Origin of the sequence: Modestobacter sp. VKM Ac-2982 (genome assembly GCF_026967935.1) — a bacterium.
GTDB lineage: Bacteria > Actinomycetota > Actinomycetes > Mycobacteriales > Geodermatophilaceae > Modestobacter.
On sequence record NZ_JAPVBL010000001.1, the window covers coordinates 1,350,478 to 1,406,694 of the forward strand.

General features: G+C 74.4%; 60 protein-coding genes and 1 pseudogene (2 of these 61 cut by a window edge). 53 read left to right on the plus strand and 8 right to left on the minus strand.

The window, feature by feature from the left end:
• Positions 1 to 139 carry the 5' end (the start) of an energy-coupling factor ABC transporter permease gene (locus O2W20_RS06665; RefSeq protein WP_269170938.1) on the minus strand. Its footprint begins 572 nt before the window's first position, so the window shows 139 of its 711 coding nt (coding positions 1-139); its start codon is at positions 137 to 139; its stop codon lies off the left edge, out of view.
• A 377-nt stretch (positions 140 to 516) separates the two neighbouring features.
• Here O2W20_RS06665 and O2W20_RS06670 point away from each other — a divergent pair, with 377 nt between their 5' ends.
• The 8 genes from O2W20_RS06670 (at position 517) to O2W20_RS06705 (ending at position 10,003) form a co-directional block, all read left to right on the plus strand.
• The gene (locus tag O2W20_RS06670; RefSeq protein ID WP_269170939.1) at positions 517 to 1,866 is read left to right on the plus strand and encodes an ammonium transporter; all 1,350 of its coding nucleotides are present in this window, start codon (positions 517 to 519) and stop codon (positions 1,864 to 1,866) included.
• Positions 1,863 to 2,201: a P-II family nitrogen regulator gene (locus O2W20_RS06675; protein ID WP_091066026.1), complete on the plus strand. Its 339-nt coding sequence runs from the start codon at positions 1,863 to 1,865 to the stop codon at positions 2,199 to 2,201. The genes O2W20_RS06670 and O2W20_RS06675 overlap by 4 nt, the downstream gene beginning before the upstream one ends.
• A gap of 88 nt (positions 2,202 to 2,289) precedes the next feature.
• Positions 2,290 to 4,701, plus strand: a complete 2,412-nt coding sequence (locus O2W20_RS06680) for a [protein-PII] uridylyltransferase (protein WP_269170940.1) — start codon at positions 2,290 to 2,292, stop codon at positions 4,699 to 4,701.
• Between the two features lie 95 nt (positions 4,702 to 4,796).
• Entirely contained in the window at positions 4,797 to 4,988 is a 192-nt protein-coding gene (locus O2W20_RS06685; protein WP_269170941.1) for a hypothetical protein, read from the plus strand.
• Positions 4,989 to 5,172: 184 nt separating this feature from the next.
• Positions 5,173 to 6,744, plus strand: coding sequence for a signal recognition particle protein (gene ffh / locus O2W20_RS06690; protein WP_269170942.1), 1,572 nt, complete (start codon positions 5,173 to 5,175; stop codon positions 6,742 to 6,744).
• Positions 6,745 to 6,748: 4 nt separating this feature from the next.
• Complete coding sequence (locus O2W20_RS06695) at positions 6,749 to 7,843, plus strand: amidohydrolase family protein (protein WP_269170943.1); 1,095 nt, start codon at positions 6,749 to 6,751, stop codon at positions 7,841 to 7,843.
• 47 nt (positions 7,844 to 7,890) lie between these two features.
• Positions 7,891 to 9,639: a proline--tRNA ligase gene (locus tag O2W20_RS06700; protein ID WP_269170944.1), complete on the plus strand. Its 1,749-nt coding sequence runs from the start codon at positions 7,891 to 7,893 to the stop codon at positions 9,637 to 9,639.
• Positions 9,632 to 10,003 carry a ribonuclease E inhibitor RraB gene (locus tag O2W20_RS06705; protein ID WP_269170945.1) on the plus strand — a complete coding sequence of 124 codons (372 nt, stop codon included), beginning with the start codon at positions 9,632 to 9,634 and terminating at the stop codon, positions 10,001 to 10,003. Before O2W20_RS06700 ends, O2W20_RS06705 begins: the two co-directional genes overlap by 8 nt.
• On the opposite strand, the gene O2W20_RS06710 is transcribed toward O2W20_RS06705, so the two are convergent.
• Entirely contained in the window at positions 9,934 to 10,371 is a 438-nt protein-coding gene (locus O2W20_RS06710; RefSeq protein WP_269170946.1) for a VOC family protein, read from the minus strand. The genes O2W20_RS06705 and O2W20_RS06710 overlap by 70 nt on opposite strands.
• A gap of 155 nt (positions 10,372 to 10,526) precedes the next feature.
• Between O2W20_RS06710 and rpsP the strand changes: the two genes are divergently transcribed.
• The 15 genes from rpsP to whiG all read left to right on the plus strand — a co-directional run bounded on the left by rpsP (position 10,527) and on the right by whiG (position 22,139).
• Positions 10,527 to 11,069, plus strand: a complete 543-nt coding sequence (rpsP, locus tag O2W20_RS06715; protein WP_269170947.1) for a 30S ribosomal protein S16 — start codon at positions 10,527 to 10,529, stop codon at positions 11,067 to 11,069.
• A 3-nt stretch (positions 11,070 to 11,072) separates the two neighbouring features.
• A complete protein-coding gene (locus tag O2W20_RS06720) occupies positions 11,073 to 11,309 on the plus strand; it encodes an RNA-binding protein (RefSeq protein WP_014742367.1) in 237 nt (78 codons plus the stop codon).
• 47 nt (positions 11,310 to 11,356) lie between these two features.
• Positions 11,357 to 11,869 (plus strand): ribosome maturation factor RimM, encoded by a 513-nt coding sequence (gene rimM, locus O2W20_RS06725; RefSeq protein WP_269170948.1) that lies wholly within the window; start codon positions 11,357 to 11,359, stop codon positions 11,867 to 11,869.
• Positions 11,866 to 12,612 (plus strand): tRNA (guanosine(37)-N1)-methyltransferase TrmD, encoded by a 747-nt coding sequence (gene trmD / locus O2W20_RS06730; protein WP_269170949.1) that lies wholly within the window; start codon positions 11,866 to 11,868, stop codon positions 12,610 to 12,612. The genes rimM and trmD overlap by 4 nt, the downstream gene beginning before the upstream one ends.
• Positions 12,609 to 13,109, plus strand: a complete 501-nt coding sequence (locus O2W20_RS06735; protein ID WP_269170950.1) for an NUDIX hydrolase — start codon at positions 12,609 to 12,611, stop codon at positions 13,107 to 13,109. The genes trmD and O2W20_RS06735 overlap by 4 nt, the downstream gene beginning before the upstream one ends.
• Before the next feature lie 160 nt (positions 13,110 to 13,269).
• Complete coding sequence (gene rplS / locus O2W20_RS06740; RefSeq protein ID WP_036339817.1) at positions 13,270 to 13,626, plus strand: 50S ribosomal protein L19; 357 nt, start codon at positions 13,270 to 13,272, stop codon at positions 13,624 to 13,626.
• Between the two features lie 133 nt (positions 13,627 to 13,759).
• A complete protein-coding gene (lepB, locus tag O2W20_RS06745; protein WP_269170951.1) occupies positions 13,760 to 14,818 on the plus strand; it encodes a signal peptidase I in 1,059 nt (352 codons plus the stop codon).
• Positions 14,819 to 14,999: 181 nt separating this feature from the next.
• Positions 15,000 to 15,710: a response regulator transcription factor gene (locus O2W20_RS06750; protein ID WP_269170952.1), complete on the plus strand. Its 711-nt coding sequence runs from the start codon at positions 15,000 to 15,002 to the stop codon at positions 15,708 to 15,710.
• Positions 15,711 to 15,991: 281 nt separating this feature from the next.
• On the plus strand, positions 15,992 to 16,708 hold the full coding sequence (locus O2W20_RS06755) for a ribonuclease HII (RefSeq protein ID WP_269170953.1): 717 nt from the start codon (positions 15,992 to 15,994) through the stop codon (positions 16,706 to 16,708).
• Positions 16,705 to 17,025 (plus strand): DUF2469 domain-containing protein, encoded by a 321-nt coding sequence (locus O2W20_RS06760; RefSeq protein WP_036339823.1) that lies wholly within the window; start codon positions 16,705 to 16,707, stop codon positions 17,023 to 17,025. The genes O2W20_RS06755 and O2W20_RS06760 overlap by 4 nt, the downstream gene beginning before the upstream one ends.
• A 124-nt stretch (positions 17,026 to 17,149) precedes the next feature.
• Entirely contained in the window at positions 17,150 to 17,530 is a 381-nt protein-coding gene (locus O2W20_RS06765) for a YraN family protein (protein ID WP_269170954.1), read from the plus strand.
• Positions 17,530 to 19,050, plus strand: coding sequence for a YifB family Mg chelatase-like AAA ATPase (locus O2W20_RS06770; protein WP_269170955.1), 1,521 nt, complete (start codon positions 17,530 to 17,532; stop codon positions 19,048 to 19,050). The genes O2W20_RS06765 and O2W20_RS06770 overlap by 1 nt, the downstream gene beginning before the upstream one ends.
• Positions 19,047 to 20,240, plus strand: coding sequence for a DNA-processing protein DprA (dprA, locus tag O2W20_RS06775; RefSeq protein WP_269170956.1), 1,194 nt, complete (start codon positions 19,047 to 19,049; stop codon positions 20,238 to 20,240). The genes O2W20_RS06770 and dprA overlap by 4 nt, the downstream gene beginning before the upstream one ends.
• Before the next feature lie 94 nt (positions 20,241 to 20,334).
• The gene (locus O2W20_RS06780; protein WP_269170957.1) at positions 20,335 to 21,294 is read left to right on the plus strand and encodes a tyrosine recombinase XerC; all 960 of its coding nucleotides are present in this window, start codon (positions 20,335 to 20,337) and stop codon (positions 21,292 to 21,294) included.
• Between the two features lie 47 nt (positions 21,295 to 21,341).
• Positions 21,342 to 22,139 (plus strand): RNA polymerase sigma factor WhiG, encoded by a 798-nt coding sequence (whiG, locus tag O2W20_RS06785; protein WP_269170958.1) that lies wholly within the window; start codon positions 21,342 to 21,344, stop codon positions 22,137 to 22,139.
• A 103-nt stretch (positions 22,140 to 22,242) separates the two neighbouring features.
• Here the strand turns inward: whiG and O2W20_RS06790 are convergent, their stop codons facing one another.
• On the minus strand, positions 22,243 to 22,791 hold the full coding sequence (locus tag O2W20_RS06790; RefSeq protein WP_269170959.1) for a DUF4262 domain-containing protein: 549 nt from the start codon (positions 22,789 to 22,791) through the stop codon (positions 22,243 to 22,245).
• Between the two features lie 35 nt (positions 22,792 to 22,826).
• Positions 22,827 to 23,351: a M23 family metallopeptidase gene (locus O2W20_RS06795; RefSeq protein WP_269170960.1), complete on the minus strand. Its 525-nt coding sequence runs from the start codon at positions 23,349 to 23,351 to the stop codon at positions 22,827 to 22,829.
• 338 nt (positions 23,352 to 23,689) lie between these two features.
• Between O2W20_RS06795 and rpsB the strand changes: the two genes are divergently transcribed.
• The 9 genes from rpsB (at position 23,690) to O2W20_RS06840 (ending at position 33,087) form a co-directional block, all read left to right on the plus strand.
• Positions 23,690 to 24,724, plus strand: a complete 1,035-nt coding sequence (rpsB, locus tag O2W20_RS06800) for a 30S ribosomal protein S2 (protein ID WP_269170961.1) — start codon at positions 23,690 to 23,692, stop codon at positions 24,722 to 24,724.
• Positions 24,725 to 24,850: 126 nt separating this feature from the next.
• Complete coding sequence (gene tsf / locus O2W20_RS06805) at positions 24,851 to 25,666, plus strand: translation elongation factor Ts (protein ID WP_269170962.1); 816 nt, start codon at positions 24,851 to 24,853, stop codon at positions 25,664 to 25,666.
• Between the two features lie 160 nt (positions 25,667 to 25,826).
• A complete protein-coding gene (gene pyrH, locus O2W20_RS06810) occupies positions 25,827 to 26,588 on the plus strand; it encodes a UMP kinase (protein WP_269170963.1) in 762 nt (253 codons plus the stop codon).
• Between the two features lie 92 nt (positions 26,589 to 26,680).
• Complete coding sequence (gene frr, locus O2W20_RS06815; RefSeq protein ID WP_269170964.1) at positions 26,681 to 27,238, plus strand: ribosome recycling factor; 558 nt, start codon at positions 26,681 to 26,683, stop codon at positions 27,236 to 27,238.
• 194 nt (positions 27,239 to 27,432) lie between these two features.
• A complete protein-coding gene (locus O2W20_RS06820) occupies positions 27,433 to 28,473 on the plus strand; it encodes a phosphatidate cytidylyltransferase (RefSeq protein WP_269170965.1) in 1,041 nt (346 codons plus the stop codon).
• 67 nt (positions 28,474 to 28,540) lie between these two features.
• Positions 28,541 to 29,224 (plus strand): TrmH family RNA methyltransferase, encoded by a 684-nt coding sequence (locus O2W20_RS06825; RefSeq protein WP_269170966.1) that lies wholly within the window; start codon positions 28,541 to 28,543, stop codon positions 29,222 to 29,224.
• Between the two features lie 316 nt (positions 29,225 to 29,540).
• Positions 29,541 to 31,103 (plus strand): hypothetical protein, encoded by a 1,563-nt coding sequence (locus O2W20_RS06830; RefSeq protein WP_269170967.1) that lies wholly within the window; start codon positions 29,541 to 29,543, stop codon positions 31,101 to 31,103.
• A gap of 95 nt (positions 31,104 to 31,198) precedes the next feature.
• The gene (gene rlmN, locus O2W20_RS06835; RefSeq protein ID WP_269170968.1) at positions 31,199 to 32,377 is read left to right on the plus strand and encodes a 23S rRNA (adenine(2503)-C(2))-methyltransferase RlmN; all 1,179 of its coding nucleotides are present in this window, start codon (positions 31,199 to 31,201) and stop codon (positions 32,375 to 32,377) included.
• Between the two features lie 2 nt (positions 32,378 to 32,379).
• Positions 32,380 to 33,087, plus strand: a complete 708-nt coding sequence (locus tag O2W20_RS06840; protein WP_269170969.1) for a VIT1/CCC1 transporter family protein — start codon at positions 32,380 to 32,382, stop codon at positions 33,085 to 33,087.
• 59 nt (positions 33,088 to 33,146) lie between these two features.
• Here O2W20_RS06840 and O2W20_RS06845 read toward each other — a convergent pair whose 3' ends face one another.
• The gene (locus O2W20_RS06845; protein ID WP_269170970.1) at positions 33,147 to 33,467 is read right to left on the minus strand and encodes a DUF2631 domain-containing protein; all 321 of its coding nucleotides are present in this window, start codon (positions 33,465 to 33,467) and stop codon (positions 33,147 to 33,149) included.
• Positions 33,468 to 33,669: 202 nt separating this feature from the next.
• Here O2W20_RS06845 and dxr point away from each other — a divergent pair, with 202 nt between their 5' ends.
• The 5 genes from dxr to O2W20_RS06870 all read left to right on the plus strand — a co-directional run bounded on the left by dxr (position 33,670) and on the right by O2W20_RS06870 (position 40,428).
• Entirely contained in the window at positions 33,670 to 34,881 is a 1,212-nt protein-coding gene (gene dxr / locus O2W20_RS06850; protein WP_269170971.1) for a 1-deoxy-D-xylulose-5-phosphate reductoisomerase, read from the plus strand.
• Positions 34,882 to 34,912: 31 nt separating this feature from the next.
• Positions 34,913 to 36,277 carry a M50 family metallopeptidase gene (locus tag O2W20_RS06855; protein ID WP_269171011.1) on the plus strand — a complete coding sequence of 455 codons (1,365 nt, stop codon included), beginning with the start codon at positions 34,913 to 34,915 and terminating at the stop codon, positions 36,275 to 36,277.
• 64 nt (positions 36,278 to 36,341) lie between these two features.
• Positions 36,342 to 37,502 (plus strand): flavodoxin-dependent (E)-4-hydroxy-3-methylbut-2-enyl-diphosphate synthase, encoded by a 1,161-nt coding sequence (gene ispG / locus O2W20_RS06860; protein WP_442928934.1) that lies wholly within the window; start codon positions 36,342 to 36,344, stop codon positions 37,500 to 37,502.
• Positions 37,503 to 37,539: 37 nt separating this feature from the next.
• Positions 37,540 to 38,394, plus strand: coding sequence for a GNAT family N-acetyltransferase (locus O2W20_RS06865; protein WP_269170972.1), 855 nt, complete (start codon positions 37,540 to 37,542; stop codon positions 38,392 to 38,394).
• A 141-nt stretch (positions 38,395 to 38,535) separates the two neighbouring features.
• Positions 38,536 to 40,428, plus strand: coding sequence for a penicillin-binding transpeptidase domain-containing protein (locus tag O2W20_RS06870; RefSeq protein ID WP_269170973.1), 1,893 nt, complete (start codon positions 38,536 to 38,538; stop codon positions 40,426 to 40,428).
• Here O2W20_RS06870 and O2W20_RS06875 read toward each other — a convergent pair.
• Positions 40,425 to 40,898, minus strand: coding sequence for a ferritin-like domain-containing protein (locus O2W20_RS06875; protein ID WP_269170974.1), 474 nt, complete (start codon positions 40,896 to 40,898; stop codon positions 40,425 to 40,427). The genes O2W20_RS06870 and O2W20_RS06875 overlap by 4 nt on opposite strands.
• Positions 40,899 to 40,937: 39 nt before the next feature.
• Entirely contained in the window at positions 40,938 to 41,441 is a 504-nt protein-coding gene (locus tag O2W20_RS06880) for a hypothetical protein (protein ID WP_269170975.1), read from the minus strand.
• Between the two features lie 209 nt (positions 41,442 to 41,650).
• Here O2W20_RS06880 and rimP point away from each other — a divergent pair, with 209 nt between their 5' ends.
• From rimP to O2W20_RS06940, 12 genes and pseudogenes are all read left to right on the plus strand, one after another.
• Positions 41,651 to 42,478, plus strand: a complete 828-nt coding sequence (gene rimP / locus O2W20_RS06885) for a ribosome maturation factor RimP (RefSeq protein ID WP_269170976.1) — start codon at positions 41,651 to 41,653, stop codon at positions 42,476 to 42,478.
• Entirely contained in the window at positions 42,475 to 43,599 is a 1,125-nt protein-coding gene (gene nusA / locus O2W20_RS06890) for a transcription termination factor NusA (RefSeq protein WP_269170977.1), read from the plus strand. The genes rimP and nusA overlap by 4 nt, the downstream gene beginning before the upstream one ends.
• Positions 43,600 to 43,607: 8 nt before the next feature.
• Positions 43,608 to 43,874, plus strand: a complete 267-nt coding sequence (locus O2W20_RS06895) for a YlxR family protein (RefSeq protein ID WP_269170978.1) — start codon at positions 43,608 to 43,610, stop codon at positions 43,872 to 43,874.
• 212 nt (positions 43,875 to 44,086) lie between these two features.
• A pseudogene (locus tag O2W20_RS06900) lies at positions 44,087 to 44,227 on the plus strand (translation initiation factor IF-2 N-terminal domain-containing protein); the annotation flags it as partial.
• A 1,059-nt stretch (positions 44,228 to 45,286) separates the two neighbouring features.
• Complete coding sequence (infB, locus tag O2W20_RS06905) at positions 45,287 to 47,125, plus strand: translation initiation factor IF-2 (protein WP_269171013.1); 1,839 nt, start codon at positions 45,287 to 45,289, stop codon at positions 47,123 to 47,125.
• A gap of 85 nt (positions 47,126 to 47,210) precedes the next feature.
• Positions 47,211 to 47,510 (plus strand): DUF503 domain-containing protein, encoded by a 300-nt coding sequence (locus O2W20_RS06910; protein ID WP_269170979.1) that lies wholly within the window; start codon positions 47,211 to 47,213, stop codon positions 47,508 to 47,510.
• 85 nt (positions 47,511 to 47,595) lie between these two features.
• Positions 47,596 to 48,153 (plus strand): 30S ribosome-binding factor RbfA, encoded by a 558-nt coding sequence (rbfA, locus tag O2W20_RS06915; protein WP_269170980.1) that lies wholly within the window; start codon positions 47,596 to 47,598, stop codon positions 48,151 to 48,153.
• Positions 48,150 to 48,392 (plus strand): hypothetical protein, encoded by a 243-nt coding sequence (locus O2W20_RS06920; protein ID WP_269170981.1) that lies wholly within the window; start codon positions 48,150 to 48,152, stop codon positions 48,390 to 48,392. The genes rbfA and O2W20_RS06920 overlap by 4 nt, the downstream gene beginning before the upstream one ends.
• A gap of 4 nt (positions 48,393 to 48,396) precedes the next feature.
• Complete coding sequence (locus tag O2W20_RS06925; protein WP_269170982.1) at positions 48,397 to 49,386, plus strand: DHH family phosphoesterase; 990 nt, start codon at positions 48,397 to 48,399, stop codon at positions 49,384 to 49,386.
• A gap of 35 nt (positions 49,387 to 49,421) precedes the next feature.
• Positions 49,422 to 50,684: an MATE family efflux transporter gene (locus tag O2W20_RS06930; RefSeq protein ID WP_269170983.1), complete on the plus strand. Its 1,263-nt coding sequence runs from the start codon at positions 49,422 to 49,424 to the stop codon at positions 50,682 to 50,684.
• Positions 50,681 to 51,601 carry a tRNA pseudouridine(55) synthase TruB gene (gene truB, locus O2W20_RS06935; RefSeq protein WP_269170984.1) on the plus strand — a complete coding sequence of 307 codons (921 nt, stop codon included), beginning with the start codon at positions 50,681 to 50,683 and terminating at the stop codon, positions 51,599 to 51,601. Before O2W20_RS06930 ends, truB begins: the two co-directional genes overlap by 4 nt.
• Before the next feature lie 22 nt (positions 51,602 to 51,623).
• Positions 51,624 to 52,457: an ExsB family transcriptional regulator gene (locus O2W20_RS06940; RefSeq protein ID WP_269170985.1), complete on the plus strand. Its 834-nt coding sequence runs from the start codon at positions 51,624 to 51,626 to the stop codon at positions 52,455 to 52,457.
• Here O2W20_RS06940 and larB read toward each other — a convergent pair.
• Complete coding sequence (larB, locus tag O2W20_RS06945) at positions 52,448 to 53,125, minus strand: nickel pincer cofactor biosynthesis protein LarB (protein ID WP_269170986.1); 678 nt, start codon at positions 53,123 to 53,125, stop codon at positions 52,448 to 52,450. The genes O2W20_RS06940 and larB overlap by 10 nt on opposite strands.
• 60 nt (positions 53,126 to 53,185) lie before the next feature.
• Here larB and O2W20_RS06950 point away from each other — a divergent pair, with 60 nt between their 5' ends.
• The 4 genes from O2W20_RS06950 to rpsO all read left to right on the plus strand — a co-directional run.
• Positions 53,186 to 53,512 (plus strand): antibiotic biosynthesis monooxygenase family protein, encoded by a 327-nt coding sequence (locus O2W20_RS06950; RefSeq protein WP_269170987.1) that lies wholly within the window; start codon positions 53,186 to 53,188, stop codon positions 53,510 to 53,512.
• Between the two features lie 193 nt (positions 53,513 to 53,705).
• Entirely contained in the window at positions 53,706 to 54,857 is a 1,152-nt protein-coding gene (locus tag O2W20_RS06955; RefSeq protein ID WP_269170988.1) for a branched-chain amino acid aminotransferase, read from the plus strand.
• A 37-nt stretch (positions 54,858 to 54,894) separates the two neighbouring features.
• Positions 54,895 to 55,866: a bifunctional riboflavin kinase/FAD synthetase gene (locus O2W20_RS06960; protein WP_269170989.1), complete on the plus strand. Its 972-nt coding sequence runs from the start codon at positions 54,895 to 54,897 to the stop codon at positions 55,864 to 55,866.
• 184 nt (positions 55,867 to 56,050) lie between these two features.
• On the plus strand, positions 56,051 to 56,217 hold the 5' portion of the coding sequence (gene rpsO / locus O2W20_RS06965; protein ID WP_091942961.1) for a 30S ribosomal protein S15. The gene runs 103 nt beyond the window's last position; 167 of the gene's 270 nt are visible here — the first part of the coding sequence; the start codon lies at positions 56,051 to 56,053; its stop codon lies off the right edge, out of view.

A 56,217-nucleotide genomic window follows, 5' to 3' on the forward strand; every position in this document is an offset into this window, starting at 1 on the left:
CGGTGAGCCCGGCCATCGGGGCGGTGCGCTCGTCGAGCTCGTGGCGTGAGCCACGGAGCGCCAGGGCGACGCCGGCGGCCGCGACCGCGGCGGTACCGGTGCTGGTCGTGGCGTCGAGAAAGCCATCGGGGACGTGCACACGGACCTCCGGGACCTCGGGTTGCTGAGCTGTGCGGCCGGTGACGGGTGCCTCGGTCGGGCGCCCGGCGAGCTTATTGCACCTCGTTGGCACCTGCACACTGCTCGCAAGAAGGCCACGTGAACGGCCGGTGACGTGACCGAGCGCACTCCCGCCGACACATCTCCGGGGCGGGCGGGGCGTCGGCAACACGTCTGGAACACAACCGGGAGACACGCGCCGGGGAGTTCACCGCGGCGAAACACGTCCACGCCGTCGACGGAAACACGGTGTCGGCACCGTCTTCTCCGCACCGCCTCCTCCGGCGGTGGCTCGCCCGAGGCCCCTCGGGGCCCCCGCTTGCGGCCGATGGCCGACGACACCCTCAGGAGGTTGCCGTGGTCAACACCGGCGACACCGCCTGGATCCTCACCAGCGCCGCACTCGTGCTGCTGATGACGCCAGGTCTCGCGCTCTTCTACGGCGGCATGGTCCGCGCCAAGAGCGTGCTGAACATGATGATGATGAGCTTCGGCGCGCTCGCCCTGATCAGCGTGCTGTGGGTCCTCTACGGCTACTCCGTCGCCTTCGGTGACGACGTCGGTCTGGGGCTGCTCGGCGACCCGACCGAGTTCTTCGGCCTGGCCGGCCTGATGGAGGACCTCACCACCGAGGAGGGCGGCCTGCCCACCATGGCGTTCGTCGGCTTCCAGGCCGTCTTCGCCATCATCACGGTCGCGCTGATCTCCGGCGCCATCGCCGACCGGGCCAAGTTCGGCTCCTGGATGGTCTTCGCCGGCATCTGGGCCACCGTCGTCTACTTCCCGGTCGCGCACTGGGTCTTCGACTTCACCCTCACCGACGACGACGGCGTGGTCACCCACACCGGTGGCTGGATCGCGAACAACCTGGCCGCGATCGACTTCGCCGGCGGCACCGCGGTGCACATCAACGCCGGTGCGGCCGGCCTGGCGCTGGCCCTGGTCCTGGGCAAGCGTCGCGGCTTCGGCCGGGACGCGATGCGGCCGCACAACCTGCCGCTGGTGATGATCGGCGCCGGGCTGCTGTGGTTCGGCTGGTTCGGCTTCAACGCCGGCTCCGCCCTCGCCGCCAACAACACCGCCGCCGTCGCCTGGGTGAACACCCTGGTCGCCACCGGCGCCGCGACGCTCGCCTGGCTGCTGGTGGAGAAGGCCCGCGACGGGCACTCGACCTCGCTGGGCGGCGCCTCCGGTGTCGTGGCCGGCCTGGTCGCGATCACCCCGGCCTGCTCGGCGGTCTCGCCGCTCGGCGCGATCGCCGTCGGCGCCGTCGCCGGTGCGCTGTGCGCCCTGGCCGTCGGTCTGAAGTTCCGGTTCGGCTACGACGACTCGCTCGACGTCGTCGGCGTCCACCTCGTCGGTGGTCTGGTCGGCACCATCCTGGTCGGCTTCGTCGGCACGGCGGCCGCTCCGGCCGGTGTGGACGGCCTCTTCTACGGTGGCGGCGTCGACCAGCTCTGGCGCCAGGTCGTCGGTGCGCTGGCGGTGCTCGCGTACTCCTTCGTCCTCACCCTGGTCATCGGCTTCCTCATCCAGAAGACGATCGGCTTCCGGCTCACCGAAGAGGACGAGGTCACCGGCATCGACACCGTGGTGCACGCTGAGTCCGGGTACGACTTCGCCTCCCTGGGCGGCGGTGGCAGCACTGCGCCCCTGGGTGGCCAGGCACGCGCCGAGGCGCGCAACACGGAAGGGAGCCAGGCATGAAGCTCGTCACCGCCATCGTCAAGCCGTTCAAGCTCGACGACGTCAAGAACGCCCTGGAGCTGATCGGCATCGCCGGTCTGACCGTCAGCGAGGTGCAGGGGTTCGGTCGCCAGCGCGGCCACACCGAGGTCTACCGCGGTGCGGAGTACCAGGTGGACTTCGTGCCGAAGGTGCGGATCGAGGTCGTCGTCAGCGAGCACGACGCGGCCCGGGTCGTCGACGCGGTCGTCGAGTCGGCCTCCACCGGCCAGATCGGTGACGGGAAGGTGTGGGTGACCACGATCGACGAGATCGTCCGGGTCCGCACCGGTGAGCGCGGGGCCGACGCGCTCTGAGGCCGGCCTGGTGACCTGACGTCGGCCGGGGTGGCGGGGTGACCTGCCGCCCCGGCCGACGCCGTCCCTCCCGCAGGACGACCGAGAGGTGCCCGTGCTCGACCTCGCCACCCTGACCGCACTGCCCCGCGCAGCGCGGGTGCAGGCGTTCGACGACTGGCTGGCCGGCCTGCTGGCCGAGGCGCTCGCCGGGACGCCACGAGCCACCCGCCGCCGGGGCGGCCCGCCGGCCGAGCCGGCGGAGGCCGGTGTCGCGCTGGTGGCCGTGGGCAGCCTCGGCCGCCGGGAGCTGCCGCCGCACGGCGACCTGGACCTGGTGCTCGTGCACGACGGCCGGGCCGAGGTCGCGGCGCTCGCCGACGCCCTCTGGTACCCGATCTGGGACGCCGGGGTGCGGCTCGACCACTCCGTGCGGACGGTCTCCGAGGCCGTCTCCGTGGCCGCCGAGGACGTCAAGGCGGGCCTCGGCCTGCTCGACGCACGGCACGTGGCCGGCGACCCGGAGGTCACCGCGGGCCTGCGGACGGCGACGCTCGGTTCCTGGCGTCAGCACGCCGGCCGGCTGCTGCCCCAGCTGCGCGACCTGCGCCGGGAGCGGGCCCGGCTGGTCGGCGAGCTGGGGTTCCTCCTGGAGCCCGACCTGAAGGAGGCCTACGGCGGGCTGCGCGAGGGTCAGGTGCTGCGGGCCCTGGCCGCGGCCCAGCTGGCCGACGAGCCCCCGGCCGATGCCGGAGAGGCCTACGACTTCCTGCTCGACGTGCGAGACGCCCTGCGCCGCAGCACCGGGCGCGCCGGCGACGCCCTGGTCCGCCAGGAGCAGGCCGCGGTGGCCGAGGCGCTCGGGCTGGCCGACGACGACGTGCTGCTGCGCCGGGTCAGCCTGGCCGGGCGCCGGCTCGCCTTCGTCGCGGACGAGACCTGGCGGCGGGTGGACGCCTCCCTCGTGCGGCGTCCGCGGGCCCGGTACCGACGGGTCCGGCGCGAACCGCTGGCCGAGGGGCTGGTCCGGCAGGGCGACGAGGTGGTGCTGGCCCGGGACGCCAGGCCGGCCGCGGACCCGGGGCTGGTGCTGCGCGGTGCCGCCGCGGCCGCCCGCGCGGACCTGCTGCTGTCGCCCTACACGCTCAAGGTGCTGGCGGTGCACGCGCCGGCGCTGCCGGAGCCCTGGCCCGCGGAGGTCCGCTGGTCCTTCCTCCGGCTGCTGGCCAGCGGTCGCAGCGCCGTCCCGGTCCTCGAACAGCTGGACCAGGAGGGCCTGCTGGCCCGGATGCTGCCGGAGTGGGACCGGGTGCGGTCGCTGCCGCAGCGCCACCCGTGGCACCGGTTCACCGTCGACCGGCACCTGGTGGAGGCAGCCGCCGCAGCGTCCGAGCTGACCCGGGACGTCGACCGGCCGGACCTGCTGCTCGTCGGCGCCCTGCTGCACGACATCGGCAAGGGCTGGCCCGGCGACCACAGCGTCGTCGGGGAGCCGATCGCCGCGGCGGTGGCGACCCGGATGGGCTTCTCACCGCCGGACGTCGCCACGCTGGCCGCGATGGTGCGCCACCACCTGCTGCTGCCGGCGACCGCCACCCGGCGGGACATCGACGACCACGCCACCATCGACCGGGTCGCCGAGACGATCGGCCGGGACACCGCGCTCCTGGAGCTGCTGCACGCGCTGGCGCAGGCCGACGGCGCGGCGACCAGCAGCTCGGCCTGGTCGCCGTGGAAGGCGCACCTGGTCGCCGCGCTGGTGGCCCGGGTCCGGGCACACCTGGTCGCCGCCCCGGCCCCCGGGCCGGTGCTGGTCCCGACCGTCCCGCAGGTGAGCTCCTCGGGCACGGGCGCGGCGGGGGAGGGCGAGCGCATCTCGGTCGGCGTGCAGGACGTGGCCGACGGCCAGCAGGTGACGTTCCTGGGGCCGGACCGACCCGGCGTGTTCAGCCGGTGCGCCGGCGTGCTGGCGCTGAACCAGCTCGACGTCCGGGCGGCCAGCATCTCGGTCGAGGGCGGCCGGGCGACCTCGGTGTTCGCCGTGCGGCCGCGGTTCGGGCGGGCACCGGTGCCGGAGATCCTGGCCGACGGCGTCCGCGCCGCCCTGGAGGGGACGCTGCCCCTGGACGCCCGGCTGCGGCAGCGGGAGATCGACTACCGCCAGCACGGCGACCGCGCCGCGGGGCCGCGGATCTCCTGGTACGACAACGAGGTGGACGGCGCGGCCTCGAGCATCGTGGAGGTCCGCGCCGGTGACCGGGCCGGCCTGCTCTACCGGCTGACCTCCGCGCTGGCCGAGCAGGGGCTGGACGTGACGTCCGCGCGGATCGAGACCCTCGGTGCCGACGCCCTCGACTCGTTCTACGTCTGTGACCCCGGCGGCGCCACGATGGACGCCGACCGGCGCCGGCAGGTCGAGGAGGCGCTGGTGTCCGCCGCCCGCGGCCTCGCGCCGGAGGAGACGGCCGCCGCCCCGACGTCCGGCGGGCGCAGCGTCAAGCGGGACACGCCGTCGGGCTGAGGTCCGCAGGTCTGTCGTACCCCCGTGAGACGTTCGACGTGCCGGACGGGAGCCCCCTCCCGACGACCGGCGCCGAGACGAGAGGGGACGCGACCGTGACCGACCTCCAGCAGTGGCCCTGCCCCACCTGCGAGCACGTGACCGACTTCGAGCAGCCGGAGTGCATCGACGGCCACACCGAGGACGGCGGGGCGTGCCCGGAGTGGGCCTGCACCGCCTGCGGCACCGCCCTGGTCAGCGGTGACGCGCACCGTCCGGTGGCCGCGACCTGGCACCGGGCGGCCTGAGCGAGGTCTTCCCGCCGCACTGTGCACGACTTCCTGGCGGACCACCGCCGTGGGGCCATTACGCTGGGAGCAGTGGCGTGACGGCCCCGGGGTGGCCCCGGGAGCCCGAGCCGTGCCGCTCGGCCCGCTGGAGCACCCGGTGGGCCGGCCGGTGGCTGCACGCCAGACTGCCTGAGGACGTGTTGTGTTCGAGACCCTTTCCGACCGCCTGGACAAGGTCTTCACCGGTCTGCGCGGCAAGGGCCGGCTCTCCGACGAGGACATCGACGCGACGGCGCGGGAGATCCGCATCGCGTTGCTCGAGGCCGACGTCGCGCTGCCCGTCGTCCGCTCGTTCATCGCCGCGGTCAAGGAACGGGCCCGCGGCTCGGAGGTCTCCTCCGCGCTGAACCCGGCGCAGCAGATCATCAAGATCGTCAACGAGGAGCTGGTCGGCATCCTCGGCGGGGAGACCCGCCGGATCCGCTACGCCAAGCAGTCGCCCACGGTCATCATGCTGGCTGGCCTGCAGGGCGCCGGGAAGACGACGCTGGCCGGCAAGCTCGGCCGCTGGCTCAAGGCCCAGGGGCACACGCCGCTGCTGGTCGCCTGTGACCTGCAGCGGCCCAACGCGGTGCAGCAGCTGTCCGTGGTGGCCGGGCAGGCGGGCGTCGACGTCTACGCCCCCGAGCCCGGCAACGGCGTGGGCGACCCGATCGCCGTCGCCCGGGACTCCATCGACCACGCCCGGCGCACCCAGCACGACGTCGTCGTCGTCGACACCGCCGGCCGGCTGGGCATCGACGCGGAGCTGATGGCCCAGGCCGCGGGCATCCGCGACGCCGTCTCACCCGACGAGACGCTCTTCGTCGTCGACGCGATGATCGGGCAGGACGCCGTCACCACGGCGATGGCGTTCCAGGAGGGCGTCGGCTTCTCCGGCGTCGTCCTCACCAAGCTCGACGGTGACGCCCGCGGTGGTGCCGCGCTGTCGGTCCGGCACGTGACCGGGCAGCCGATCATGTTCGCCTCGACCGGCGAGAAGCTGGCCGACTTCGACGTCTTCCACCCCGAGCGGATGGCCTCGCGCATCCTCGGCATGGGCGACGTGCTGACCCTGATCGAGCAGGCCGAGCAGGCCTTCGACGCCGACCAGGCCGAGAAGATGGCCGGCAAGCTCGCCAGCCGGGAGGGCTTCACCCTCGAGGACTTCCTCGAGCAGATGATGGCCATCCGCAAGATGGGCCCGATCGCGAACCTGCTCGGCATGCTGCCCGGCGCCGGGCAGATGAAGGAGCAGCTCGCGCAGGTCGACGAGCGGGACCTGGACCGCACCGCGGCGATCATCCGGTCGATGACCCCGGCCGAGCGGGCCACCCCGAAGATCATCAACGCCTCGCGCCGGGTGCGGATCGCCAACGGCTCGGGGATGAGCGTCACCGACGTCAACCACCTGCTCGAGCGCTTCGCCCAGGCCCAGAAGATGATGGGCCAGATGGCCGGCAGCATGGGCCTGCCCGGCATGGGCCCGATGTCGAAGAAGCAGCGCGGCCGGCAGAACCAGGTGCAGGCCCGCGGCAAGGGCAAGAAGGGCAAGGGCGGCAAGAAGGGCGGCCCGGCCCGCCGTCCGATCGGCGCCCCCGGCGGGATGGGCGGCGCCCCCGGCCAGCTGCCCGGTGGCATGCCGGGCGGGGTCCCTGGTCTGCCGCCCGGTCAGGCGCTGCCCGACCTGAGCAAGCTGGACTTCAGTCAGTTCAAGGACGGGCAGGGCCGCTGAGCCGGTGAGCACCGCAGCTGCCCCGGCCCTGCACCTGTCCGGGGTCGTCCTCCCCGACGGCGAGCACCGGGAGCTCTGGGTCCGCGAGGGGCGGATCACCTTCGACCCCGTCCCCGGCGCCGAGACGGTCAGCCGCGGTGGCTTCCTGCTGCCCGGCCTCGTCGACGCGCACTGCCACGTCGGCATCGGCGGAGGCGGGGTGCACGCGACCGGGGTCGATGACCTGCGGGAGCAGGCGCTCCAGGAGCGGGCCGCCGGGGTCCTGGCGCTGCGCGACTGCGGTTCCCCGGTCGACACCCGGATGCTCGACGAGCACCCCGACCTGCCCCGCGTCATCCGCGCCGGCCGGCACATCGCCGCCCCCCGCCGCTACATCCCCGGGCTGGCGATCGAGCTGGAGCCGGCCGACCTGGTGGCCGAGGTGCGGGTGCAGGCCCGGCGCGGTGACGGCTGGGTGAAGCTGGTGGGTGACTGGATCGACCGTGGCGTGGGCGACCTGGCGCCGGAGTGGCCGGACGACGTCCTGGCGGCGGCGATCGCCGCCGCACATGAGGAGGGTGCGCGGATCACCGCGCACACCTTCGGCACCGACGCGCTGCCCGGGCTGATCGGGGCGGGGATCGACTGCATCGAGCACGGCACCGGGCTGACCGAGGAGCTGGTGGGGGAGATGGCCCGCCGGGGCACGGCCGTCGTCCCCACGCTGGTCAACGTGGAGAACTTCCCCGGCTTCGCGGCGGCGGGAGAGGCCAAGTTCCCCTCCTACGCCTCCACGATGCGGCGGCTGTACGCGAACTCCGGAGCGGTGGTGCGCGCGGCGTTCGAGGCCGGCGTCCCCGTGTTCGCCGGCACCGACGCCGGCGGGGGGGTCGACCACGGCGTCATCGCCGACGAGATCCGGGCGCTGCACGCGGCCGGGCTGCCCGCCGAGGCCGCGCTGGCCGCCGGTTCCTGGGGTGCCCGCGAGTGGCTGGGCCTGCCGGGCATCACCGAGGGCGCCCCGGCTGACCTGGTGGTCTACGAGACCGACCCCCGGGCCGACCTCGACACGTTGCAGCGACCGCAGCGGATGGTCCTCCGGGGCGCCGTCGTCGCCTGAGCCAAACCGATGGACGGCGTCCCGCGGACGCCTGGGACACTCCAGTCGTGCTCCTTCGGATGTCCTCCCTGTTCCTGCGCACCCTCCGCGACGACCCCGCCGACGCCGAGGTCCCCAGCCACCGGCTGCTCGCCCGCGGCGGCTACATCCGGCGGGCCGCGCCGGGCGGGTTCACCTGGCTGCCGCTGGGCTGGCGGGTGTTCCGGAACGTCGAGCGCGTCGTCCGCGAGGAGATGGACGCGATGGGCGCGCAGGAGGTGCACTTCCCGGCGCTGCTGCCGCGCGAGCCCTACGAGGCGACCGGCCGCTGGACCGAGTACGGGCCCAACCTCTTCCGGCTGAAGGACCGGCGGGGCAACGACTTCCTGCTCGGCCCCACCCACGAGGAGATGTTCACGCTCCTGGTGAAGGACCTCTACGGGTCCTACAAGGACCTGCCGGTCTCCCTCTACCAGATCCAGACGAAGTACCGGGACGAGGCGCGACCCCGGGCCGGGCTGTTCCGCGGCCGCGAGTTCACCATGAAGGACAGCTACTCCTTCGACGTGGACGACGCCGGGCTGGACGCCTCCTACGCCGCGCACCGCGCCGCCTACATCCGGATCTTCGACCGGCTGGGCCTGGACTACGTCATCGTCTCGGCGATGTCCGGTGCGATGGGCGGGTCCAAGAGCGAGGAGTTCCTGCACCCGACGTCGATCGGCGAGGACACCTTCGTGCGCTCGCCCGGCGGGTACGCGGCGAACGTCGAGGCCGTCTCGACCGTCGTCCCGGAGTCGATCCCGTTCGACGGGCTGCCCGAGGCGCACGTCGAGGACACCCCCGACACCCCGACCATCGAGACGCTGGTCGCGGCGGCGAACGAGCTGTTCCCCGAGGCCGGGTACACCGGCGCCTCGACGCTGAAGAACGTCGTCGTCACCCTGGTGCACCCCGACGGCACCCGGGAGCCGCTGGTGATCGGCCTGCCCGGTGACCGGGACGTCGACACCAAGCGGCTGGAGGCGCAGCTCGCCCCGGCCGAGGTCGAGCCGTTCACCGACTTCGCCGCCCACCCCGACCTGGTCAAGGGCTACATCGGGCCGCAGGTCCTCGGCGCGGAGGGGAAGTCCGGCATCCGGTTCCTGGTCGACCCCCGCGTCGTCCCCGGCTCCCGGTGGATCACCGGGGCCAACGAGCCCGGCAAGCACGTGTTCGACCTCGTCGCCGGCCGGGACTTCAGCTGGGACGGCGTGATCGAGGCCGCAGAGGTGCTGCCCGGTGACCCCGCTCCCGACGGCTCCGGCCCGCTGGAACTGGCCCGGGGCGTGGAGATGGGCCACATCTTCCAGCTCGGCCGCAAGTACGCCGAGGCGCTCGACCTCAAGGTGCTCGACGAGAACGGCAAGCTGGTCACCGTCACCATGGGCTCCTACGGCGTCGGGGTCTCCCGCGCGGTGGCTGCGATCGCCGAGTCCACCCACGACGAGCTCGGCCTGGTGTGGCCCCGGGAAATCGCCCCGGCCGACGTGCACCTGGTCGCCACCGGCAAGGACGCCGCGGTGTTCGAGGCGGCCCAGTCGCTGGCCGAGGAGCTGGTCGCCGCGGGGCTGACCGTGCTCTACGACGACCGGCCCAAGGTCTCGCCCGGCGTGAAGTTCAAGGACGCCGAGCTGCTGGGGATGCCGACGATCGTGACGGTCGGGCGCGGTCTGGCCGAGGGCGTCATCGAGGTCCGCGACCGGGTGACGGGGGAGCGGTCCGAGGTGGCCGTGGCCGACGCAGCCGCGGCCGTGCTCGCCGCGGTCCGTGGCTGACAGGTCGCTCGCCGAGCAGCTCCGGCTGACCGCCGAGACGGTCGAGGCCAACCTGGGGCACGGTGACCAGGTGGACCGGCCGCGGCCGATCGACCACCTGGCCGGTTTCCGGTCCGGGTCGGCGGCCACTGCGGCCGGGCAGGAGCTCACCGCCGCCGGCTACCGGGTCGACGGGCTGTACCGCCGGCTCCTCACCGTCTGGCTCGAGTTCAGCGCGATGACCGCGGTCGACCACGGGACGGCGGCCGCCTTCACCCGGGAGATCGTGGGCATCGTCGAGCGGCACGGGGGTCGCTACGACGGCTGGGGCGGGTTCCTGGTGGCCGCGGAGTCCGGCGACGAGGGCACCAGCTCGACCTCGTAGCCGTCGGCGTCCTCCAGGTAGGCGGCCCGGTGGTTCGGGCCGCCGGCGAACGGGTGCCGGTCCGGAAACAGCAGTCGCCAGCCGTGCGCGGGTGCCTCGGCGACCAGCGCGTCGAGGTCGCCGTCCACCCAGAAGGCCAGGTGGTTGAGCCCGGGGGCTCGTCGCTCGTGCCGGTCGCCGGTGAGCGCGGGGGACTGCTCCACCACCACGTAGGTGCCGTCCTCGCCCCAGCGCCAGGACCGCCCCCGCTCCCACTCCTGAAACGGCACGGCGCCCAGTGCGGTGAGCAGCCACCCCCAGGAGGCCTCGGCGCGGTCCAGGTCCGGCACCCACAGCTCCACGTGGTGCAGCGGTCCGGTGCTGGGCATCGCGTTCCTCCTGGCGTCTGGCATCATGGTCTGTCGAACACGGCGGTGGGCGGCCCTCTCACCATCCCCGCCCGTGTCCATCGCTCCGCCCCGACGTACCCCCACGCGTCTTCTCCGGCGAGCAACCACACACGTTCGAGGAGCACACCACACTCGTGGCCACCAAGATCAAGCTCATGCGCCTGGGCAAGATGCGCGCGCCGTACTACCGCATCGTCGTCGCCGACGCCCGCACCAAGCGGGACGGTCGTTCGATCGAGACGATCGGCAAGTACCACCCGAAGGAGGACCCGTCCTTCATCGAGGTCGACGGCGAGCGCGCCGCCTACTGGCTCGGCGTCGGCGCCCAGCCGACCGAGGCCGTGCGGGCCATCCTCCGGGTGACCGGCGACTGGCAGAAGTTCAAGGGCGAGCCGGCTCCGGCCCCGATGAAGGTCGCGGCCCCCAAGGCCGACAAGAAGGCCATCTACGAGGAGGCCGCGCGGGCCGCCATGAACGAGCCGTCCGCCGAGGCCACCACGCCGAAGAAGAAGGCCGCCCCCAAGGCCGCTGACGCTCCCCAGGCTGCTGCCGCTGACGCTCCCCAGGCTGCTGCCGCTGACGCAGCGCCCGCCGCCGAGCCGGCTGCCACGGCCGAGGCACCGGCCGCCGAGCCGGCTGCGGCTGAGCCCGCCGCGGCCGAGAAGCCCGCCGAGTAAGACGTGCTCGAAGAGGCGCTCGAGCACCTGGTCAAGGGCATCGTCGACAACCCCGACGACGTCGTGGTCGACCTGGTCAACGGCCGGCGCGGCAAGACCCTCGAGGTCCGGGTGCACCCCGACGACCTCGGCAAGGTCATCGGTCGCGGCGGACGCACCGCCAAGGCGCTGCGTCAGGTGATGACCGGTGTCGGTGGGCGCGGCCTGCGGGTCGACGTCGTCGACACCGACGGGCGCTGAGCACTCCCGGCGCCTCCGGCGCCACCCCGCAGAACACCGACACCGTGGTGGTCGGCCGCATCGGCCGACCCCACGGTGTCCGTGGTCAGGTGACCGTCGAGGTGCGTACCGACGACCCCGACCTGCGGTTCACCCCGGGCGCCACGCTGCTCACCGAGCCCGCCGCACGGGGGCCGCTGACCATCGAGGCATCCCGCTGGCACAGCGGCACGCTGCTGCTGACCCTGGTCCTGCCCGACGGCACCGTGGTCGCCGACCGCGAGGCGGCCGACGCGCTGCGGAACACGATGCTCCTGGTGCCCGTCACGGCCCTGCCGGAGCTGGAGGACCCCGACTCCTTCTACGACCACCAGCTGGTCGGGTTGGCCGCCGAGCTGCCCGACGGCTCCCCGGTCGGTGAGGTGACCGGCGTGCGGCACGAGGGCACCGAGCTGCTGGTACTGCGCCGTCCCGAGGGTGGGGAGCTGCTGGTGCCGTTCGTGACCGCGATGGTCCCCACCGTCGACCTCGCGGCCGGCCGGCTGGTCATCGACCCGCCCGAGGGGCTGCTCGACCTGTGACGTTCCGGATCGACGTCCTGACGATCTTCCCGGAGTACCTCGCCCCGCTGGGCCAGTCGCTGCTGGGCAAGGCGGCGGCCAAGGGACTGGTCTCCGTCGGCGTCCACGACCTGCGGCAGTGGACCGACGACGTCCACCGCACGGTCGACGACTCCCCGTACGGCGGCGGCCCGGGCATGGTCATGCGCCCGGAGCCGTGGGCGAGGGCGCTGGAGGCGGTGCGTCCCGCCGGCACCCGGCTGGTCGTCCCGACGCCGGCCGGCCGGCCCTTCACCCAGGCGGTCGCGGCCCAGTGGGCCGCCGAGCCCGGGCTGGTGTTCGCCTGCGGCCGCTACGAGGGCATCGACCAGCGGGTCGCCGACTGGGCCGCCGAGGGTGGCCCGGTCTCCGAGGTCTCGATCGGCGACTACGTGCTGGCCGGTGGGGAGTCCGCGGTGCTGGTGATGGTCGAGGCGGTCACCCGGCTGCTCCCGGGGGTCGTGGGCAACGCCGAGTCGGTCGAGTTCGACTCGCACGCCGACGGGCTGCTGGAGGGCCCCTCCTACACCCGCCCGGCGAGCTGGCGCGGGCACGAGGTGCCGCCGGTGCTGCTCTCCGGTGACCACGCGGCGATCGCCCGCTGGCGGCGCGCCGAGTCGCTGCGCCGCACCGCCGACCGCCGTCCGGACCTGCTCGCCGGGCTGCCGGACGGGGCGCTGACCGCCGCGGACCGGGCGGCGCTGGACGCGGACCCCCAGGCGTGACGTCGCGCGTCTGGGTCCGCCCGTCGGCCCGGGTGCTGGTGCTCGACCGCCGGCAGCGCGTGCTGCTCTTCGGCGGGCGCGGGCTGCAGCCGCGCACCGAACCCGGCGACGTGGAGTACTGGTTCACCCCCGGCGGTGGCGTCGAGGACGGCGAGGACCTGCGGGCTGCGGCCGTGCGGGAGCTGGCCGAGGAGACCGCCCTGCTGGTCGAGCCGGCCGTCCTGGAGGGCCCGGTGTGGCTCCGCCGCTGGCAGGGGCAGTGGGGCGACACCCTGCTGGACTCCCGGGAGACCTTCTTCGTGCTGCGCGACGTGGTCCACGACGTCGACGTGAGCGGGCGCACCGAGCTCGAACGGCAGCTGGACGAGCCGCACCGGTGGTGGTCGCTGGACGAGATCGCCGGCAGCACGGAGACGTTCGCCCCGCGGGACCTCGCGGCGGCACTGCCGGGAGTGCTCAGCGGCCCGTGGACAGGGCCGCCACGCATCATCGACTGAAGGTGTGGCACAGTAGTGAGCTGCTGCAGGCCGTCGGCTCATCCCGACGGTGGCTCCGCACCCGGACCGGGTCGTGGAGCGCAGCCACCCGGTACGGACGCACCGGGACACCGCTGCCCGTACCACGACGACTTTCCCGCTAGGACTGAGGACTGCTGCGATGAACACCCTGGACGCCCTCGACGCCGCGTCGCTGCGCGACGACATCCCCACCTTCCGGCCCGGGGACACCGTGAAGGTGCACGTGCGTGTCATCGAGGGCACCCGTGCCCGTGTCCAGGTCTTCCAGGGCGTCATCATCCGTCGCCAGGGTGGCGGCATCCGCGAGACCTTCACCGTCCGCAAGGTCAGCTTCGGCGTCGGCGTGGAGCGCACCTTCCCGGTGCACACCCCGGTGGTGGAGAAGATCGAGGTGCTCACCCGCGGTGACGTCCGCCGGGCGAAGCTCTACTACCTCCGCGAGCTGCGCGGCAAGGCCGCGAAGATCAAGGAGAAGCGCGAGGTCGTCTCCCGCTGACCTCCAGCGATTCCACGACCGGGCCGGCTGCACTCGCAGCTGGCCCGGTCGCGTTCGTGGGGCAGTTCCCACCGCGCCGGCCGCGGAGCGGGGCGCCCGACGCGCCGGGCGGCGGACCGTACGCTGGTGCCCGATGAGCACGCACGGGCCCGCTGACGCCGCCGATGACGACGCTGCCGGGCGTCCCCCCGCCGACCAGAACACCGCCGCCGACGCGACGGCCCCCACCGGGTCGGCGGTCGCCGGCCGTGGCCGCCGGCGCGAGCCGGCCAAGAAGGGGTCCCTGCTGCGCGAGCTGCCGGTGCTGTTGGTCATCGCGTTCGTGCTCGCCCTGCTGGTGAAGACCTTCCTCGTGCAGGCGTTCTTCATCCCGTCGGGCTCGATGGAGCAGACGCTGCACGGCTGCACCGGCTGCACCGGCGACCGGGTGTTGGTCAACAAGGTGCCCTACTGGTTCGGGGAGCCCGAGCCCGGCGACATCGTGGTGTTCCAGGGCCCGGACAGCTGGTCGCCCGAGATCGTCGTGGAGGAGCCGAGCAACTGGTTCACCGGTGCTGCCCTGACCCTGGGCCGGGCGATCGGTGTGGCCCCGCCGAGCGAGGACGACTACGTCAAGCGGGTCATCGCCACCGAAGGCCAGACGGTCGAGTGCTGCGACCCGCATGGGCGGGTCCTGGTCGACGGTGAGCCGCTCGACGAGCCCTACATCTACCAGGACTCCCCGCTGAACACCGGTGGATCAGGCGGGCGGGAGTTCGGGCCGGTCACCGTGCCCGAGGGGCGGCTCTGGGTGATGGGCGACCACCGCTCGGCCTCGGCCGACTCCAAGCAGCACATGGACGACCAGTACGCCGGCACCATCGCCGTCGACGACGTCATCGGCAAGGCAGCCCTGATCGTCTGGCCGCTGGACCGCTTCACCCTGCTGGACAGCCCCGACATCCAGCCGAGCCAGGTCGAGGCAGCAGGCGCCGGCGGGCCGGAGCCGGCACCGGTCCAGGACACCGCCGCCCTGGCGGCCCCCTACCTGCTGGGGTTGGGGGGCGCGTTGCCGCTCACCGCCTGGCGCCGACGGCACCGTTCCCGCGGGGCCCAGCTGACCGGGCCGTCCCGTCGTCCGCCACGCACCGGCTGGCGTCGGGTGCGGCGGCCGGCCCAGACGCGGCCCGGCCGGGAGTCGCACACCGACTGAACCGGGGCGCCCGGGGGCGGCCGTCGAGCCGCCGCGCCGCGGGCGCACCGCCAGCTGTCTTGCTGGGTTCGGCATGATCTGTGCGCGTTTCGGCACTCTTCCCGAGAAGTTGTTCAAGCTCTCCGTTCACTCGTCCGATGGACAAGCAGAGAGTCACCGGACTTCGAACGGAGAGTCACCCGTGTCTACCCCCATGGCCAGCGCGCCCCGCGGCGTCACCCGCGTCCTGATCCTCGCCGACGCCCCGGTCCTGCGCCGTGGGCTGGTCGGCATGATCAACGAGACCGCCGGCATGCAGGCGGTGGGCAGCCCGGGGGAGCCGCGTCGTGCGCTGACCCTGGCCGAGGCAGCCCGCCCCGACGCGGTGGTGGTGGAGCTGGGCACCGGCCGGGCGGCCACCCTGAACGCGGTGCGGGACCTGCGTCGCCGGTTCCCGCAGCTGGCCGTCGTCGCCCTGGCCACCTCGGAGGACCCGGGTGTGGTGAACGAGGCGCTGGCGGCCGGGGTGCGTGGCTACCTGCTGATGAACACCTCCCCGACGCTGCTGGGCTGGGCGGTGCTCGCTGCCCGCGCCGGGCGCACGGTGGTGGACCCGCAGATCCGTCGCGGTGAGGGGGCCGAGGCGCCGGTGTCGCGGGAGCTGACCCCGGAGGTGCCGTTGACCCGCCGGGAGTCCGACGTGCTGGACGAGTTGATCCAGGGGCAGTCGAACCGGGCGATCGGGAAGAACTTGTTCATCTCCGAGGACACGGTGAAGTCCCACGTGAAGGCGATCCTGCGCAAGCTGGGTGCCCGGGACCGGGCGCACGCGGTGTCCCTGGTGCTGTCGGCGCGCAACCCGGGCTGTTCCTGCGGGGCGCACCGGCTCACCGAGGCCCCGGCCGACGTCTGACCCGCAGGTACTGCCACGGTCCGCGCCTCAGGGGCGCGGTCCGCGATGGACCGCCGGAGCGGGCTCCGCTCCGGCCGGCCGGTCGGACCGGCCTCCGCGCCGCTGACCAGCCGCCCCGAGCCGGTCCCTGTTCCCCCAGGGACCGGCTCGTGGTGCGTTGTCAGGGGCCGACCGGCCCGGACTCGCCCGGGTGGTCTCCGAGGGGCAGGGGAGCGACGTAGGGTCGGCAGGCGATGGCCGTTCGACCTGGTGCTGCAGACCCCGCCGACGACCTCTGGGCGATGGAGCGATCCCTCCGCCGCCGGGGGTTCGCCGCCATCGCCGGGGCGGACGAGGCCGGGCGCGGTGCCTGCGCCGGTCCGCTCGTGGCCGCCGCGTGCGTGCTCCCCGCCGGACGCCGCGGGCGGGTGCCCGGGCTGGCCGACTCCAAGCTGCTCAACGCGGCCACCCGGGACGAGGTCTACGCCGAGGTCGTGGAGCGGGCCCTCTGCTGGTCGGTGGTCGCCATCCCGGTCGGCGAGCTGGACGCGCGGGGCATGCACGTGACCAACATCGAGGCCCTGCGTCGCGCCGTCCGGGTGCTGGAGCCCTGTCCCGACTACGTGCTCACCGACGGCTTCCCGGTCAGCGGTCTCTCCCAGCCGTCGCTCGCCGTGTGGAAGGGGGACCGGGTGGCGGCCTGCGTGGCAGCCGCCTCCGTGCTCGCCAAGGTCACCCGGGACCGGATGATGCTGGAGCTGGACGGGCGCTTCCCGCAGTACGGCTTCGCCGAGCACAAGGGCTACATCACCGACGCCCACAGCGCCGCCCTCGACGACCACGGGCCCTGCCCGGAACACCGGATGCGCTTCGTCAACGTCGCCCGGGCCCGGGCCGCACACGCCGCGCGGACGCCACCCCTGCCGGTGGTGGGGGGCATGCACGATGATGGACCGGTGCCGCCCGGAACCCCGGCTGCGGCACTGACGTCCCCGGCCCCGATGGAGCACGCGCGATGAGCACCGAGGACCTCGAGAAGTACGAGACCGAGATGGAGCTGCAGCTCTATCGCGAGTACAAGGACATCGTCCGGCAGTTCTCCTACGTCGTGGAGACCGAGCGGCGCTTCTACCTGGCCAACAGCGTCGACCTCCAGGTCCGTGACGCCGGGGGAGAGGTGTTCTTCGAGCTGACCCTCTCCGACGCCTGGGTGTGGGACATGTACCGCCCGGCCCGGTTCGTGAAGAACGTCCGGGTGGTGACGTTCAAGGACGTCAACGTGGAAGAGCTGGACAAGCCCGACCTGGAGCTCCCGGACAACCCGCGCCTGCCCTGATCCGCCTCCCTGTCCCCGGGCACACCGGCCGGCCCTGAGGCGGCCGCCGTCCACAGTGGTGCGCTCCGTCCACAGTCCGCGGTGATCCCTGGTCCGGCCGGCCGCCGACGGCGACGGTCGACGGGTGCCGAATCCGCAGAAGTCCCCGCCCGGCCACCGCGCCGCCCTCGGCGCCTACGGCGAACGGGTCGCCGTGCGTGCGCTCACCGACGCCGGCCTCCAGGTCCTCGACCGCAACTGGCGCTGCCGCGACGGTGAGCTCGACATCGTCGCCCGGGACGGTCAGGCGCTGGTCTTCTGCGAGGTGAAGACCCGCACCGGCACCGGCTTCGGGCACCCGGCCGAGGCGGTGACCGCGGGCAAGCGCCGCCGGCTGCGGGTGCTGGCCCGCGCCTGGCTGGCGGCCCACGACCAGCGCGCCCCGGACCTGCGCTTCGACGTCGTCGGGGTGCACGTCCCGTCGTCCGGGCCGGCCCGGGTGACGCATCTGCGGAACGCGTTCTGATGGCGCTCGCGCAGACCTGGTCGGTGGGGTTGGCCGGCGTCCAGGGGGCGATGGTCGAGGTGGAGGTCGACCTGGCGCCGGGGGTGCCGACCGTGGCGCTGGTCGGGCTGCCCGACGCCGTCGTGCGCCAGTCGGTGGACCGGGTGCGGGCCGCGCTGCTCAACAGCGGGCACGAGTTCCCGCTGCGCCGGGTGACCATCGGGCTGTCGCCGGCGGCCATGCCCAAGCAGGGCAGCGGGTTCGACCTCGCCCTGGCCGTCGCCGTCCTCGCCGGTGCGCGGGTGGTGCCCGCGGCCGCCGTCCGGGAGCTGGTGCTGCTGGGCGAGCTCGGGCTGGACGGGTCGTTGCGCGCGGTCCGCGGGGTGCTGCCGGCCGTGCTGGCTGCCGCGCGCGCCGGCCACCGGGAGGTGGTGGTCCCGCAGGAGAACGCCGACGAGGCAGGCCTGGTCGAGGGCATCGCCGTGCTGGCGGCCGGGAGCCTGCGCCAGGTGGTCGCCCACCTCGCCGGGAAGGCACCGCTCCTGCCGCACGTCCGCGCAGCGGCCGCCCCGGCGCCACCGGGGCCCGACCTGGCCGACGTGGTGGGGCAGGCCGCGGGACGCCGGGCGGTCGAGGTGGCCGCCGCCGGTGGCCACCACCTGTTCCTCAGCGGCCCGCCGGGCGCCGGCAAGACCATGCTCGCCGAACGGCTGCCCGGGCTGCTGCCCCCGCTGGACGAGCAGGCCGCCCTCGAGGTGACCGCGATCGCCTCCATCGCCGGCACCCTCCCGCCCGGCGCCCCGCTGGTGACCCGGCCGACGTTCGAGGCGCCGCACCACTCGGCGACGATGGCCGCGCTGGTCGGCGGCGGCTCGGGCCAGATCCGCCCGGGTGCCCTGTGCCTCGCCCACCGGGGCGTGCTGTTCCTGGACGAGGCGCCGGAGTTCCCCCGGTCGGTGCTGGACACGCTGCGGCAGCCGCTGGAACGCGGGACGGTGACCATCCACCGGGCCAACGGCTCGGCGACGTTCCCCTGCCGGGCGCAGCTGGTCCTGGCCGCCAACCCCTGCTCCTGTGCCAGCGCGGCCGGCGACACGGCCTGCACCTGCAGTGCCCTGGAACGTCGGCGCTACCAGTCGCGGCTGTCCGGGCCGTTGCTGGACCGGATCGACCTGCGCGTCACCCTGCCGCCGGTGACCCGGGCCGCCTGGCTGGACGGCCTGGGCACCCCGGAGTCGACCGCCGCCGTCGCCGCGCGGGTGCAGGGCGCACGGGCGGTGGCGGCCGAACGGCTGGCGGGCAGCGGTCTGGCGCTCAACAGCCAGGTCCCGGGGCGGCTGCTCCGGGAGCGCTGGCCGGTGCCGCGCGCGGCGCTCGCGCTGGCGGAGCGGGCGCTGGAGCGCGGGGCCATCTCGGTGCGCGGCTTCGACCGGGTGGTCCGGGTGGCCTGGACGCTGGCCGACCTGGCCGGCCTGACCGTGCCCGGCGCCGACCAGGTGGCCGAGGCGCTGGGCATGCGGCTGCAGCGGGCTGCGGCATGAGCGGCACCGTCGACCCTGAGGTCCTCAGGGCGCGTGCGTGGCTGTCCCGGGCCGTGGAGCCGGGCTCGGTGGCGGCCTGGCGGTTCGTCGAGCAGTCGGGCCCGGTCGCGGCCGCTGCCACCCTGCGGGCCGGTGCGGCCCCGGCCGAGGTCCAGGCGGTGGTCGGGGCCCGGGCGGGAGAGGACACCAGCCTCGAGGACCTGCGCCGGGCGGAGCGGTGCGGGGGCCGGCTGGTCGTGCCGGAGGACCCGGAGTGGCCGGCGCTTCCGCTGCACTGCCTGACACTGGCCACCGAGGACGGGCGCGGGCTGGTGGACGGCCGACAGCCGAACCGCACGCTCACGCTGGTTCCGCCGCTGGCGTTGTGGGTGCGCGGCGCGGCGTCCCTGACCGGGTCGGTCGACCGGTCGGTCGCGCTGGTGGGGTCGCGAGCCTCGACGGCCTACGGGGAACACGTGGCCGGTGAACTGGCGCACGGGCTGGGGGAGCGGGGCTGGACGACCGTCTCCGGTGGTGCGTTCGGCATCGACGCCGCGGCCCACCGAGGAGCGTTGGCCGCCGATGCGCCGACCATCGCCGTCCTGGCCTGTGGGGTCGACCGGGTGTACCCCGGTGCGCACTCGGCGCTGTTCGCCCGGGTCCTCGACGAGGGGCTGCTGGTCAGCGAGTGGCCGCCGGGCTGTGCGCCGCTGCGGCACCGGTTCCTGGTGCGCAACCGGCTGATCGCCGCCCTCACCCGGGGCACCGTGGTGGTCGAGGCGGCCGCCCGCTCCGGCGCCCAGGCCACGGCCAACCGGGCGCGCGAGCTGGGCAAGGCGGTGATGGCCGTCCCCGGTCCGGTCACCAGCGCGATGTCGGTGGGGTGTCACCAGCTCCTGCGGGAGACCGAGCGCCCCGTGGCGCTGGTGACCTCGGCGGCCGAGGTGCTGGAGGCGGTGGGCCGGGTGGGCGATGACCTGGCGCCGCCGGTGGAACGGGCGGCCGCACCCGGTGACTCGCTGTCCGACGTCGCCCGGCGGGTGCTGGATGCCTGCCCCGTCCGGCTGGGCGTGCCGCCCGAGCGGCTGGCCGCGGTCGCCGGGTGCTCGGTGGTCGACGTGCTGCGGGTGCTGCCGGCCCTGGAACTCGCCGACCTCGTCGAGTGGACCGGCACCGGCTGGCGGGTGCGCCGGCCGCCGAGGAAGGGGTGAGCCGGCCGGGTGACGTCGTCCGCCGGGACATCACGGTCCCCGGTCTGCGGCGCGCCCGGTTGACCGGCCCGCTCCGCCGACGGACGCTGCGCCCATGGCCACCGGGACCGCAGAGCTGCGCGCTGCGCTGCCGCCTGCGCTCGAGGAGTCCCTGGCGGGCTGGGAGGAGCACCTGCGCCTCCAGCGGGACCTGTCGGGGCACACCGTCCGGGCCTACGTCGGCGACGTCGTCTCGCTGCTGGACCACCTGGTCCGGCGCAGCGGCCGGACGGTCGCCGACCTGGACCTCGCCACCCTGCGCAGCTGGCTGGCCCACGGGCGGACCCGAGGGGACAGCCGGTCCACCACGGCCCGCCGGGCCGCGTCGTCGCGGTCGTTCACGGCCCACCTGCGTCGCAGCGGGCAGGTCGCCGAGGACGTCGGGCTGCGACTGGCCAGCCCGCGGGCGCACCGCACGTTGCCCGGGGTGCTCGGGGCCGACCAGGCCCGCGCGGTGCTCGAGGAGGCGGCGCGACCGTCGGCCGAGGAGGAGACCTCGGCGGAAACGGCGCTGCGGTTGCGCAACGTCCTCGTCCTCGAGCTCCTCTACGCCACCGGGGTGCGGGTCGGCGAGCTCGTCGGGCTCGACGTCGACGACGTCGACCGTGGCCGCCGCCTGCTGCGGGTGCTGGGGAAGGGCCGCAAGGAACGCAGCGTGCCCTTCGGTGCCCCTGCGTCCGACGCCCTCGAGGCGTGGCTGACCCGCGGTCGCCCGGTGCTGGCGACGAGCAGCAGTGGCCCGGCGCTCTTCCTCGGCGTGCGCGGCGGCCGGCTGGACCCGCGGGAGGCGCGCCGGGTGGTGCACGCGGCCGTCGCGGCCGCGCCGGGGACCCCGGACATCGGCCCGCACGGGCTGCGCCACTCGGCGGCCACGCACGTGCTGGAGGGCGGCGCCGACCTGCGGAGCGTCCAGGAGCTGCTGGGCCACGCTAGCCTCGCGACGACGCAGGTCTACACGCACGTGACCGTCGAGCGGCTCCGGGCGGTACACGCCCGCGCCCATCCCCGGGCATGAGGACGGCTGCGGTGCATGGACAACAGAGTTCGAGCGGGGGAGTGCAGGTGTCTGAGGCGACGGTCCGGCAGGTCGGTGCGAGTGAGGACCCCGACGCCCACGTGATCGAGCTGTGGTCGCGGTACGTGCAGGGCCGGGACACCGGGCTGCGCGACCGGCTGATCCTGCACTACGCGCCGCTGGTCAAGTACGTGGCCGGTCGGGTGGGCAGCGGCCTGCCGGCGCACGTGGAGCAGGCCGACCTGGTCTCCTACGGGACGTTCGGGCTGATCGACGCGATCACCCGGTTCGAGCCCGAGCGGGAGATCAAGTTCGAGAGCTATGCGATGGCCCGGATCCGAGGCGCGATCATCGACGAGCTCCGGTCCACGGACTGGATCCCCCGCTCGGTCCGGATGAAGGCCCGGCAGTACGAGCGCACGGTCGCGGCCCTGGAGGCGAAGTTCCAGCGGAGCCCGACCGACGAAGAGGTCGCCGACGAGATGGACATGGACGTCGAGGAGGTCCGCAAGTTCCTCGGCCAGCTGTCCCTGGTCAACGTCGTCGCTCTCGACGAGCTGCTCGTGGACGACGACGGTTCCGCGCCGCGCCTGGGTGACACGCTCAAGGACACCAGCGCGCTGGACCCGCAGGCGATGGCCGAGCACGGCGAGGCCCGGCAGCTGCTGGCCCGGGCCGTCGAGCAGCTCCCCGAGCGGGAGAAGGTCGTCGTCAGCCTCTACTACTTCGAGGGCCTGACCCTCGCCGACATCGGCCGGGTCCTCGGGGTGACCGAGAGCCGGATCTGCCAGCTGCACACCAAGGCCGTGCTCCACCTGCGCACCAAGCTCGCCGACATCGCCTGACGACATCGCCTGACCGAACTCGGGTCCCGCGCGCGGGGCCCTGCTGCCCGTCCCGGGACCGCGCGCTGGTCCAGGGCACGGTCCGGGGACGGGGGGAGCCGGCTCAGTCGCCGGTCGGCTCCGCGCCCGGCAGCGGGCCCAGCAGCGGCTGGGCCTCCGGCGGGTTCCGGTGGCCCTCCTGCCAGGGCAGCCGGCCGGTCGAGTCGGGCCAGACGAGCTGCAGCACCTCGATGGAGCCGTAGAACTGCTCGGCGACCGCCAGTCGTGCGGTGTCCTCGACCGCCAGGAAGACCACCGGGGAGTCCGCATCGGTCAGCCCGGTCGTGGCCGCGCCGGGGCCGAAGCGGGCACCGCCGCGCACCGCCTCGCCCACCAGGTTGAGGTACTTCTCCCCGGCCGGGAACGGCAGGCCCATGACGATCACCTCCGGGTGGCCGAACGCGGTCAGCCCCACGGTGTGCGACCACCGCGGGTCACCGGGGCTGCCCCCGCCGCCGTGCAGCACCGCCCAGCCGAACCGGTCGACCACCCGCTGCAGGTCCGCCAGCACCTGGCCGGCGTCCTGGTCCGCTGCCTGCTGGTCCGCTTGCTGCTGGTCCGGGGCCGGCTGCTCGATGGGCTGTTCGGGGGCCTTCTTCCGTCGCCAACGCACGCCCGGACGGTAGCGCCGTCCCGGCGGTCGCGGGGTCAGTGCCACGGGAGCAGCCGCACCCGCGGCGGTCGGAGGAGCAGGAGCGGGTCCAGGTAGGCCTCCCCGCGACGCAGGCCCCAGTGCAGGCAGGCGTCCACCGGGCAGCCGGCGTGCCCGGCCACCAGCACGCCCAGCGGTGAGCCGCGGGCCACGGGCTGACCGGCGGCCACCCCCGGGGTCACCGGCTCGTACGTCGTCCGCAGCCCGTCGGTGTGGTCGACGCTGACCACCGGGCGGCCGGCGACCATCCCGGCGAACACCACCACCCCGTCGCCGGCGGCGAGCACCTGCCCGTCCACCGTGCTCGCCAGGTCCACGCCCCGGTGTCCGGCCGCGTACGGCGTCGCCGGGGCGTCGAAGGGCCGGCTGACCGTGGGCGCGCCGGGCAACGGCCAGGTCCAGAGTGCGGCCGGTGGCCCCGGCCCTGTGGGGGAGGGGCCCGGCGCAGCTGCCGCTGTGGGGAGGCCGGTCAGCAGGCCGGCGACGACCAGTGCGGCGAGGAGGGCGCGGGGGGCGGGCACCGACAGGAGGGTGCCGCCAGACGGCGCCCTGGACCGGTGGGAGCCGGCGCCTGTGGAAGCCGAGGGCCGCTGGGGACGACCCGGTCGGACGACGGTTGCCCAGGGCGTATGCTGATCGATGCGGTCCGCCTCCGGCGGATCGACTTCGCGTGTCCTCTTCCCGCTGCTCGTGCACCTGGCGAGCTCAGCGGGGCAGTCGTCACCTCGGTCCCGCCTCTCCGGCGGGTTCGGTGGCGCGGCTGGACACCAGGGCGGCGCACCTCCCGGTGCGTCCGCGACAACCGAGCAGCGCGGCGTGGCCCCTGGCCGCCCGCGCACGAGAAGGAAGGCGGCGCCACGTGGCAGTCGTCAGCATGAAGAACCTGCTCGACAGCGGCGTCCACTTCGGGCACCAGACCCGTCGCTGGAACCCGAAGATGAAGCGCTTCATCTTCACCGAGCGCAACGGCATCTACATCATCGACATCCAGCAGACGCTGGGTTACATCGACCAGGCCTACGAGTTCGTGAAGCAGACCGTCGCCCACGGCGGTTCGATCATGTTCATCGGGACCAAGCGCCAGGCGCAGGAGGTCATCGCCGAGCAGGCGACCCGCGTTGGCATGCCCTACGTGAACCAGCGCTGGCTGGGCGGCATGCTCACCAACTTCCAGACCGTCTACAAGCGGCTGGAGCGCCTCAAGGAGCTCGAGGACCTCGAGCAGACCGGCGCGCTGGTCAGCCTCTCCAAGAAGGAGCAGCTGGTCCTCTCCCGTGAGAAGGCCAAGCTCGAGCGCTCCCTCGGCGGCATCCGCGACATGAAGAAGGTGCCCAGCGCCGTCTGGATCGTGGACACCAAGAAGGAGCACATCGCCGTCGGCGAGGCTCGCAAGCTGAACATCCCGGTCGTCGCGATCCTCGACACCAACTGTGACCCCGACGAGGTCGACTACAAGATCCCGGGCAACGACGACGCCATCCGCAGCACTGCGCTGCTGACCCGCGTGATCGCCGACGCGGTCGCCGAGGGCCTCATGGCCCGCTCGGCGGCGCAGGCCAACGCCGGTCGTGGCGAGGACGGCGCCGAGGCACCGGCCGGCGCCGAGCCGCTGGCCGACTGGGAGCGCGAGCTGCTGACCGGTGGCGCCGCTGACGCCGCCGCCCCGGCTGCCGAGGTCGTCCCGGCCGTCGCCACCGAGGCCGAGGCCGCCCCGGCTGCCGAGGCCGTCCCGGCCGTCGCCACCGAGGCCGAGGCCGCCCCGGCTGCCGGCACCGAGCTGCCCGAGACCCCGGCCGACCCCCCGGCCGTCACGGCCAACGAGGTCGCCCCGGTCGAGGGCGTCCCCGCCACCGGTGACCAGTCCACCGGTACCCAGGGCGCCCAGAACGGCTGACCGGTCGGCGCCGCTGCTCCCCGCCTGAGTGCGGGGAGTGGCGGCGCCGCCGTCTGTCCGGCCTCCGGCCGGCACCTCCCCTCGCGGGGTCCGCGCCCCGCACCACCACAGATCAGAGGAAGTGACATGCCTGCTTTCACCGCAGCCGACGTGAAGCGTCTCCGTGACGCCACCGGCGCCGGCATGATGGACTCCAAGAAGGCCCTGACCGAGGCCGATGGCGACTACGACAAGGCCATCGAGTTCCTGCGCGTCAAGGGTGCCAAGGACGTCGGCAAGCGCCTGGAGCGCTCGACCACCAACGGCGTGGTCGTCAGCCGGGACGGCGCCCTGCTCGAGCTCGACTGCGAGACCGACTTCGTCGCCAAGAACGCCGACTTCGTCAAGCTCGCCGAGCGCCTGCTCGACCTGGTCCTGGCCGAGAAGCCGGCCGACGTCGACGCGCTGATGGCCACCCAGGTCGACGGCCAGTCGGTCGCCGAGCTCATCGAGTCCGAGTCGGCCCGCATCGGCGAGAAGCTGGTGCTGTCCCGGTTCGCCGTCTTCGAGGGCACCACGGCGGTCTACCTGCACAAGCGGGCCACCGACCTGCCCCCGGCCATCGGCGTCGCCGTGCAGTACTCCGGTGGCGACGCGGACGCGGCGCGTTCGCTGGCGATGCACATCGCCGCCGCGCGTCCGCGCTACCTGACCCGCGAGGAGGTCCCCGCGGAGGCCGTGGAGACCGAGCGTCGGGTCGCCGAGCAGACCGCGAAGGAGGAGGGCAAGCCCGAGCAGGCGATCACCAAGATCGTCGAGGGGCGGGTCAACGCCTACTTCAAGGACTTCGTCCTGCTCGAGCAGCCTTCGATCACCGAGCCGAAGCGCACCGTCAAGCAGGTCATCGCCGACGCCGGCCTGACCGTCGACCGGTTCGCCCGGTTCGAGGTCGGCCAGGCCTGAGCCCGACCTCCGAGGCCTGAGAGCTCTCAGCCACGGAACAACCACCGGCCCCGTTCTCTCCAGGACGGGGCCGGTGGCCTGTCCGGACCCGCCGCCGGGACACCTGTGCGCACCGGATGCGGCAGGATCGACACACCCGACACCGAACCGAGGAACGCCCGTGACCGTGCTGAAGTCCGCGCCCACCGCCTTCGCCCCGCTGGACGGCTCCGGCTACCAACGGGTGCTCCTCAAGCTCTCCGGTGAGGCCTTCGGGGGCGGCAAGGTCGGGGTCGACCCGATGATCATCCGGGCGATCGCCGAGCAGCTGGCCGCCGTCGTCGACTCGGGGACCCAGGTCGCCGTCGTCGTCGGTGGTGGCAACTTCTTCCGCGGTGCCGAGCTCTCGCAGGCCGGCATGGACCGCGGCCACGCCGACTACATGGGCATGCTGGGCACGGTGATGAACTGCCTGGCCCTGCAGGACTTCTGCGAGAAGGCCGGGCTCGAGACCCGGGTGCAGACCGCGATCACCATGGGCCAGGTCGCCGAGCCCTACATCCCGCGCAAGGCGATCCGGCACATGGAGAAGGGCCGCCTGGTCATCTTCGGAGCCGGCGCCGGCATGCCCTACTTCTCGACGGACACGGTCGCCGCGCAGCGCGCCCTGGAGATCGAGTGCCAGGTGCTGTTGATGGCCAAGAACGGCGTCGACGGTGTCTACGACGACGACCCGCGCACCAACTCCGCGGCCACGATGTACACCGACCTGGACTACGGCACGGTGCTGGCCAAGCAGCTCAAGGTCGCCGACGCCACGGCCATCAGCCTCTGCATGGACAACCAGATGCCGATCGTCGTGTTCAACCTGTTGCGCGACGGCAACATCGCCCGTGCGGTGGCAGGTGAGAGGATCGGCACGCTGATCAGCGCCCAGGCCTGACCGGCCGGACGTCGATCGGGGCGGCGCACGCCGGGTGCCGCCCGACCCGCACACCGCACAGACCCGGCAGCTGCCGCAGGAGGAGAAGACCCGTGATCGACGACACCCTGCTCGATGCCGAGGAGCGGATGGACAAGGCCCTGTCGGTCGCTCGCGAGGACCTCGGTTCCGTTCGCACCGGCCGCGCCGCGCCGTCCATGTTCAACAAGATCTTCGTCGACTACTACGGCGCGATGACCCCGGTCCCGCAGATGGCCTCGATCACCGTGCCCGAGGCGCGGATGGCGGTCATCAAGCCCTACGACGCCACGCAGCTGCAGGCCATCGAGAAGGCGATCCGCAACTCCGACCTGGGTGTGAACCCGACCAACGACGGGTCGCTGATCCGGGTGGTCTTCCCCCAGCTGACCGAGGAGCGCCGCCGCGACCTGGTGAAGATGGCCCGGTCCAAGGGCGAGGACGCCAAGGTCTCGATCCGCAACGTGCGCCGTCGGGCCAAGGAGGAGCTGGACCGCATCAACAAGGACGGCGAGGCCGGCGAGGACGACGTGCGCCGCGCGGAGAAGGAGCTCGACGACCTCACCGCCGCGCACGTCACCAGCATCGACGAGGCGATGAAGAACAAGGAGACCGAGCTCCTGGACGTCTGAGTCGACCACCCGACGCCACCGTGACCCGCGACCCGCACCGCCCCGAGCCCCTCGGCTCGGGGCGCCAGCCTGCCCGCGCCCGGACCGGGACCGCCGACGGGCCGGGCGGTACAGGGGGCAGCCCGGCCGGTCGGCAGGACCCTGACACCGGGCCGCTGGTCAGGATCGACCAGCCACCGGTGCCGTCGCGGCCTGTGGCCCGACCGCCCGGGCACCGGCCCGGACCGGTCACGGGTCCGCCGACCGAGGGCCTGCGCTGGGACGAGGAGCGCCCCGACCCCGTCGCCCCGGTGCCGGGCGACCCAGCGGTCGAGGAGGTGGGGCGGGAGCCCGCGGACGCCCCGCTCACCGCAGTGCCCGACGCCCTGGGGACCGAGGTCACCGGAGAGGCGCCGCAGGACACCCCGAGCGGCGCACCGCGGGCCGTCGGCCGGGCCGGCCGGGACATGGCCGCCGCGGTCGGTGTCGGGTTGGCGATGGGTGCGGTCGTCTTCGCGACGCTGCTGCTCTGGCGGCCCTCGTTCCTCGTCGTCGTCACCGCCGCCGTCCTGATCAGCGTCTTCGAGCTGAGCGGGGCGCTGGAGAAGGGTGGTCATCGGCCGCCGCGGACCCCCGTGCTGGTGGGGGCGGTGGTGATGGCAGCCCTGGCCTGGACCCGCGGTCCCACGGGCCTGGTCATCGCCTTCCTGCTGACCGTCTTTGCCGTGCTGCTCTGGCGGCTGGGCGACGGGCCGGTCGGGTACCTGCGCGATGCGTCGGCCGCGGTCTTCGTCGCCCTCTACGTGCCGCTGCTGGCCGGGTTCGCCGTCCTGCTGCTCGTGCCCGACGACGGCGGAGCCCGGGTGCTGACGTTCATCGGCACGGTCGTCTGCAGCGACGTGGGCGGCTTCGCTGCTGGGGTGCTCTTCGGGAAGCACCCGCTGGCCCGCACGGTCAGTCCGAAGAAGTCCTGGGAGGGGCTGGCCGGGTCGGTCGCGGCCTGCGTGCTCATCGGCACGCTGTTGATCACGCTGGTGTTCGAGGGGCCGTGGTGGGGCGGCGTGCTCTTCGGCGTCGCCATCGCCGTCACCGCCACCCTGGGCGACCTGGGGGAGTCGCTGATCAAGCGGGACCTGGGCATCAAGGACATGGGCGACCTGCTGCCCGGCCACGGCGGTCTGATGGACCGGATGGACTCGCTGCTGCCGTCGGCCGCGGTGGCCTGGCTGATCCTGTCGGTGGTCGCGCCGGTCTGACCCGGCAGTGGGCTGACCCGCGGTGGTCCGGGCCGGCCGGTCGGGACGGCGTGGCAGCATCCCGGCGGTGACCGAGGCGACGGACGGGCAGGTGGCGGACGGGGAGGTGCCCGGTCCGACCGAGTGGGGCGGGTCGGTCGGCGTCGGCCCCTGGACCGGCCCTTGGCCGGCCGATCCGCGGTATGACCGAGAACTGCTCGCCGAGGGTGACCGGCGGAACGTGGTGGACCGCTACCGGTACTGGCGACTGGAGGCGGTGGTCGCCGACCTGGACTCCCGGCGGCACCCGTTCCACGTCGCCATCGAGAACTTCGAGCACGACCTGAACATCGGCACGGTGGTGCGCACGGCCAATGCCTTCCTGGCCGCGGAAGTGCACGTGGTCGGCCGCCGGCGGTGGAACCGGCGGGGGGCCATGGTCACCGACCGCTACCAGCACCTGCGCCACCACCCGGACGTCGGCGGGCTGCTCGAGCACGCGGCGGCCGAGGAGCTGACCGTGGTGGCGGTGGACAACGGCCCCGGGGCCGTCCCACTGGAGACGGTCTCGTTGCCGCGCCACTGCGTCCTGCTGTTCGGCCAGGAGGGCCCCGGTCTCACGCCGGCGGCTCGGGACGGCGCAGCACTCACCGTGTCGATCGCCCAGTTCGGCTCGACGCGGTCGCTGAACGCCGGGGTCGCGGCGGGGGTCGCGATGCACGCCTGGATCCGGGAGCACGCCGACCTCGGTGCGGTGGCTCCACCCGACTGATCGCCCGGCGAGCCGTGCAGGTCGACCGGACGTGTTCGGTCGACCGGCGAGGCCGAGCGGAGTGTGACCGGTCGATCACGCCGCGCCTACCGGATGGGCAGGCTCCTCTCCGGCAGCATGGCCGGTCGGGTCTGGTGTCCGGGCTCGGCCACGACCGGTGGCCGAGACGGCGACCGGCCGGGGAGGAGTGGCCGTGGTGTCGGGCCGACCGTGGGGTGACGAGTCGCCTCAGGACCAGACGGCGTCCCCGGTGGACGGCCAGGACCAGCCCGCCTCGGCGAGCCCGGGACCCGGCGGGTCCGCGACCGGTGATGACGTGACCGAGGCCCCGGAGCCGGTGGTGCGGGAGACCGTCGTTCCCGAGGCGGCGGTGCCCGAGGTGGCGGTGCCCGAGGCCGAAGCGGCGGACGTCGGGAGTTCGGTGGCCGAGGTGTCGAAGGTGGAGGTGTCCGAGGTCGAGGTGCCCGAGGTGCCCGACCTGGCCCGCCCGGTCGCCGACGAGTCCGCGGGCCATCCAGCCACCGGCCACGCAGCGACCGGACAGGGGACGGCCGACGACGCCCCGTGGGACGAGGCCTGGCTGCCGCAGTGGGTCCACGCCGGGCTGGTGACGGACGGCGTGGTGCCGACCGAGGACTCCGACGTCCCCTCTGGGCCGGCCCACGAGCGCCTGCTGCCGCTCGACCGGGAGGACCTGGCCCCGTGGGCGTCCGCCGAGCTGGGCACGGACCGGCACGAGGCCGCCTCGACCGCCGGGGACGACCAGGAGCAGCTCGCTGCCTGGGCCGCTGACATCGCAGCTGCGGAGGCACTGGCCACCGCCGCTGCCGGCACCCGCGTCGCTGCAGCCGAGGCACCTCCGGCGGTCCGTACCCCGCCGAGCCCTGCCCGTCGGCGGCGGTACCGCGTCCTGCTCCCGGCGGCGGTGCTCGTCCTGGCGGGGGTCGTGGCCGGCTTCACCCTGCCCGGGGGGCCGGACGGTGCGGAGCCCTCGGTCGCGGCCGTGCAGCGGGACACCGACCAGCGGGCTGCGCCGACGACGTCGAGCCGACCACCGACGGTGCGGCCGGGTGGGGTCCCTGCACCCGACGCCGGCGTCGTGGAGCCGCCCGTCGCCACGGCCCCGACCGGGTCGCCGAGCACCGCGGCGGCACCCCGCCCGCGGACCGCGTCGACCCTGTCGACCTCGGCGGTCCGGGACCGCGTGCGGCAGGTGGTGGCGCCGCGGTCTCGCGTGCAGCCCCCGGTTCCTGCCGGCTCCGCCGTGCAGCCGCGGCCGGCACCCTCGATGCGGCCTGCTCCGAACGCGACGGCACCGGACGGCCCCGCTCCGATCGTCACCGGCCCTGCCCCGACCGCCACCGACCCGGTCGGCGTACCGACGCTGCCGGACGGCGACTGCCCGGTGACTGCGCCAGAGGACAGCGAGACCCCGGACGAGGGCGCCGACGAGGGCACCGAGGACCCGGCCGCCGACGTGGCTGTCGACGTCCTGGCCGCGGCATGTGCGCCGGAGGACCCCGACCCGCAGGTCCCCGATCCGGACGCGACCGACCCGCAGACCCCCGGTCCTGGGGGCACCGACCCGCAGGTCCCCGGTCCTGGGGGCACCGACCCGCAGGTCCCCGGTCCTGGGGGCACCGACCCGGGTGATCCGCAGGTGCCCGGCGGACCCGGGGACGGGTCGCCCGGCGGGGGCGGGGCCGTGCCACCGACGGCCGCCCCCGACCCGACTCCCACCCCGACGGCGACCCCGACCCCGGCCGTGAGCTCGCCGCCGCCGCCGCCGCCGCCGCCGCCGCCGACTGTGACGACGTCCCCGACGTCCGGAGCACCGGACCCGATGGCGACGCTGGCCGAGGCCCTCGGGCGGAGCTGACGGGGGCGCGGCGTCCCACGGTTGCTCCCGGGGAGCGATGTCACCCTCCACCGAGCCACCTCCAGCGGCCCGGTGGTGGGAGCATGGACCTCGTTATGACTGCCCTGCCCCTGGTCTTCGACGCCCCCCGCCGCACCAAGCCGCCTCGGCACCTCGCCGACCTGACCCGTGCGGAGGCCCGCGCGGCGATCGTCGAGCTGGGTCAGCCGGCGTTCCGAGCCGACCAGCTGGCCCGGCACTTCTACGCCGGGGTCACCGACCCGGAGCAGATGACCGACCTGCCGGCCGCCTCCCGTGCGGAGCTGACCGGTGCGCTGCTGCCGGGGCTGCTGACCCCGGTGCGCCACCAGTCCGCCGACGGCGGCCGCACCCGCAAGACGTTGTGGCGCCTGCACGACGGGGCCCTGGTCGAGAGCGTCCTCATGCGCTACCCCGACCGCGCCACCGTCTGCATCTCCAGCCAGGCCGGCTGCGGGATGGCCTGCCCGTTCTGCGCGACCGGCCAGAGCGGCCTGACCCGCAATCTCTCCGCGGCCGAGATCATCGGCCAGGCGGTCGCCGCGGCCGCGGCGATGGCCAACGGTGAGATCCCCGGTGGCCCCGGCCGGCTGTCCAACGTCGTCTTCATGGGCATGGGCGAGCCGCTGGCCAACTACGCCCGGGTGCGCAAGACGCTCGACGCGCTGCTGACCCCGGCACCGCACGGGCTGGGCCTGGCCCAGCGCTCCGTGACCGTCTCGACGGTCGGTGTCGTCCCGGCCATCCGGAAGCTGACCGAGGAGGGGCTGAACGTGACCCTCGCGGTCAGCCTGCACGCCCCCGACGACGAGCTGCGTGACGAACTGGTGCCGATCAACACCCGCTGGAAGGTCGGCGAGGTGCTGGGCGCCGCCGACGACTTCGCCCGCCGCACCGGTCGCCGGTACTCGATCGAGTACGCGCTGATCCGGGACATCAACGACCAGCCGTTCCGGGCCGACCTGCTCGGGAAGCTGCTGGCGAAGCGGCTGGCGCACGTGAACCTGATCCCGCTCAACCCGACACCGGGCAGCAAGTGGGACGCCAGTCCGCTGCCTGCCCAGCGGGAGTTCGTCGCCCGGCTGCGCGCCGCGGGGGTGCCGACCACGGTCCGCGACACCCGGGGCTCGGACATCGACGGCGCGTGCGGGCAGCTGGCCGCCGCCGACCAGGTCGACGGGGTGCCGAGCATCGCCGTCCCGGTGCCGGGCATCGAGGAGGGCGTGCCCCTCGGGGCCGAGTCGGACCAGGGCTGACCGTGCTCCCGGAGGCGGAGGCGCACGAGCACAGCCACGCCGACGTCTCCGGTGGCTGGCTGCGGGCCGCCGTCTTCGGGGCGATGGACGGCCTGGTGACCAACACCGCCCTCGTGGCCGGGGTCGGTGCCGGGGGTGCGGCGGCGCAGACGGTCGTCCTGGCCGGGGTCGCCAGCCTCGTCGCCGGGGCGATCTCGATGGCGTTGGGCGAGTACACGTCGGTGACCACCCAGAACGAGCAGCTCGAGCTGGAGGTCGCCAAGGAGCGCGGGGAGCTCGAACGCAACCCCGAGGGGGAGCGGCACGAGCTGGTCGCCCTGCTGCGCGCCGGTGGCGTCGACGACGACCTCGCCGAGCGGGTGTCGGTGCAGCTGTCCCGGGACCCGGAGACGGCGCTGCGGCTGCACGTCGTCGCGGAGGTCGGGCTGAGCCCGGAGGACACCCCGTCGCCGAAGGTGGCTGCGGTCTCCTCGTTCGTGACCTTCTCGGTGGGTGCTGCGGTGCCGCTGCTGCCCTACCTGTTCGGGCTGAGCACGCTGTGGGTGGCGCTGGTCTGCGGCGGTGTCGGTCTGGCGGTGGCCGGTGCGCTGTCCTCGCGCTTCACCCCCCGGCCCTGGTGGTGGTCGGCGCTGCGTCAGCTGCTGTTCGGAGCGTTGGCCACCGGCGCGACCTACCTGATCGGCAGTGCGATCGGCGTCGCCGTCAGCTGAGGCTCGACGAGGGGCCGCTCAGCCGGTGACCGGAACTCGCGATCGGCCCAGCGAACCACCTATCGGGAGCGCCAGGCGTTCTTCCGCCGGCGGACGTCCCACAGCAGCATGACCACGAGCGTGAGCACGAAGCCTAGGATCCAGAGGTTCTCGACCTGGCCGTCGTGGTTGCCGAACAGCAGGGCCAGCAGGGCCAGCACCATCAGCCAGCCGGTGATCCGCCCGACCCGGCCACTCTCGGCGTGCCAGCCCCAGTCTGCGGGGTGCTCGTCGTGGACGGGCGTCTCGCCCGGACGGACGATGCCCTCCTCACGTCGGGACTGCTCGACCACCCCGGCGTTCGTCTGCTGACCCTGTCCCCGGCCGCTGTGCTCACTCACTTGGCATCCTCGCTGGCGCTCGTCGCCGCGGTCGCGGCACTGCTCTGTTCGGTGTGAGGGCGCTCGGCCGCTCATCCGCCATGATGCCAGGCGCACCGATCGGGCACCTGGCGGGCGCGCGGACCGGACCCCGCGCCGGTCTGCCGCGCGGTCCGGCCGGTGCCGACGGGCGGACCGCGGCGGGCTTGGCAGGATCACGGGCATGAGCGAGCCGCGCAGCACCGAACCCCGGACGGTCACCGTGCTGGGGTCCACCGGGTCGATCGGGCGCCAGGCGATCGCCGTCGCCCGGCAGAACCCGGGACGGTTGCGGGTCACCGGGCTCGCCGCCGGCGGGGGGGACGTGGCGCTGCTGGCCGAGCAGGCCCTCTCGCTGGGCGTGCGCACCGTCGCGATCGCCCGGGCCACCGCTGCCCAGGACCTGCAGCTCGCCTTCTACGCGGCGGCCCAGCAGCGCGGCTGGGCGCAGGGGCACTACGCCCTCCCGGAGATCCTGGCCGGCCCCCGTGCCGCCGAGGAGCTGGCCGCCCGCCCGGCCGATGTCGTCCTCAACGGCATCACCGGGTCGATCGGGCTGCGGCCGACGCTCTCGGCGCTCGCCGCCGGGCGCACCGTCGCCCTGGCCAACAAGGAATCGCTGGTCGCCGGTGGCGCACTGGTGACGGCGGCGGCCGCACCCGGTCAGCTGGTGCCGGTCGACTCCGAGCACTCCGCACTCGCCCAGTGCCTGCGCGGTGGTGCGCGGGGCGAGGTGGCCCGGCTGGTGCTCACCGCCAGCGGCGGGCCGTTCCGGGGCCGCAGCGCCGCGGAGCTCGCCGGCGTCACCCGGGAACAGGCGCTGGCCCACCCCACCTGGGACATGGGCCCGGTGGTGACCATCAACTCCGCGACCCTGGTGAACAAGGGGCTGGAGCTGATCGAGGCGCACCTGCTCTTCGGCGTCCCGTACGCCGACATCGACGTGGTGGTGCACCCGCAGTCGATCGTGCACTCGATGGTGACGTTCACCGACGGGGCGACGATCGCCCAGGCCAGCCCGCCGGACATGCGGCTGCCGATCGCCCTGGCGCTGGCGTGGCCGGACCGGCTGCCGGACGTCCAGCCGGCCCTGGACTGGTCGACCGCGAGCACCTGGGAGTTCCTGCCCCTGGACGGCGAGGTCTTCCCGGCGGTCCGGCTGGCCCGGCAGGCGGGGGAGGCCGGGGGCGTCGTCCCGGCGCTCTACAACGCGGCCAACGAGGAGGCGGTCGCCGCGTTCACAGCCGGACACCTGTCGTTCCCAGCGATCGTGCAGGTGATCGCGCGTACCCTCGACGCCGCGCCGGACCTCGGCGCACCCACCTGCGTCGAGGACGTGCTGGCCGCTGAGAAGTGGGCCCGGGAGCACGCTCGCGGCGCCATCGCCGGAGGCTGAGCTGAGCGGGTTCCTCCTGACGGTCCTCGGGATCGTCGCCTTCGCCGTCGGGCTGTTGTTCAGCATCGGCTTCCACGAGTTCGGGCACTTCTACTGGGCCCGGAAGTTCGGCATGCGGGTGCCGCAGTTCTTCGTCGGCTTCGGGCCGACGGTCTGGTCCCGCCGCCGCGGGGAGACCGAGTTCGGCATCAAGGCGATCCCGCTCGGCGGCTACATCCGCATCGTCGGCATGATCCCGCCGGCCGAGGAGGGCGAGAGCAAGCGCGCCACCCGGATGCGCAGCTTCATCGCCGAGGTGCGCGGGGCGGCCCTCAACGACGTCCTGCCCACCGACCGCGGGCGGGTGTTCTACGCCAAGCCGTGGTGGCAGCGGGTGATCGTGATGTTCGCCGGCCCCTTCCACAACCTGGTGCTGGCGGTGCTGCTCTTCCTGGTCCTGCTGGTGGGCATCGGCCTGCCGACGACCACCACCACGATCGCGGACGTGCCCGACTGCGTGCTGCCGGCCGGCGCAGCCAGCGCCAGCGCGGGCGACCCCTGCGACGTGCCGATCACCCCGGCCGGCGAGCTGTGCGCCGCCGGCTCGGTGGACTGCGCCCTGCCGCCGGCCGGCCCGGCCGCGCAGGCCGGGCTGCAGGCCGGCGACACCATCCTGGCCATCGACGGTGAACCGGTCACCCAGGAACCGGGCGACGGCTGGGAGGCGCTGGTCGAGACGGTGCAGGCCAGCGCCAGCACCCCACTGACCCTGACCGTCGCCCGGCCGGACGGCGATGGTGCCGCCCAGCAGCTCGACCTCACGGTCACCCCGATCCAGAACACCGTCTACACCGACCCGGACGGGGACGGGGAGCCCGACGGCACGCAGGAGGTCGGGTACCTCGGCGTCCAGTCCGCGACGGAGTACGTCGGCCAGCCGCTGAGCTCGCTGCCGGGCTACTTCGGCACCGTGGTCGTCGAGTCGGTCCAGCGGCTGGTGCAGATCCCCGAGCGCATCCCGCAGCTGTTCCGGGCCACCTTCATGGGCGAGGAGCGCGACCGCGAGGGGCCGATCGGCCTGGTCGGGGTCAGCCGGCTGTCCGGCGAGGCGTTCGCCCTGGAGCGCTTCAGCAACGTGGACAAGCTCAGCTTCTTCGTGTCGCTGCTCGCCAGCGTCAACCTGGTGCTGTTCCTGTTCAACCTCGTGCCGCTCTACCCGCTGGACGGCGGCCACGTCGCCGGTGCCCTGTACGAGAAGGCGCGCTCGACCGTGGCGCGGCTGCGCGGGCGGCCCGATCCCGGCCCGTTCGACATCGCCCGGCTGATGCCGGTGGCCTACGTCGTGGCGGGGCTGTTCATCCTGCTGTCCGGGCTCCTGGTCATCGCCGACCTGGTCAACCCGATCACGCTCGGCTGACCGTCGCACCGACGTCACAGCGGGGTCACCGGCGGCGCCGTCGCCGGCGGTAGATACTGAGGCCATGGCGATCCCCGTCAGTCTCGGCATGCCGGCTGCGCCCCCTCCCGTCCTCGCTCCCCGACGCAAGACGCGACAGCTGGACGTGGGCGGCGTCGGGATCGGCAGCGACTCCCCGGTCAGCGTCCAGTCGATGTGCACCACCAAGACCGCCGACATCAACGCCACGCTCCAGCAGATCGCCGAGCTCACCGCCTCCGGCTGCCAGATCGTGCGGGTCGCGGTGCCCGACACCGACGACGCCGAGGCGCTGTCGATCATCGCGAGGAAGTCGCAGATCCCGGTCATCGCCGACATCCACTTCCAGCCGCGGTACGTGTTCGCCGCGATCGACGCCGGGTGCGCCGCCGTGCGGGTCAACCCGGGCAACATCAAGAAGTTCGACGACAAGGTCGGCGAGATCGCCCGGGCGGCCAAGGACGCCGGCACCCCGATCCGGATCGGGGTGAACGCCGGCTCGCTCGACAAGCGCCTGCTGGCCAAGTACGGCAAGGCCACCCCGGAGGCGCTGGTCGAGTCCGCGCTGTGGGAGTGCTCGCTGTTCGAGGAGCACGACTTCCGGGACATCAAGATCTCGGTGAAGCACAACGACCCGGTGGTCATGGTGCGCGCCTACGAGCTGCTGGCCGCCCAGTGCGACTACCCGCTGCACCTCGGCGTGACCGAGGCCGGCCCCGCCTTCCAGGGGACCATCAAGTCCGCGGTCGCCTTCGGTGCGCTGCTGTCCCAGGGGATCGGCGACACGATCCGGGTCTCCCTGTCCGCCCCGCCGGCGGAGGAGGTCAAGGTCGGCAACCAGATCCTGGAGTCGCTGAACCTGCGCCAGCGCGGCCTGGAGATCGTGAGCTGCCCCTCGTGCGGCCGGGCCCAGGTCGACGTCTACAAGCTCGCCGACGAGGTCACCGCAGGGCTGGAGGGCATGGAGGTGCCGCTGCGGGTCGCCGTCATGGGCTGCGTGGTGAACGGCCCGGGGGAGGCCCGCGAGGCCGACCTGGGCGTCGCCTCCGGCAACGGCAAGGGGCAGATCTTCGTCAAGGGCGAGGTCGTCAAGACCGTTCCCGAGTCGATGATCGTGGAGACCCTGATCGAGGAGGCCATGCGGATCGCCGAGGCGCAGACGGCCGACGGCACCCCGTCCGGTCCGCCGGTCGTCTCCGTCTCCTGACCCCGCCCGCACCGGTCGACGGAGGACAGTGGTCCGCGTGCTGCGCTCGTCGTCCCCCGCCCGGGTCCTGGACGCCGGCGACGAGGGCGCCGTCCGGGAGCTGTTGGCCACCGACCCGGTCGGCGCCTGCATGCTCGCCGGGCGGATCGAGACCCACGGCACCGCGACGGCGTCCCTGGGCGCGCCGCTGTGGGGCCTGTACGCCGGTCGCCGGCTGGACGCGGTCTGCCTGGCCGGCGCCAACCTGATCCCCTTGGCCAGGCCCGGTGCCGAGCAGGCGGCAGCGGCCGCGTTCGCCGACCGGGCCCGGCGGGCCGGGCGTCGGTGCTCGACCGTGGTCGGCCCGGCGGCGGCCGTGCTGCCGCTGTGGGAGGTGCTGGCGCCCTCGTGGGGCCCGGCGCGGGAGGTGCGCGCCCGTCAGCCGCTGCTGGCCATCTCCGGCCCCTCACAGCTCCCGGCGGAGCCGCAGGTGCGCCCGGTGCGGCCCGAGGAGCTGGACACCCTGCTGCCGGCCGCGGTCGCCATGTTCACCGAGGAGGTGGGGGTCAGCCCCACGCGGGTCGACGGCGGTGCCGGCTACCGCGCCCGGGTGGCGGAGATGGTCCGCGCGGGTCACTCGCTCGCCTGGATCGAGCGCGGTGAGGTGCTCTTCAAGGCAGACGTCGGCGCCGTCTCCCGGGACGCGTGCCAGGTGCAGGGCGTGTGGGTCTCCCCGCAGCACCGCGGGAAGGGGATCGGGCAGCGGGGCACCGCGGCGGTGGTCGAGTACGCCCGCGCGGCGATCGCCCCGGTGGTGAGCCTCTACGTCAACGACTACAACCACGCCGCGCGCGCCGTCTACGAGCGGGTCGGCTTCCAGCAGGTCGGCACGTTCGCCTCCGTCCTGTTCTAGACGTCCTGTTCCAGCCGTCCTGTGAGCCCTGGGGCTGGTGCGGCGAGGAGTTCCGGATCGGCCGCGGCCTTCTGCCAGGGTGGGGCCGTGCGCAGCCGACACGGATCCAGCAGCAGGCGCGGGGCGACCGTCCGGGGGGCGATGGCCGGAGGCACCGCGGTGCTGGTGCTCGCCCCGCTGCTGGCCGGGTGCTCCAGCGACCCCTCCGACGACGTCCGGGACGCCGCACAGGCGTTCCTCGACGACTGGGCCGCTGGCCGGGCGGACGCAGCCGCCGACCGCACCACCGACCCCGCGGCGACCGGTGCCCTGCTCGAGCAGACCGCCGAGGACCTGCCCGACGCGACCCTGACCACCGAGCTGGGCGAGTTGCAGGTCGAGGACGGCGCGGCGACCGTCGCCTGGCAGGCCACCTGGGACCTCGCCGCGGCGCCGGACTGGACCTACGACGCCACCCTGGAGCTCCAGGAGGGCGAGCAGGACGGCGAGGACCGCTGGGAGGTCGTCGCCTCCCCGGCCGTCGTCCACCCGGAGCTGGCCGACGGCCAGCACCTGGAGCTCGCCCGGTCGCTGCCGGAGCGCGCTCCGATCACCGACGGCACCGGCGCGCCGCTGTTCGTCGAGACCGAGGTGGTCGACGTCGGGGTGGACACCGGCCAGGTCACCGACCTGCCGGCGCTGGCCGCCGGGCTTGCCGCGGCGACCGGGATCCCGGCGGAGGAGATCACCGCCGACGTGCAGGCGGCGCCGGCCGGGCAGTTCGTCCCGGTGATCACCCTGCGCCGCGCGGACTTCGAGGCGATCCGCGCCCAGGTCTACGACCTGCCCGGGGCGGTCTTCCCGACCAGCACCCGGCTGCTGGCGCCTTCGTCCCGGTTCGGGCTCGCGTTGCTGGGCCGGGTCGGGGAGGCCACCGCCGAGGTGCTGGAGGGCTCCGTCGACGCCGACGACGAGCAGCGCTACGCCGCCGGGGACCGGCTGGGCCTCTCCGGCCTGCAGCGGGCCCGCCAGGAGCAGCTGGCCGGCACCCCCGGGTTCACCGTCCGGGTGGTCAGCACCGACGAGGCCCTCGAGGACCCCGGGCGGGTGGTGGGGACCGTCGAGCCCGTGCCGGGCACCCCCGTCCAGACCCCGCTGCTGCCGGCGGTCCAGAACGCCGCCGACGCCGCCGTGGCCACCCAGCCGCTCGCCACCCACCTGGTGGCGGTCCGGCCGGGCACCGGGGAGCTCCTGGCGGTCAGCTCCAACGAGGCGGCCAACCCGGTCAACGCCCTGGCCGGGCAGTTCCCGCCCGGCTCGGCCATGAAGACGATCACGGCGACGGCGCTGCTGTCGGCCGGCACGGTCGCCCCGGACACGCTCGTGCCCTGCCCGGCCACGACCACGGTCGAGGGCCGGGAGTTCGAGAACGAGGACCAGTTCGACCTCGGGACGGTGCCGATGACCGAGGCGTTCGCCCGGTCCTGCAACACCACCTTCATCCAGCAGGCCCTGACCCTCCCCGACGGTGCGCTCGCCGACGCGGCCGCCTCCTACGGGGTGGGCACCGACTGGCAGCTGCCGGTCGACGTCTTCAGCGGGGAGGTGCCGGCAGCGAGCACCGGCACCACCGAGGCCGCCGACGCGATCGGCCAGGGCCAGGTGCTGATGAGCCCGGCGCAGCTGGCGCTGGTCGCCGCCGGCATCGCCAGCGGCACCCCGGCCGTGCCCGTGGAGGTCGTCGGCGACGAGCCGGCCGGTGCGGCCCCCGCCGGGCCCGCCCCGGCCGTCCTGGACGCGCTGCGGCCGATGATGCGCCAGGTGGTGGTCAGCGGGACGGCCGCCGAACTGGCCGACCGCGGCGAGGTGTTTGGGAAGACCGGCACCGCGGAGTACGGCACGAACACCCCGCTGGACGCACACGGGTGGTTCATGGGCTACCAGCTCGGCGGCCCGCAGGGCGACATCGCCTTCGCCGTCCTGGTCGAGGCGGGGCAGTCCAGCAGCGTCGCCGTCCCGGTCGCCGACGCGTTCCTCGCCGCCCTCGGCGGCTAGGCCTCCGGCAGGCCGGGGAACGCAGTGGTGGGTGGGGTGAGGCCGGCCCGGACACGCCAGTCGACCGCCCGCAGCTCGGCGGCGCCCAGCGCCGCCACGGCGAGCTCGCGGGTGCTGCGCTCGGTCGCCTGGTCCAGCACCCACGTCCAGGCTGCGGACGACCCCTCCTCCAGCGTCACCGCCAGCGCGGCGGCGTCGACCGGGGACAGCACCGGGAAGGGCAGCGTGTACCCCGGTTCGTCGTCGACCGGCTCGACCTGCCGGGCGCTGAGCAGGGCGATCAGCTGGTCGCGGAGGTCCAGGTACGCCAGCTCGCACGCGACGACGAGGTCCCGGGACTCCAGCGGGAGCGCCGCACCGACGACCCCGTAGCCCCAGATCGCCACGCGGGCCGCGGCCAGCGCCTCCTGCAGTGCGGCGTTCTCCGGTGCGGTCGGCGACGCGGAGGGTGAGCGGGTCCCGTCAGCCATCGTCGTCCCCTCTCCCGGCGGGGTGCTCCGGAGCAGCGGTCATGCCAGCACCGTCTCCTGCCCCCGGAGGCCCGCCGCGATGCTGCCGAGCAGCGCCGCGCGGCCTCCGGTGAACTCCGGGCAGGCCGCGGCGTGTGCGGCGGCCGCAGTGCCGACGAGGCCCCGCAGCCAGGCGCGCGCCTCCGTCGGGTCGGTGGGTGCGGCGCCGCCGCTGGTCGCCGCGGCGGTCGTGCCGAGGTCCCCGGGGGCGGCTCCCCGGAGCCGGTCCAGCTGCGCGAGCGCCTGTGCGGCGAGCGGGGTCAGCGACGCGGCGAGCTCGGGGGAGGTGCTCAACGCCTGGTCGTAGGCGGTCACCACGGCCTCCTGCACCCGGACCTGGGCGGCCAGCTGGTCGACCTGCGCCGGCGTCACCGCGTCGGTCACGTCGCCGGGGGTGCCGGTGCAGCCGGCGGCGACCAGCGCGGTGCCGGCGAGGGTGGCGACCAGCAGGCTCCGTCGGGTGAAGGCGCCGGCGGCCGGGGGAGCGGGGAGGAGTCCGGACATCGCCGTCCATCCTGACAGTCCCGGGGGGCTGTCCTCGCCGAACGCACCGGCGCGGCGGTCGCCACCCGCGGGACCGGTGGTGCCGCCGGTGCGGGCGGTAGCCTGACGGTTCACGCGCAGCACGCCGGTGGCCCGTCGGGTCCGACCGGTCGGCACCGGGTCCACCTCCGGTGGGCACGTCGCGGTTCCCAGACAACAGGAGGCAGTCGGTGTCCACCCGAGGTGCCGGCACCGCGGACGTGGTGACCGCCAAGCTGACCGGCTGGGTCGAGCCCGTGGTCACCGCCGCCGGCTACGACCTGGAGGAGCTCGTCGTCCGCCCCGCCGGCCAGCGGTCGGTGGTCCGGGTCGTGATCGACCGGGACGCCGGGGTCAGCCTGGACGACGTCGCCGGGCTCAGCCGTGCACTGTCGGAGGTGCTCGACGCGCAGGACGAGGCGCTGGGCCGCTCGCCCTACGTCCTGGAGGTCACCAGCCCCGGCGTCGACCGTCCGCTCACCCTGCCGCGGCACTGGCGCCGCAACGTCGGCCGGCTGGTCAGCGTCGCCGTCGGCCCCGACTCCGGCCGGGACCAGCTGACCGGGCGGGTCCTCCGGGTCGACGACGACGGGGTCGTGCTGGCCGTGGAGAAGGGCGGCACCAAGAAGGGCCAGGTGCGCAAGGCGGTCGGCGAGCGCACCGTGCGTTGGGCCGAGCTGGGCGAGGCCCGGGTGCAGGTGGAGTTCACCCGTCCGGCCGGGCACCGGGACGCCGCGCTGGTCCACCTCGGCGACGGCACCGACGACGAGCACGACGAGGACGAGCACGACGACGAGCACCAGGACGACGAGGCGCACCAGGACGACGAGGCGCACCAGGACGACGAGGCGCACCAGGACGACGACGAGACCGACGACGAGGCGCCCGCGGGCGCCGAGCACGACCACGAGCAGGACCCGGCCGGGGACGACGCGACCGACGCGAGCGGGAGGACCGGGCGACCGGCCCCGCGCCGCGCGCCGCGGGACCCCCGGCCGCGACGAGGAGGCAACAAGTGAACATCGACGTGACGGCCCTCAAGGCGGTCGAGCGGGAGAAGGGCATCCCCGCGGACACGGTGCTGCAGGCGATCGAGACCGCCCTGGTCACCGCGTACCGGCACGCGGACGGGGCGGCCAAGCACGTGCGCGTGCAGATCGACCGCAAGAGCGGCGAGGTCGCCGTCCTGGCGCAGGAGCTGGGCCCGGACGGCGAGGTCGTGCACGAGTGGGACGACACCCCCTCCGACTTCGGCCGGATCGCGGCCAGCACCGCCAAGCAGGTGATCATCCAGCGGCTGCGGGACGCCGAGCACGAGCAGACGTTCGGTGAGTACGCCGGCAAGGAGGGCGACATCGTCAGCGGCATCGTGCAGGCGCACGACCGCCGCAACACCCAGGGCATGGTGCTGGTCGACATCGGCAAGGTGGAGGCCACCCTGCCGGCGCCCGAGCAGGTGCCCGGCGAGGACTACCGCCACGGCAGCCGGCTGAAGGCCTACGTCGTCTCGGTCGCCCGCACGTTCCGCGGTCCGCAGGTGACGCTGTCGCGCACCCACCCCAACCTGGTGCGCAAGCTCTTCGCGCTGGAGGTCCCCGAGGTCGCCGACGGCAGCGTGGAGATCGTCGCGGTGGCCCGGGAGGCCGGGCACCGGTCGAAGATCGCCGTCCGCACGAGCGTCCCCGGGCTCAACGCCAAGGGCGCCTGCATCGGTCCGATGGGCCAGCGGGTCCGCAACGTGATGAGCGACCTGCACGGCGAGAAGATCGACATCGTCGACTGGTCCGACGACGAGGCGAGCTTCGTCGCCTCCGCGTTGTCGCCCGCGCGGGTCACCAGCGCGCGGGTGGTCGACCCGACCGCGCGGGCCGTACAGGTGGTGGTGCCCGACTACCAGCTGTCGCTCGCGATCGGCAAGGAGGGGCAGAACGCCCGGCTGGCCGCTCGGCTCACCGGGTGCCGCATCGACATCCGCAGTGACGCCGAGTCCACCGACGGCGCTGCCCCGGTCTCCCCGGGTGTCGGGCGGGCCCCCTTGCGTCCGGGAGTGCAGGCCGGTCGGCCCGGGGCCCGCGGTCCACAGGGCGGTCAGCGGCCCCCCGTGCGACGCGCGGAACATCCCGGGCCCGCGGCGCGCTAGACTCCGTGATGGCCGATTCGTCGACGCCGGTCCGCACCTGTGTGGGGTGCCGGCGACGCGCACCGGTCACCGAGCTGTTGCGTGTCGTCGTCCGCGGCGGGGGGCTCACCCCTGACCCGCGGCGACGGCTCCCCGGCCGGGGTGCGTCCCTGCACCCCACCGCGGAGTGCCTGCAGGCAGCAGTTCGGCGCCGGGCCTTCCCGCGCGCGCTGCGCAGCAGCACGCCGCTGGAGACCGGCTCGCTCGAGGCCCACGTCCTCCGGCAGGTCAGCTGACCCGCCATGGCGCCGGTCCCGGACGGACAGCACCGAGCACCAGGCAGTGAGCACCCAGCACTGAGCGCGATCCAGTCGGACCGGCACCCGGCCGGTCCACAGTCGAGAGCAGGACGACCTCGGATGAGCAACCCGTGAAGTCGCCACGATGACCATGCACCACTGAATCAGAGGTCGAGCGGGCCAGCCGCCGGCCTCACCAGAGGAGACCCGTGCCAGGCAAGGCCCGCGTACACGAGCTCGCCAAAGAGCTCGGTATCGACAGCAAGACAGTGCTCGCCAAGCTCAAGGAGCAGGGCGAGTTCGTGAAGTCCGCCTCGTCCACCGTCGAGGCCCCGGTGGCCCGACGGCTGCGTGAGGCCTTCCCCGGCGACGGCGCCCCGAGCTCCGGTGGCGGCAACGCCTCTGGTGCCCGCCCCGGTCCCCGTCCCGGCGCACCCGGCCCTCGACCGGCCCCGCCCGTGGCGGCTGCTCCGGCCGCCCCGGCGGCTCCGGCCCCCGCAGCACCGACCCCGGCTCCGGCCGCGCCGCAGGCACCTGCCCCGCAGGCCCCTGCGGCCCGGGCTGACGTGCCGGCTCCGTCGCCGGCCCGTCCGGCTGCCCCCGGCCCGCGTCCCGGCCCCCGGCCGGCGCCGCAGCAGCCGGCGGCCGAGGCACCGGCTGCGCAGCAGCCCGCTGCCAGCGCCCCGGACCAGCAGGCTCCGGCCGCCCCGGCCCAGCCGGGCGCTCGTCCGGCTGCCCCGGCCCCGCGTCCCGCCGGTGGTGCACCGACCGGCGGCCCGGCCGCCGGTGGAGCCACTCCGGGTGCCCCGCGTCCGGCCGCTCCCGGGCCGCGGCCCGGCCCCCGTCCGGCCCCCCGGCCGGGCAACAACCCCTTCAGCAGCGCCCCGCGTCCGGCTGCCGCCGGTCCGCGTCCGGGTGGCGGTGCGCCCGGTCAGGCCGGTCCCGGTGGACCGCGTCCGGCTCCGGGTGGGCCCCGTCCGGGTGCCGGCGCCGGTGGCCCGCGCCCCGCGTCCGGTCCTGGCGGGCCCCGTCCCGCCGCCGGTCCGGGTGGACCCCGTCCCAACCCCGGCATGATGCCGCAGCGTCCGAGCCCCGGCATGATGCCGCCGCGGCCGGCCGGTGGCGGTCGCGCCGGTGGCCCTGGTGGCCCCGGCGGCGCCGCTGGTCGTGGCCGTCCGGGTGGTCCCGGCGGTGGCGGTGGCTTCCGTCCCGGTGGCGGTGGCCCCGGTGGTCCCGGTGGCGGCGCGCCGGCCGGTGGCGGTTTCCGTCCCGGTGGTGGCGGCGGTGGCCGTGGCCGTGGTCGCGGTGGCTCGGGTGCCGGCACCGCGGGTGCCTTCGGGCGTCCGGGTGGTCGCGGTCCGGTCCGTGGACGCAAGAGCAAGAAGCAGCGGCGTCAGGAGTTCGACTCCATGGCGGCGCCGAGCATGGGCGGCGTCTCGCTGCCCCGGGGCAACGGACAGACCGTCCGCCTGCCGCGTGGCGCCTCGCTGACCGACCTGGCCGAGCGGATCAACGCCGAGCCGGCTGCGCTGGTCACCGCCCTGTTCCACCTGGGCGAGATGATCACCGCGACGCAGTCGGTCAACGACGACACCCTGCAGCTGCTGGGTGCCGAGATCGGCTGGGTCATCCAGGTCGTCAGCCCGGAGGACGAGGACCGCGAGCTCCTCGACACCTTCGACCTCACCTTCGGTGACGAGGAGAGCGACGACGAGGACGACTGGGGCATCCGTCCGCCGGTCGTGACCGTCATGGGTCACGTCGACCACGGGAAGACCAAGCTCCTGGACGCGCTCCGGCACGCCAACGTGGCGGGCAAGGAGGCCGGTGGCATCACCCAGCACATCGGCGCCTACCAGATCGTCACCGAGCTCGAGGGCAACGAGCGCCCGGTCACCTTCATCGACACCCCGGGTCACGAGTCGTTCACCGCGATGCGTGCCCGCGGCGCGAAGGTCACCGACATCGTCGTCCTGGTCGTGGCCGCCGACGACGGCGTCATGCCGCAGACGGTCGAGGCGCTCAACCACGCCCAGGCCGCCGAGGTGCCGATCGTGGTCGCGGTCAACAAGATCGACAAGGAGGGGGCCAACCCCGCCAAGATCCGTCAGCAGCTCACCGAGTACGGGCTGGTGGCCGAGGAGTACGGCGGCGACACGATGTTCGTCGACGTCTCCGCGACCACCCGTCAGGGCCTGGACGACCTGCTGACCTCGATCCTGCTGACCGCCGACGCCTCGCTGGACCTGCGCGCCAACGTGGGCCAGGACCCTCAGGGTGTGGTCATCGAGGGCAAGCTGGACAAGGGTCGTGGCCCCGTCGCCACGGTGCTGGTCCAGCGCGGCACCCTGCGCCAGGGCGACTCGATCGTGGCCGGCGACGCCTACGGTCGCGTCCGGTCGCTGCTCGACGAGCACGGCAACAAGCTCAAGGAGGCCCTGCCGGCCCGTCCGGTCCAGGTCGTCGGCCTGACCTCCGTGCCGCGCGCCGGTGACACCTTCCTCGTCGTCGAGGAGGACCGGATCGCCCGGCAGATCGCCGATCGCCGTCAGGCCCGCATCCGCAACGCGCAGAACGCGTCCATGCGGAAGCGGATCAGCCTGGAGGACCTCGACGCGGCGCTCAGGGAGACCCGTCAGCTCAACCTGATCATCAAGGGCGACAACTCGGGCACCGTCGAGGCGCTCGAAGAGGCGCTGATGAAGATCGAGGTGAGCGACGACCTCACGCTGCGGGTCATCCACCGCGGCGTCGGCGGGATCACCAAGAGCGACATCGACCTGGCGCTGGCCGACGACGTCATCGTCCTGGGCTTCAACGTCCGGGCCGAGGGTCAGGCCACCGAGCTCGCCGCCCGCGAAGGCGTGGACGTCCGGTACTACACGGTCATCTACCAGGCCATCGAGGAGATCGAGTCCGCGCTCAAGGGCATGCTCAAGCCCGAGTACGAAGAGGTGCAGCTGGGCACCGCGGAGGTCCGCGAGGTCTTCCGGGTCCCGAAGATCGGCAACGTCGCCGGCTCGCTGGTGCGCAGCGGCACGATCGTCCGCAACTCCAAGGCCCGTCTCATCCGGGACGGCGCCGTGGTCGCGGACAACCTGACCGTCGAGTCGCTGCGTCGCTTCAAGGACGACGCGACCGAGGTCCGGGAGGGCTACGAGTGCGGTGTCGGGCTGGGGTCGTTCAACGACATCAAGCCCGAGGACGTCATCCAGACGTTCGAGCTGCGCGAGAAGCCGCGCGCGTGACGGGAGGACCCCGTCCTCCTCACGCCGCGCAGGCTCGGCGTGAGCCTCGGGACGGGGCCGTGATGCACTGAGCAACGGAGAGGCGGTGAGCGTGTTCACGGGCACGCTCACCGCCGACCTGTTGCTGGGCGACGTGCACTCGCTCAAGGAGAAGCGCGCCGTGGTCCGGCCGATCGTGGCCGAGCTGCGGCGCCGCTTCGCCGTGGCCGCCGCCGAGGTGGGCGACCCCGACCTGCACCGTCGTGCGCGGGTCGGGGTCGCCACCGTGGCGGGCCAGCCCGCTCAGGTGACCGACGTCCTCGACGCCTGCGAGCGGTTGCTGGCAGACCGGCCAGAGGTGACGCTGCTGTCCACGCACAGGCAGTTGTTCAGCGAGACCGACTGACGGACGAACCCTCTCGCCCCACCGCTGGGAGCCTCGCGGCGGCCCGGCGAGGGGCCGATCCACCCCACGAACCAGGAGATCCGAGATGGCCGACCCGGCCCGGGCGCGACGGCTGGCGGTGCGCATCCGCCAGATCGTCTCCGCCACGATCGAGATGCAGATCAAGGACCCCCGCCTCGGGATGGTCACCATCACCGACGCGCGGGTCACCAGTGACCTGCGCGAGGCGACGGTGTTCTACACCGTCTACGGCGACGCACAGCAGATCGAGGACTCCGCGCGGGCCCTTGCCAGCGCCACCGGTGTGCTCCGCTCCACCGTGGGCAAGCAGACCGGGATCAAGTTCGTGCCCACGCTCGCCTTCGTCGCCGACATCGTCCCGGACACCGCCCGGGAGCTGGAGGAGGCGCTGGCCCGCGTCCGGGAGGCCGACGCCGAGCTGGCACGCGCCCGGGAGGGTGCCGAGTACGCCGGCGAGCCGGACCCGTACCGCAAGCCCGCGGACGACGCGGAGGACGAGGACGCCGACGACGGCGACGACGTCGACGTCGCGACCGACGAGCCGGCGGACGCTGCTGCCGGGCGCACCGACGGCTACGCCGACGGCCGCCCCTCCGCCGCTGCCGAGCGGAACGCCTCGTGACCGGGGCCGTCGACCCGGACCCGGACGACCTGGCCGGGCAGCAGCCGGCGGCCGGGTTCGGCGGGCGGGAGGAGCCGGCCACCGGTGACCCCACCGCCGGCGGCAAGCGGGGTGACGTCGGGACGACCGACAGCATCGCGGCGGACGAGCCGGACGACGGCACGCACTACGCGGTGGGCGGCGGCAACACCGACCCCGAGCCGCAGCAGCCACCGCACGCCAGCCCGGACGGCACGTGAGCCGATGACCACCGTCTCCGCGCCCGCGGACGCGGCCGTGGAGCTGCTCGCCGCCGCGGCGGCCGCCGGACAGACCATCGTGCTGTCCGGCCACGTGCAGCCCGACGCGGACGCCCTGGGCAGCACCCTGGCGCTGGCCGAGGGGCTGCGCCGCTGTGGCGCCCGGGTGGTCACGACCTTCCCCGAGCCGTTCACGCTGCCGGCCTCGCTGGGCTGGCTCCCCGGCGCCGGGCAACTGGTCCCACCACGGACCGTGCCGGCCGACGTCGACGTCTTCGTCAGCCTGGACGCCGCCGCCCCGGGTCGCCTGGGTGACCTGGCGGCCCTGCTGACCACGGCACGGCGGTCGGTCGTCGTCGACCACCACGCCAGCAACCCGGGGTTCGGCGAGATCCGGGTGGTCGAGCCGCACGCCGCCGCCACCGTCGTGCTCGTCGCGGACCTGCTGGACGGGCTGGGCGTCGAGCTCGACGAGTCGCTGGCCACCTGCCTCTACGCGGGCCTGACGGCCGACACCGGCTCCTTCCGCTTCGGCAACACCGCACCGGGCACCCACGAGCTGGCGGCCCGGCTGCTGCGCACCGGCATCGACCACGCGGCGATCAGCCAGCGGCTGTTCGACACCGCCCCGTTCGGCTGGCTGGGACTGCTCTCGGCCGTCACCGGCCGGGCGGTGCTGGAGCGGGACGTCGGCGCCGGCCTGGTGTGGACCTGGTCGACGGCAGCCGAGGCGGGTTCCCACGGCCTGGCCGCCGACCAGCTCGAGGCCCTGGTGGACGTCGTCCGGGCCACCGCGGAGGCCGACGTCGCCTGCGTCCTCAAGGGCCAGGACGACGGCTGCTGGTCGGTCTCCCTCCGCTCGCGCGGGGCCACCGACCTGGCCCGGGTGGCGATGGCCCTCGGGGGCGGTGGTCACCGCGCAGCCGCCGGCTACACCTCGACCGGTGACCGGGAGGACACGATCGCCGCGCTCCGGCAGGAGCTGGCCCGCTGAGCAGGTCGATCCCGTCCCTGGCCGCGCCGGCGCTGGTGGTCCTCGCCGCCGAGCCGCTGTACCTGCTGGTCGACACCGCGGTGGTCGGCAACCTCGGGACGGTGAGCCTCGGCGGGCTGGCGGTCGGCGGCGGCCTGCTGGCCTACGTGGCCGCGTTGCTCAACTTCCTCGCGTACGGCACGACCGCCCGCGCAGCTCGTCGCGCCGGGGCCGGTGACCGGGCCGGCGCGGTCGCCGAGGGCGTCCAGGCGACCTGGCTGGCTCTCGGACTCGGCGTCGGGCTGGCCGCCGTCTTCCAGGTCGCGGCCGGGCCGTTGACCCGGCTGTTGGCCGGCGGCGCCGGCCCGGTCGCCGACGCCGCTGAGGAGTGGCTGCGGGTCGCCAGCCTGGGCCTGCCGCTGCTGCTGATCGCGCTGGCGGGCAACGGCTGGCTGCGTGGTGTCCAGGAGCTGCGCCGGCCGATGGGCTACGTGCTGGCCGGCAGCCTGGTCAGCCTGGTGCTGTGCCCGCTGCTGGTGCACACGGTCGGGATGGGCCTGGTCGGTTCCGCGGTGGCGAACGTGATCGGCCAGGCCGTCTCCGCGGCGCTCTTCGTGCGCGCGCTGACCCGCGAGCTGGCCGGCTCGGCCATCTCGCTGCGGCCCCGGCCGGCTGCGCTGCGCGCCCAGGTGGTGCTCGGGCGTGACCTGTTGCTGCGCGCAGCGGTGCTCCAGCTCGCCTTCGCCGCGGCCGCTGCGGTCGTGGCCCGGTCGAGCACCGCGGAGCTCGGTGCGCACCAGATCGCCCTGCAGCTGTGGCTGTTCCTCGCCCTGGTGCTGGACGCCTACGCCATCGCCGCGCAGACCCTCGTCGGCACCGCACTGGGCGCTGCCCGCCCGGCCGAGGCCCGGGCCACCGCCGGCCGGGTGGTCGGCTGGGGGCTGGGCACCGGCGTCCTGGTCGCCGTCCTGCTGCTCGCCCTGCGCCCGGTGCTGCCGCCGCTGTTCACCGACGACCCGGCCGTGCTCGCCGAGGCGGGCGTCGTGTGGTGGTTCCTGGCGCTGATGCAGCCGCTGGCCGGGGTCGTCTTCGCCCTGGACGGCGTGCTCATGGGCGCCGGTGACGTCGCCTACCTGCGCACGGTCACCGTCGGCGCAGCCCTGCTGGGGTTCGTCCCGCTGTCGCTGCTCTCCGGCTGGCTGGACTGGGGGCTGCCGGGGGTGTGGACCGGGCTGACCCTGTTCATCGTGCTGCGGCTGGTCGCGGTCGGCTGGCGGATGCGCGGCACCGCCTGGCTGGGTGAGAGCGTGGCAGCGTGAGTCCCAGGAAGCCTGATGCCGACGTCCCGCCGTCCCTGCTGCTGGTCGACAAGGCCGGCGGTATGACCTCGCACGACGTCGTCGCCCGGGCTCGGCGGGTGCTGTCGGTCCGCAAGGTGGGACACGCCGGCACGCTGGACCCGATGGCCACCGGGTTGCTGGTGCTCGGCGTGGGCTCGGCCACCCGGCTGCTCGGCCACCTCGCCGGCTCGGACAAGACCTACGAGGCCACCGTCCGGCTGGGCCAGACGACGGTCACCGACGACCGTGAGGGCGAGGTGACCGCCACCGCGTCGGCCGCCGGGGTCACCGAGGACGCCGTCCGTGCCGCGCTGGCCGGCCAGGTGGGCCCGCTGCAGCAGGTGCCGTCGTCGGTCAGCGCGGTGAAGGTCGACGGCCGGCGCTCCTACGACCGGGTGCGGGCCGGCGAGGAGTTCGAGCTGGCGGCCCGGTCGGTCACCGTGCACCGGGTCGACGTCCACGCGGTGCGCCGTCCGACCCCCGACCTGGTCGACGTCGACGTGACCGTCTGCTGCAGCACCGGGACCTACATCCGGGCGATCGCCCGGGACGTGGGCGCGGACCTCGGTGTGGGCGGCCACCTCACCGCGCTGCGCCGCACGTCCTCCGGGCCCTTCGCCACGACCGCCGCCCGCCCCGTCGAGGAGGCCGCCGGGGCGCTGGCCGGACCGGGCGGCGGGCCGGGCGTCCTGGGCCTGACCGACGCCGCCCGGGCGGTCTTCCCGGCCCGCGAGCTCACCGCGGAGGAGGCCGTCGCCCTGGGGTACGGCCAGCGGGTCCCGGCCACTGGTGCCCCCGGTCTGCACGCGGCGATCGCCCCCGACGGGCGGCTGGTCGCGCTGGTGGAGGACGCCGGGTCGGTCGCCCGGGTCACGGTCGGTTTCCCGCCCGGCTGACCTGGATGACACCCTGGCCACGATGAGCGGACTGGAGCACCGGCTGGCCATGCTGGACGCCGAGCTGTCCGCGGTGCCCGGGGTGCTCGTCGCCTTCTCCGGTGGCGTGGACTCCGGGGTGGTGCTGGCCGCGGCGGTGCGGGCCCTGGGCGTCGACCGGGTGGTCGCGGCGACGGCGGTCTCGGCGAGCCTGCCGGCCGCGGAGCGGGTGGCGGCGCACGAGTTCGCGGTGGGCCTGGGGGTGCGGCACGAGCAGCCGCGCACCGATGAGCTGTCGCGGCCGGGGTACGTGGCCAACGCCGGGAACCGGTGCGCGTTCTGCAAGACCGAGCTGGTCGACGTGCTGACGCCGCTGGCCGCGGAGCTGGGGATCGCCGACGTGGTGACCGGCACGAACGCCGATGACCTGCGAGCGGGTTTCCGGCCGGGCATCGCCGCGGCGGCGGCGCGGGGGGCGTGGGCGCCGCTGGCCCGGGCCGGCATGACCAAGGACGACGTCCGGGCGGCGGCCCGGCGGTGGGGTCTGCCGTTGGCGGACAAGCCGGCGGCGGCGTGCCTGGCCAGCCGGATCGCCTACGGCGTGCCGGTGTCGGCGGCGGGGCTGGCCCGGGTGGAGGCCGCCGAGGCGGCGCTGCGGGCGGCGCTGACCGGGGCCGGGCACCCGGTGCGCGACCTGCGGGTGCGGGACATGGGGGACGACGTGGCCCGGGTCGAGGTCGACGCAGCCCTGGTGCCGCTGGTCGGGCCGGAGCTGCTGGCCGCGGTCACCGGCTTCGACCGGGTGGAGGTGGACCCGCGGGGCTTCCGGTCGGGGGCGATGAACGAGCTGCTGCCCGACCCGGTGCGCTACCGGTGAGCTGACCGGACGATCCGCGCGGCCGCGACACCGGCGCCGAAGCCGTTGTCGATGTTCACCACCAGCACCCCGGGGGCGCAGGCGGTGAGCATGGTGAGCAGCGCGGCCAGGCCCTCGAAGGCGGCGCCGTAGCCGACCGAGGTGGGGACGGCGACCACCAGCCGGTCGGTCAGCCCCGCGACCACGCTGGGCAGCGCGCCGTCCATCCCGGCGACCACGACGACCGCATCGGCCGCGGCAAGGTCCGGGGCGACGGCCAGCACCCGGTGCACGCCGGCCACCCCGACGTCGTCCACCCGCCGACAGCCCACCCCGCTGGCGGCCAGGGTGGCGGCGACCTCGGCGGCGACCGCGCCGTCCGACGTCCCGGCGGTCAGCACGAGCACCTGGCCGACCGGGGGCGGGGGAGTGCCCACCCAGGCCACCCGGGCGACCGGGTCGACGTGGGCCCCCGGCCAGCGGTCGCGCACCGCCGCAGCCGTGGGCTCGTCGACCCGGGTGGCCCAGGCGAGCGGGACGCCGGCGTCGAGCAGGCCGGCCAGGCAGGCGACCGTCTCGGCCGGGGTCTTGCCGCCGGCGAAGACCACCTCCGGGGTGCCGGTCCGGGCCGCCCGATCGGGGTCGAGCCGGGCCAGGCCGATGTCGGCGGTACGCGGCTGCTCGGTCACGGCGACCAGTCTCGCGTACCCGCCGTGTCGAGCAGGTCGTCGCTGGGCAGGATGCCGTGCATGAGCGTCGTCAAGATCAACGTCGTGACCATGCCCGAGGACAAGCGCGCCCGCTTCGAGGAGCGGTTCAAGGGCCGGGCCGGTGCGGTGGAGACCACCCCGGGCTTCGAGTGGTTCGAGCTGCTCCGCCCGGTCGCGGGCACCGAGTCCTACCTCGTCTACACGCGGTGGACGAGCGAGGAGGCCTACGAGGCCTGGCAGAGCAGCCAGGACTTCGACCGCGCGCACGACGGCGGGGGCGACACCCTGGCCCCGGCCGCCGAGCGCTCGCAGCAGCACGTGTGGAGCTACGAGGTCGTCGAGTCGGCCGCACCGAAGAGCAGTTGAGCCGCAGGCCCGTGCCGTCGTCGCCGCCGCGGTGACGACGGCCGGGCCCACCGGTCCGTCCGGCCGCACCAGTTCCCGGGCGGCGTTCGTCCCGCTGCACGTGCTGCGGGCCCGTACAGCCGGGCTAGGGTGACCGTGCGGGCCGGGCAACCGCCAGGCCTCGCTCCAGCACGAGCACCAGCAGGTGGGAGCCATGACCGACACGCTCGCCGACAGCCGTACCTCCCCCCGGGACTTCGCCGCGGGCGTGCCGCTGGTCGTGGAGGACGTGCCGCGCCGTTCGGTCGCCGAGCGCACTCGTCAGCTGGAGGACCCGGGCTTCGGCCGGTACTTCACCGACTCGATGGTGGTGGCCCGGTACCGCGTCGGCCAGGGCTGGGTCGATGCCCGGCTGACCGCCTACGCCCCGCTGCAGCTGGACCCGAGCGCCGCCGCCCTGCACTACGCCCAGTCGATCTTCGAGGGCCTCAAGGCCTACGCCCAGCCCGACGGCAGCGTCGCCACCTTCCGGCCGGAGTCCAACGCCGCCCGGTTCGCCCGCAGCGCCGCCCGGCTGGCGATGCCCGAGGTGCCCGCGGAGTCCTTCCTCGCCGCTGTCGACGCCCTGGTCGACGCCGACCGCGACTGGGTGCCGACCGGCCCCGACCAGACCCTCTACATCCGGCCGTACATGCTGGCGGTGGAGCCCTTCCTCGGCGTCCGCCCGGCGCACGAGTACCTGTTCATCGTCATCGCCAGCCCGGCCGGCGCCTACTTCCCGCGCGGCGTGCACCCGGTCTCGGTCTACCTCTCCGAGGACTACATCCGGGCCGCCCCCGGCGGCACCGGCGACGTCAAGTGCGCCGGCAACTACGCCGCCAGCCTGCTGGCCCAGGAGCAGGCGATCGCCGCGGGCTGTGACCAGGTGGTCTGGCTGGACGCGGTGGAGAAGCGCTACGTCGAGGAGATGGGCGGGATGAACCTGTTCTTCGTCCTCGGCGCCGGCGCCGACGCCGAGCTCGTCACCCCCGAGCTCACCGGCACGCTGCTGCCCGGCATCACGCGCGAGTCGCTGATCACCGTCGCCCGGGAACTCGGGCACCCGGTCACCGAGCGGAAGTTCAGCGTGGACGAGTGGCGGGCCGGCGTGGCCGACGGCTCGATCACCGAGACGTTCGCCTGCGGCACCGCCGCCGTCATCACCCCCGTCGGTGAGGTGAAGGCGCGCACCGGCGATTTCACCGTGGGCACCGGGGAGCCCGGCCCGCTCACCATGCAGCTGCGCGCACACCTGCTCGACGTGCAGCACGGCCGGGTGTCCGACTCGCACGGCTGGCTGCACGGCGTCGCGCCCGCGGCCTCCTGAGCACGTCGACCACTCGGCACCGGGGGAGAGGAACGGCGTGCTGCGCTGGCGTGGGCTGGACTCGACCCCGCAGGACCTGGGGCGCACGGTGGTCACCGTCGGGATGTACGACGGGGTGCACCGTGGCCACCAGCACCTGATCGGTGCCGCGGTCGCCCGGGCGCGGGCGCTCGGCCGCCCTGCGCTGCTGCTCACCTTCGACCCGCACCCCTCCGAGGTGGTGCGGCCCGGCTCCCACCCGGCGATCCTGACCTCCGCCGACCGCAAGGCGGAACTCGTGGCCGAGCTGGGCGTGGACGCGATGTGCGTGCTGCCCTTCACCGCCGAGTTCAGCCGGCTGTCCCCGGGGGAGTTCACCCACACCGTGCTGGTCGAGCACCTGCACGCCGCCCAGGTCGTGGTGGGCCGGAACTTCACCTACGGGCACAAGGCGGCCGGCACGGTCGAGACGCTGGCCGCCGAGGGCCGGAGGTTCGGGTTCAGCGTCGAGGGCATCGACCTGACCAGCGTCGGCTCCGCTCCCGCCCTGGCCGGCGACGGCGAGGTGACCATCTCCTCCACCTACATCCGGGCCTGCGTGGCCGCCGGGGACATGCGGTCGGCCGCCCTGGCGCTGGGCCGCCCGCACCGGGTGGACGGCATCGTCGTCCGGGGCGACCGTCGGGGACGAGAGCTCGGCTACCCGACCGCCAACGTGGAGAGCCCCGCGCACACCGCGATCCCTGCCGACGGCGTGTACGCCGGGCGCCTGGTGCTGCGTGACCACCGCGGGGGCAGCCGCAGCACCCACCCGGCCGCGATCTCGGTGGGCAGCAACCCCACCTTCGCCGGCGCCCGGCGCACCGTCGAGGCCCACCTGCTCGACTTCGAGGGCGACCTCTACGGCGAGCACGTGGGCGTGGAGTTCGTCGAGCGGCTGCGCCCGATGCTCAGCTTTCCCGGCGTCCCGGAACTGCTGGTGGCCATGGGTGAGGACGTCGCCCGGACCCGCGCCGTCCTGGAGGTCTGAGACCGCGGCCCACCGGGTCGCGAGCCGACTGCGCGCCCGCAGGCCGGTCTCCCGCTCCCACTCGGCGAGGTCTGGTCCTGGTGCGGCCGTGTAACCTCGATCCCGACGTCGGGTGACCGACGTGTGTGCATGCTGCCCCCGTGACACAGACCGGGGGCCACACGTGACCTGCCCTGGAGGCACCATGGCGCTCGAGAGCGCGACGAAGAAGCAGATCATGACCGAGTACGCGACGGTCGAGAACGACACCGGTTCCCCCGAGGTGCAGGTCGCGATGCTGACCCGACGGATCAGCGACCTGACCGAGCACCTCAAGCTGCACAAGCACGACCACCACAGCCGGCGGGGCCT

Excerpts from the sequence above, each read along its gene's own strand:
- O2W20_RS06675 (WP_091066026.1), top strand. The coding sequence starts at position 1,863 with ATGAAGCTCGTCACCGCCATCGTCAAGCCGTTCAAGCTCGACGACGTC.
- O2W20_RS06710 (WP_269170946.1), bottom strand. The coding sequence starts at position 10,371 with ATGCCCAGCACCGGACCGCTGCACCACGTGGAGCTGTGGGTGCCGGAC.
- rplS (WP_036339817.1), top strand. The coding sequence starts at position 13,270 with ATGAACACCCTGGACGCCCTCGACGCCGCGTCGCTGCGCGACGACATC.
- lepB (WP_269170951.1), top strand. The coding sequence starts at position 13,760 with ATGAGCACGCACGGGCCCGCTGACGCCGCCGATGACGACGCTGCCGGG.
- O2W20_RS06755 (WP_269170953.1), top strand. The coding sequence starts at position 15,992 with ATGGAGCGATCCCTCCGCCGCCGGGGGTTCGCCGCCATCGCCGGGGCG.
- O2W20_RS06760 (WP_036339823.1), top strand. The coding sequence starts at position 16,705 with ATGAGCACCGAGGACCTCGAGAAGTACGAGACCGAGATGGAGCTGCAG.
- O2W20_RS06770 (WP_269170955.1), top strand. The coding sequence starts at position 17,530 with ATGGCGCTCGCGCAGACCTGGTCGGTGGGGTTGGCCGGCGTCCAGGGG.
- dprA (WP_269170956.1), top strand. The coding sequence starts at position 19,047 with ATGAGCGGCACCGTCGACCCTGAGGTCCTCAGGGCGCGTGCGTGGCTG.
- O2W20_RS06780 (WP_269170957.1), top strand. The coding sequence starts at position 20,335 with ATGGCCACCGGGACCGCAGAGCTGCGCGCTGCGCTGCCGCCTGCGCTC.
- tsf (WP_269170962.1), top strand. The coding sequence starts at position 24,851 with ATGCCTGCTTTCACCGCAGCCGACGTGAAGCGTCTCCGTGACGCCACC.
- rlmN (WP_269170968.1), top strand. The coding sequence starts at position 31,199 with ATGACTGCCCTGCCCCTGGTCTTCGACGCCCCCCGCCGCACCAAGCCG.
- dxr (WP_269170971.1), top strand. The coding sequence starts at position 33,670 with ATGAGCGAGCCGCGCAGCACCGAACCCCGGACGGTCACCGTGCTGGGG.
- ispG (WP_442928934.1), top strand. The coding sequence starts at position 36,342 with ATGGCGATCCCCGTCAGTCTCGGCATGCCGGCTGCGCCCCCTCCCGTC.
- O2W20_RS06870 (WP_269170973.1), top strand. The coding sequence starts at position 38,536 with ATGGCCGGAGGCACCGCGGTGCTGGTGCTCGCCCCGCTGCTGGCCGGG.
- O2W20_RS06875 (WP_269170974.1), bottom strand. The coding sequence starts at position 40,898 with ATGGCTGACGGGACCCGCTCACCCTCCGCGTCGCCGACCGCACCGGAG.
- O2W20_RS06880 (WP_269170975.1), bottom strand. The coding sequence starts at position 41,441 with ATGTCCGGACTCCTCCCCGCTCCCCCGGCCGCCGGCGCCTTCACCCGA.
- O2W20_RS06895 (WP_269170978.1), top strand. The coding sequence starts at position 43,608 with ATGGCCGATTCGTCGACGCCGGTCCGCACCTGTGTGGGGTGCCGGCGA.
- infB (WP_269171013.1), top strand. The coding sequence starts at position 45,287 with ATGGCGGCGCCGAGCATGGGCGGCGTCTCGCTGCCCCGGGGCAACGGA.
- rbfA (WP_269170980.1), top strand. The coding sequence starts at position 47,596 with ATGGCCGACCCGGCCCGGGCGCGACGGCTGGCGGTGCGCATCCGCCAG.
- O2W20_RS06925 (WP_269170982.1), top strand. The coding sequence starts at position 48,397 with ATGACCACCGTCTCCGCGCCCGCGGACGCGGCCGTGGAGCTGCTCGCC.
- O2W20_RS06940 (WP_269170985.1), top strand. The coding sequence starts at position 51,624 with ATGAGCGGACTGGAGCACCGGCTGGCCATGCTGGACGCCGAGCTGTCC.
- O2W20_RS06950 (WP_269170987.1), top strand. The coding sequence starts at position 53,186 with ATGAGCGTCGTCAAGATCAACGTCGTGACCATGCCCGAGGACAAGCGC.
- O2W20_RS06955 (WP_269170988.1), top strand. The coding sequence starts at position 53,706 with ATGACCGACACGCTCGCCGACAGCCGTACCTCCCCCCGGGACTTCGCC.